Below are 57,515 nucleotides of genomic sequence, written 5' to 3'. Positions count from 1 at the left end.
GACTGTTACGTATTTTATTGAACCTGCCATCAGAAAAAAGGTGTGGAACTATTCTGCAGATGCCTGGACGAGTTTATCTCCCTCGATTAGAATCGTCCCCGCGGTGATCGCTGCATCGATCCCGTTCTCCACCCTGGATTTTACCTGCGCAGTCAGTTTGAATCCGAGGACGAGAGCTGTCTGACGGATCAGATCCGATTTTGGCGTGGCAAACTGTTTCCCAAGAATGACCTCAGCCGCACGGCCGATCTCTGAAAGCGGCACGTCATCGCAGGACCACTTCGCCGGCCGCTCGCGTGCTGCGATCTCTTTGAGAGGGACGGAATAAAATCCCTCTTCATCCACCGTCAGACGATCGGCCTGCACCTCTTCTGTCAGAAGAGCCGTGATCTTATTCTTGATCGCCGGCGTCATCTTCGGGACGCGGCCAAGCTCCTTGATCCTGGTATACAGAACGTTCAGCGACACCGGCCCTTCAACGGAAATGATCTGCATGATCGCCGTTGTAAGGACCGGATCCGGGACGGATTTGAACTGATGATACTTGGCAAGATCACACTCGGTGCAGAACACATACGGCTCGATTTTGACCTTTGCATACACCGGCGGTTTGACCGTGGCCGGCTCTTCTTTTTCCAGAGAGGGGGATGCCGCTTCATTTTCCGTTTCTGTTTCCGTTTCCGTGTTCTTTGGCAAAACTGCCGGCTCCGGGGGTCTTTGCGGCTCAGCGAGGAAATCAAGAAGGATCTTCGTGCAGGAAACCGGATGCTGGAACCACTCCGCAGACCAGATCCTGATCAGATGCCAGCCGAGCCCTTCAAGAACCTGGAGACGCAACCGGTCGCGGTCGCGCGTCACCTCTGAAGACCAGTAATTGGGCCCGTCACAGAGGATCCCGGCCAGATACACGCCCGGGTCCTGGGGATCCATAACGGCGATATCGATCCTGAACCCGGCACACCCGATGTTTCTGGAAACACTGTATCCGTTATCCTCAAGCATAACGGCGACGGAATCCGGGAAATATGCAGATTCATCAGCAGCTCCGGAGAATGAACTGCATCTCAGCGAAGACCGGTCCTCAGCATAAGTAAGGAATCTTGAGAGAGCCGCGATCCCTGAAGAAGACTCAGGCTCGATATGGAGATCGGCGCCGCGGAAGTTCGAAAACACCACACATCGTTCCCGCGCACGGGTGATCAGAACATTCAGCCGTCTCTCGCCGCCTGCCTGATTCAGCGGCCCGAAGTTTCGGGAAAGCCGGTGATTCTCATCGAATCCGTAGCCGATACTGATGAGCATCGTGTCGCGCTCATCGCCCTGGACCGTTTCCAGATTCTTCACAAAGAAATGCTCGCCGTTTGCAGGCCTCATCAGCATCTCGACCTCCGGATGATCGCGGAGCAGAATGTCCACCTCATGGCGGATGATCTCCTGCTGACGGGTCGAAAAGGTCGCAACACCGAGGGTCTTATCCGGGAACTTCTGATAATACGAGATCACGGCCTGGGCAACCTCCTGTGCCTCACCTCTGTTGACGCCCGACCTGCCCCGTTCATAAATAGTATCCGGCAGATGGATGAACGAAAGTCCCAGATCCTGGGTTTCATGCCGCGGCGAAGGGAACACCATCAGACTTCCGTCATAGAACTCCTCATTGGATACTGCGATAAGGGATTCATGCCGGGATCGGTAATGCCACCGGAGCCTCCTTGTTGGATACGACTGTTTGCAGACATGCAGAAGACTCTCCATATCTCCGATTCCGGCGACCGATTCCTCATCATCCTCATCCTGACCTGCGATCTGATCAAAGAACGTCGTCGGCGGAAGCTGGCGTGAATCGCCCATCACGACAAGCTGCCTTCCGCGCATCAAAGCGCCAAGCGCATCTTCGGGTCTGACCTGACTGGCCTCATCGAAGATGATGATGTCAAACTTTACCGCGTGAGGGTCCAGATACTGGGCGACCGAAAGAGGACTCATCATGAAACAGGGTTTGATCTGCTGGATAAGTCCTCCCGCCTTTGTCATCAGTGTCCGAATCGACATATGACCGCGTTTTCTGTTGAACTCGCCGGTCAGAACGCCCATCTCCGAGTCACGGGAGGCGCCCGTGTAGATCTCCGGCATCGAACGGTCCAGCCTTTCGGCGATCCTCGCCGCATTTGCCGCGATCGCCGCCCGGTCATACTCGGAAAATGTCCTGATCTTCTGTTCATGAGGTGCCTGGGCAAACCGCGCAAGAAGCGGGCGGACATTATATGCCTCTTTCAAAAGGGCGTCCGCATAGCCGGTAAGAAATGCCGGGATAAGCGCCTCGGCAGACAGCTTGTCCGTGAAAAGCAGAGGCAAAACAGCTGCTGCCTTCGTCTTTTCACAGGTCTCCGCATAGGTCAGCAGGGTGCTCCACTCACTCAGCCGGTCGATCTCCGTGATCCAGATGTCGGTGAGTTTGCGCATCGACGCAAATGTCTGCTCTGTTCCGAGGTCGGTCACACAAAGACGGGCAAAGAGCTGATCCCTCGCCTCGCTTTGCGCAATCACCGTTGCCTCAAGATCTTGAAACAGCTGTGTCAGTGAATCGCGTGCGATCTCCCCGGAACAAAGCAGATCGATGGTATGCGGAGTGATCAGTCCTTCCTGCACCATCGTCAAAACCGCCTGGATCCATTCCGTATATGCACGAAGAGATGCAGGATCGGTGTATTCATCCTTCCAGACCGGTGCAAAAAGCGAAAGATACACTGCTTTTTCCTGCTCCCACTCGTCCCGTGCCGTCAGATAATTCCTGGCATCCTTCAGATCGGCAAGTATTCCGGCGTCATCCGGCATCGGTCCGACATAATAGCCGGCAATCTCGGACTTCAGCTTCTTATACGCCCCGGAGAACATTTTTCCGATCATCCCCTTCCCGTCATATGCGAGAAACTCGGAGTACAAACGAGCAGGATTTCGCAAAAAGATCTCCGGACTCAGATTAGTCAGGATCCGGGTACTGTGATTATAGAGATCCTGCATGGTCGCGATAAGCCGTTTCAGCTCAGCCTGATTTCCCCACAACGGATTTTTCAAAACATCCAGCGTCACCGGATACCCTTTCAGGAGAAACCGGCAGGTCTCGATCAGGCGGGGAACCTCGGTCTCACTGCGGGGAACTGGAACGTCTGTCAGATCGGCGATTGCCCGCATCACTGTCTGAAGATCCTGGATCCTTTCCTGATACTGAATCACCAGGTCACGGATCTCATCCTGATCACTCGGCAGGATCAGTCCTGGGCTGGTCATTGCCCACGGATGATCAGTAATGGCTCCGCCGTCTTGCTGAATCACCGGAAGATATGCCGCAATCTCCTGCAAAGCAGAGATAGCGTTTTTGTATTCATCCGGGGTCATCTCAACTGGATCCTCGACCGGGATCTTTAGGAGCCGGTAGTTTTTCCGGTGAGGGCTGTTTTCGAACTCGTACCGGTATTGTTCGCGGATCCCGAACAGATCATACGGCGTGAATCCGCACGCGCCGATCGGGGTCTTCAACTCATCACAATAGCCGCTCAGCTCTGTCCGCAGCGAATCGATTTGGCTGTGTCCCGGATCCGAACCTGACGTTTCCGGCGAAGGATGACGCACACTCTTCTCCAGCTCACGGATGAACTCAGACTTCTTTGCTTTCTGGCTGTGAAGTTCGAGACAGTACGGAGAAAGGCCTGCCGTATCCAGCCGTCTTTTTACCACCTCAAGTGCCGCCATCTTTTCACTGACAAAGAGTACGGTTTTTCCGGCAGCCAGCATCTCGGCGATCATGTTTGCGATCGTCTGACTTTTACCGGTGCCGGGCGGCCCTTCGACCACGAGATTTTTCCCAGCCTTTGCCTCCTCGATCACCGCGATTTGCGAAGAGTCCGCGTCCAGAATATTGAAACAGCGTTCACTTGGAAGACGCAGATCCATCTCATTCTCCAAAAACGGCGGGGAAGGATCATCATCTGTCTGGGGATGGAAGATCCGTTTGATCAGCGGATTCGTTTCAAGAGGAGAGACCCCTGCCCAGCTTGCCGGATCCAGATCCTTGAACATCACAAATTTGCGGAAACTGAAAAGATCCAGCGTGACGCCCGGCATAAAAACCCAGCTTTTTTCTGCGACCGTCTCACGGATCAGGGTAAAGTAGGCAGTGATCTCCTCAATCGTCTCCGGATGACCCATATCCGGCAGGATAACTCCCTGTTCGGCAAGTTTTGCGATCAGGGATAAGGAAAGCGTAGGATCCTCCCCGGTCCAGCGAAGCGTATAATTCTCTTTGATCTTCTGGCGTTCCAGTTCCACCGGGATCAGAAGCAGCGGGGCCCTGAACGGTTTTGCCGGGCAGTCACGCTCGGTCCACTCAACCAATCCGAGCGATAGATAAAGCACCGGATATCCCTGCTCCTCGAAGACCGTTCTGCTTTTGGTCTGGAGACTGTACAGTTTTTTGCGGAGTTCGATATCGGTATAGGGGGTATTGAGAATAAGATCGGCATACTTCGCCGTTTTGGAAAATGTCGGATACTTCCAGATGCGTTTATCTTCCGGGTCGCTTTTTGCCGCCTTGCCTGCCGGATAAAACTTCATCCCCTTTTCGTCGAGAACAAGGATGCGGTAGATCTCTGCCGGATCACATTCGATGACCTCGATCGATCTGCCGGGAGACGGTTTATAGTTCAGCAGATTGTTGCGGAGTGTCAGATCCAGTAATCTGCTGCGCAGTTCTTCCAGTTCCACGATGCCCTGTTCCATGTACATTTCCCTATAGATGTATCTATATTGGCGGGGAGAGTCTTAGTAGTTACGTGATTTGTCCGGTCAGACCGGACTTCTGGTGAAGATGTCGAAGTTGTAACTGCCGATCTTGCCTGCACGGGTGAAGTAGTAGGGGATCCAGCCTGGATCCTCTCCCGTCCCCGAATGATCAAACCAGTAGTTCAGCCGGATCGTTTCTTTCGTGTACCCGGCCAGAGAGTCGTAACTTTCATCATCATGGGTAATGATGATGTCAAAGTTTCCGGACAGAAGGGTGGAAGCATCCTTCTTTCCTCCGTAATAGGAGAATATATCCCAGGCATCCCCGCGGTAATACCACATGAACGGCCAGGCCTGATCGGTTGCAAGAGCGACCCTCTCTGAAGCATCGATCGCGGCCATGAGCGGGACGAGATCTTCGGAGTTCTGGACCTGAATGATCGGCTCGGCGATATCTGCCGGTGTGTATGCCACATAGCAGGTCATCGCAAACAGGAGAACAGCGCAGACTGCAAGCAGGATCTTCCAGTATTTTCCGGTGAAAGTGAGGGCGAACGCCGCGACGAAGATCATCGGAACCAGCTGATGGAGGGAGAGCCAGGGAACTTTTTCACCGATGTAAGCGTAGGTCAGGCATGCGATGAGGGTCCAGTAGACGGCAAACCGCATGAACTCGGTCTTTTTGTCGATGGATGCGGGAACGGCCGGCCGGCGGAACAAAGACACAAAGGAGAACGTCTTCTTTGTCTCTTTTTGTTCCGGATCATCGTGTTCCTGTTTTTCCTGCTCTTGCTCCTCGTCTTTTGCAGACGGCCGTTTTTTGCCGGTCACAAGGAAGAGGACGACGCCTGCCAAAGCGAGGAGAAGGATCGGCAGTTCATAGAGGATGAACATCAGGAGATAAAAGACCGGCGGCCCGGCGATCCGCTGTTCGTTGTGCATCGCGAGCCAGTGTTCTATGGCGAGGGGGCCTGCCTGCAGGATCATTTCAGGATGTGTCCAGAATGAAGAATACATCGTGAAGATGATCCCGAAGAAGATGACCGCCGCGATGATCAGATCACGGATCCATTTTTCCGGAAGGGTGATCTTTCTGGTCCAGAGAAGATAGAGGAAGAATATGGCGAAGGTGACGAGGATGAGCGGCATATTTTCCTTGGAACACATGCCGAGAGCTCCGGCGGCGGCTGCGAGGGCTAAATAATACCATTTGCTTTTATCGAGCCAGGCAAGGAAGGCAGCGACCAGCAGGAGGGAGAAGAAAACTACGAAGATATCGTTTCGTAAAAACCGGGAGAAATACACCAGTTCCGGCGCTACTGCAAGGAAGAGGGCGGAGGCTGCGGCGACTTTGCCGTTGAGATATCGGAGCCGGTATAACCAGTAGACGAGAGGGATCAGAGCACATCCGGCGATCGCCGGAAGGATCCTGCCGACAAAATCGGCGTCGCCGAAGACGGCGAACATGGATGCGGTGATATAGTATAAGAAGGGCCCGTGATACACCGGGTCGTACAGATAATTGCCGGTGGTCAGGAGCTGATATGAGAACCAGGCATGGATCGCCTCATCGTGATGGAAGAGTTTGAGATCCAGAAATGCGAATCGAAGAACGATCGCGAGAAGCAGGGTCGCAAAAATCACATGTTCAACACGGATGTGATTTCTGAGTGTTTGGACGGCCGGATGCATGAGTGGATAAATATGGTTGTCAAAAGAGGATAAGAATTTCTAGTGCGGTCCGGACGTTGGATCCGTCCAAACCCAGCGGAGCAAACTAATGGTTTGTAAACGCGTGTTCCCCGCAAAACCCCATACACGAATCCGACGTCCTGCCTCTTTTTTTAATGAAAACCATTAATCCTTATCTCATCTAAACAGATATACCATGGACCCCCTCTACAACCGTCTTGCATCCGCCGTGGAACAGGCGATCCGCCAGGCCGAGACGATCCTTCCGCCCGATGTGGAGGAAGCGCTGCATACTGCATACAATAAAGAAACCAACCCGACCGCACGCGGCGAGTTTGAAAATATCTTCGCCAATCTCCAGATCGCCCGGGAGAAGAACATACCCATCTGTCAGGACACCGGGATCCTCGTCATCTACCTGACCATTCCCGAAACTGTCCCGCTTTCAATGAAGCTCTATGATGCCGTAAGCGAAGGGATCCGTCTCGCAACAAAATCCGTCCCTCTCCGGCCAAACGCGGTCCATCCCCTCACCCGGAAAAATTCAGGCGACAATACCGGGATTGGGATCCCGACAATACATATAATTCCGGGAGATACACTTCGGGTCACCGTATTCCCCAAAGGAGCAGGTTCGGAAAACATGTCCCAGATCAGAATGATGCTCCCTTCCGAGATCGAAAAAATCCCGGAGTTTGTGAGATCCGTCGTCAAAGATGCGGGCTCCCGTCCGTGTCCTCCGATAGTCGTCGGGGTCGGGATCGGCGGGACCTTCGACTCGGCCGCATCCTTTGCAAAAGAGGCGCTCCTCTCGCCGATAAACAGCATGACCCCCTTCGAACAGAAGATATGCGATTCGATCAATCAGCTAGGCATCGGCGTTATGGGGCTTGCCGGCGACACGACCTGTCTTGCCGTCAAGGTAAAAGAAGGGGCATGCCACACGGCTTCGCTCCCAATCGCCGTAAATATCCAGTGCTGGTGTTCAAGACGCGGCGTCGTCGAGGTGGAACTATGATCCGGCTTACGACCCCCCTTGGCGACGAGGTGCTCGATCTCCGCGCCGGCGACCGGGTCCTCCTTTCCGGGACCATCTACACCGCACGGGATGAAGCCCACCTCAAAATCAGAGAAGAGGGCTTCCCCTTCGATCCGAAAGGTGCCGTGATCTATCACTGCGGCCCTGTCATCGACGAATCACAGAATAAAGTCGTCGCCGCCGGCCCGACAACATCCGCACGGATGAACGATCTCACAAAGCACATGCTGGATGCAGGTGTCCGCGGTCTGATCGGCAAAGGCGGGATGTCCGCAAACGTCCGCGAAGAACTTCGCGGAAGGGCAGTCTATTTTGCCTTCACGGGAGGATGCGCCGCTCTTGCCGCTTCGTGCATGGAGCTTGCCGGCTGTCATTATCCGGAACTCGGCATGGCAGAAGGAATCTGGGAGATCAAACTGACCGATCTTCCGGTCGTCGTCGGGATCGATGCCCACGGCGGCGATCTTTTCGTCAGATAACTCAGACGAGACCGGCCGCGACCAAAGCCAGGCAGACAAGCATGGCTAAAATCCCGCCCGAAAGCGTGGCGAGGAGATTGGTCCCGGAGTTCCCGATAAAACCCTTGTTTTCGATCAGAGCACCGTAGAGACTGTCAAGATTCGTGCCGATAAATCCTGCCGCCGCGCCGATCAGACAGACATACCAGGGAGCCACCCCGAGGATGAATGCGAGGATGCTGATGAGGGCCGCCCCGAACAGGCAGGCAAGTTCGCCTGTCAGGGTGATCCCCCCGTTTGTTCCCGGCGGGACCGGGCGCAGCGTCGTGATCATCCGCGGAGTTCCTCCGGTCACACCGATCTCGCTTGCAAGCGTGTCTGCCGTGGCCGTAGCAATAGAACCAAGGAACAGAGCGATAAAAATAACGTCTCCGGTGATCCCGTAAAGTATGGCGCCGCAGACCCCTACTCCCGCATTCGCAAATGCGTTCATATATCCGCGGCGGCCTTTTTTCCCCTCGGCAACGCCCAGAAACTCTTTTTCCGCATACCGGAACCTGGTGAACAGGGACCCGAGAATGAAAAACAGCATCACAACGAAGAACCAGTTCACGCCGGCGAAGGTGATGAGGATCACGCCGAACAAAACCGCAGTGAAGACCCCGCTCATATCGATCGTCTTCGCCCGGTAGGCAAAGTAGCCGAACGCCGCACACAAAACGACTGCAAAGGCGAGTGTCTGGTAATCAACGAAGAACTCCAGATCCTCAAACAGCGTGATGGTCATCGCGACCCCGAGAAGGCCTATCATCGACCCGTCCTCGCGGTCTTTCAAGATGCTCCGGAGCATCAAAAGAACGATTACGGCGATGATGCCCACAAGCGGCTGAAACTCGTTTGTATAGAGCATCGTCGCTAAAAGAGCCGCGGAAGAACCGATCGTGTAAAGAAACAGCGGATGACTGAAATGTCTGAAGATCTTGAGGAGATACTCCCCCCAGACGATCATCATCAGCGGTCCGATCAGCGCGGAAACGGGAACGAGCCCGGTCTGATACAAGATGGCGAGCACTCCGACGCCGATCGCAAAATACCGGCTTTTGTCCGCGAAGTAGAGGACGGCGGCAAAAGCGAGGACCACAACCCCCAAATACGGAATATAGGGGGATCCGAGCATCAGCGCTGTCACGACAAGAGCAAAAATGATTCGGCGGATCCGTGTTTCCATAGATGTTTTCATAATTTATTTTTGAAACTGATAAGATTATGTGTAGGATCGATCCGGACAAAACCCGCTTGAAAATGACTCAGATCTCGACCAGATGATACTCGCCCCGGCCAAGACCCATCTCTTCGGCATACGAGATCTGCAGCTCCGGGCTGGTTCCCGGCCAGACCCGGGTGAACTTCTCCTCGCCCGGTCGGTGATGATCAGGGAGAAGGCTGCCGAACACGCCCTCTTCGGCGTTCACGAGGTCATAACAGGCCTTGTCCAAAGCAACCGGATCGATCGAGGCAAGGATCCCTATATCCGGAACGAACGGGATGTCGTTCCACGGCGTACAGTCACAATGCGGGGTGATGTTGGTTAAGAAGTTGATGTAAAACGCCTTGCCGGTCTTATTTCCAACAGCTCCGGACGCATACTCGATCATCCGTTCGACGAATACGACCCCGTCATCCTGCCAGTCGAGGTCGATCGCATGTTCCGGACAGGTGTTCATGCACATCAGACAGCCGATACAGTGCTCAAGATCGATGGAAATCGAACTGCCTGCAACGCTGATGCAAAATTCCGGGCAGGCATTCATACAGGCTCCGCAGAGGATGCACCGGTCCTCGAGGACCATTGGCCGTGTGGTGTGCTGCTCGCGTTTTCCCTCGTTTGAGGCGCAGCCCATACCGAGATTTTTCAATGCTCCCCCAAATCCCGCGGCCTCATGGCCTTTGAAGTGGGACACGACGACCATACTGTCTGCAGAGACGATATCGGAGGCGATCTTGACTGAGTCAAAATGTTTTCCGTAGACATCTACGGGCGTGAAGCTCTGTCCGCGGAGTCCGTCGGCGATGATGACCGGGCAGTCGAAGACCGGATAGCAGAATCCGTGGAGCGCCGCGGTCTTTGCATGATCGACGGCGTTTCTCCTGCCGCCGAGGTACAGGGTATTGGTATCGGTCAGAAAAGGGCCTGCTCCGATCGCTTCGATCTCTTTTACGACCGAAGCGACATGGATCGGGTTTACAAACGCGTCGTTTCCCTCTTCACCGAAGTGGACTTTGACCGCGGTCAGATCTCCCGGGTTCACCATATTTGCAAGGCCGGCGGCCGTGCAGAGAGCTTTTATCTTATTCCCGGTGTTTCTGCTCTTTGACTGCGCTCCGGCACGGGCAATATAGACATCTTCCATTCATGATACTTTGACCGTTCAACAAGATATGTTTTCGTGCAGACGAATACGCGATCGGCCGGCTTCTCCCTGATCCGGATGTCCGGACTGCGCAAAATACATCATCTCGTTCAACCAAAAGGTAATGTACTATGTTTGAAGGTGTAATTCCTGCACTCATCACACCGTTCAATGAAGATGCGTCCCAGTCGCTCGACATTGACGGTTTGAGAAACTGCATCGAGCATGTCATCCGCGGAGGTGTTCACGGGCTGCTTGCATGCGGTTCGACCGGTGAATCGGCAACGATGACACATGCCGAGCATATCCGTGTCATTGAGGAAACCGTTTCTGCAGCCGGCAACCGTATTCCTGCCATCGCAGGAACCGGGTCCAACAACACTGAGGAAGCTCTTCTGATGACCCGCGCTGCCAAGATGTCCGGCGCAGACGGCGTACTTCTTATCAGCCCGTATTACAACAAGCCGAACAGATCCGGCCTGCTGAAGCATTATCGAAAGGTCGCAGATATCGGTCTGCCGGTGATTGTGTACAACATCCCCGGACGGACGGGTCAGAACCTGCCCGCCGATCTGATCATTGAGATGGTCAAGACCATTCCAAATATCGTCGCGGTAAAGGAAGCAAGCGGAAATCTTGATCAGATGATGGCGATCATCCAGGGGACCAAGGATCTTGAACGCGATTATCCGTTCATCCTCACCTCAGGTGACGACTCCCTGACGCTTCCGGTGCTTTCGGTCGGCGGTCACGGATGTATCTCGGTCACGGCCAACATCGAACCAAAGCGCATGGTCGAGATGTATGAGATGTTCAAGCGCTCTGACGTGAAGTCAGCAATGCAGAAGCATTATGAGCTGATGGATCTTTCGAAGGCTCTTTTCATGGAAGTGAACCCGGTACCGGTCAAGCGTGCGGCAGAGATCCGCGGTCTTATCAAGTCAGGCAACGTCCGTCTCCCCCTGGATTCACTTGGCGAGGCAAATTCAGCAGTACTTCGCGAGGTGCTTTCCCGGTATGACTAAGGTCATCATCTGCGGGGCATTCGGCAGAATGGGGACCATGATCGCAAACATGGTCATCGAGAACCCGGATCTGGAGTTTGTCGGCGGCGTGGATATCCGGGAAGGGACGGTGCTTGGAAAGCCGGTTGTTTCCTCCGAGAATCTTGCTTCATTCATCGATCAGATCAGACCTGATGTGATGATCGATTTCACCATTGCAGCCGCGACGATGGTCAATGCAAAGATCGCGGCGAAAAAAGGCGTGGCTTTGGTGATCGGCACGACGGGTTTCACGCCGGAGCAGGATGCAGAACTGCTTGACGCGATAAAGAATGTCCCGGTCGTTAAAACGACGAACTTCAGTGTCGGCGTGAACATTTTCTGGGAACTGGTCCGTGATGCGGCTTCCCGCCTGGGCGATTACGATATCGAGGTGATCGAGGCGCACCACCGGCACAAGAAGGACGCTCCAAGCGGAACGGCGAAGACGATCCTGAAGGTGATCCAGGAGGAGGTCGGCAAACGCGAGGAGATGTACGGACGCGAGGGTATGACCGAGCGGAAAAACGAGATCGGCGTGCATGTAATCCGCGGCGGGGATGTGGTCGGGGACCACACGGTCCAGTTCCATCAGAATTATGAGACGATCGAGCTGAGCCATCGTGCCTATGACAGGGCAGTATTCGCACGAGGGGCCATCCGTGCTGCGGCATGGGCCCCGACAGCGGCGCCTGGTTTATACACTATGAAAGAGGTCCTCGGGCTCTAATGCCCGGCAACTCGAAATGTATTTCCCCTTCGAATAAGAGATATGGTAATTATACGAGGTAAATTCAAACATGCCAGCAGTAGTAAATAAAGAAAAATGTACCGGATGCGCGACCTGTGTGGACATCTGCCCGTCAGCAGCAATCGAAATTGTCGATGAAAAAGCAGTCATCAACGCAGATGAATGTGTCGACTGCGAAACCTGTGTGGATGAGTGCCCGGAAAGCGCACTCCACATGGAATAAATCTTTTTTTCTTTTAGAGTAGTTACGCGGTTTTTATCCTTAATCCAACTCAGGAAGGGTAAGGTTGGGTGTGGACACATGAGAAAAAACCCGTCGCAAACTTTCAGTTTGCTCTCCATTTCGCTTCGCTCACCAGCATGCGGGTTTTTCTGTTGTTTCATATTATATTGATTTCACAAAAAGAGGTGTTAACGAAAAGAAAATTCGCCGGCAGAGGTGCGTTCACCTCTGGTCTGCGAGAAAACTCGCAAATCAAAGATTTGGTCGCAAGTCTATCGACTTGCTTCGCTAAGGGACCTAAAGGTCCCCGCCTCAGCTAAGATCGCCGGCTGCGCCGTCGATCCGCCACACAAACTCATAACCAAAGAAAACCAATACTACATCAACTATGGCAATACATCCGATAGACTTCCGGTACGGAACTCCCGAAATGAAACGTGTATGGAGTGAGGACAACCGGTTTTCCTGCATCGTCCGGGCCGAGGTCGCCCTTGCCCATGCCCAAAGCATCGTAGGCATGATCCCCGCTGAAGATGCCGCGGTCATCGAAAAAAACGCCGGATCCGCCTCACGCATCCGTGCAAAAGAAATAGAAGCAGAGATCAGCCACGACACTATGGCCATCACCCGGGCCATCGCCGAAGTCTGCGGGGATGCCGGACGCTGGATCCATTACGGCGCCACCTCCAACGACATCCTCGACACCGCGACCGGCCTCCAGCTCAAAGAAGCCTCTGACCTGCTCGAAAAGAAACTTGCCACCCTGATGAGCGTGCTGTTGAAACGCGCAGGGGAAACCAAAAATCTCATCTGCATAGCCCGGACCCATGGTCAGCACGGTGTTCCTACCACCTACGGACTGCGGTTCGCCATCTGGGCATCCGAAGTCTCCCGGCACCTCCAGCGGCTCCGGGAAAGCCGGTCCCGGATCGTCGTCGGCCAGATGACCGGCGCTGTCGGAACCATGGCGGCGATGGGCGAACACGGCATCGAAGTACAGGCCGAGATGATGAAGTATCTTGGGATCGGCTCAGTCGACGTCTCCTCCCAGGTCATTTCCCGCGACAGATACGCCGAGTACATCTTCCTCCTCGCCAACATCGCGACCACCCTGGACAAGATCGGCATCGAAGTCAGATCCCTCCAGAGAACCGAGATCGGCGAAGTCGAAGAACACTTCTCCAGAAAACAGGTCGGCTCATCCACCATGCCCCACAAAAGAAACCCCATCAAAAGCGAACAGGTCTGCGGTCTTGCCCGCATCGTCCGCGGCATGGTCGAACCCGCCCTCCAGAACAACACCCTATGGGATGAAAGGGATCTCACCAACTCATCCGCCGAGCGGATCACCTTCCCCGAGACAAGCATCCTCTGCGACCACTGTCTTCATGTCATGACCGGGGTCGTGGAAAACCTGACGATCAACACCGAAGCAGTAAGCCGCAATCTTCGCTACCTCCACGGGATCAATCTTGCGGAATCCGTGATGATCGAACTCACCAAACGCGGAATGAAGCGCCAGGAAGCCCACGAGATCATCCGCGAAGCAAGTATGGAAGCCCTCGCCGCAAAAATACCGCTCGCCGGCCTTCTTGCGGATAAACCGGAAGTCACTGCGTATGTCTCCGCCGATGAGATCAAAAAACTCCTCCAGCCCGAGACCTACGCCGGTCTTGCGGCCGTCCAGGTGGAAAACCTCATCCGAAAACTCGCGCCGTTTTGTGCACTGTAAAAAATCAGGATCAGGGATCACCGGCCGGTCTTCAGCCGGTAGATCTCCCCCTCTTCCCTGACAAAAAAACCTTCGCCGGCCATAGCATCCATTATCCGGCGGACACGCTCCGGATCCTCGTCCATCTCTTCTGCAAACAACTCCGGCATCCCGCTTTTCTGATCAAGCATCCGTTTCAGCACCCCGCCCCGGATCTGCCGGTCGGACCCCTCGAAACTCTTCTGTTTAGTATACTGACGGCTCCGCTGATTCGGATTTTTCACCGCTGATTTCAGCGCTGTTCCAAGATCCATCAGCGCCCAGTACCACTCCCGGGAGTTTGCCGGAAGCATGGCCGAGACAAGGGGCAAAAGCTCGCGGTCATCGACTGCCTGGTCCTCTTCGAAAAAATAATGGATGAACACTCTTCTGATATTCGTCTCGATGAACACGACCGGCCGGTCGAACGCGAACGCCGCGATCGAACAGGATGTGGCAGGCCCGATCCCCGGCAGGGTCAGCAGGACCGCCGGATCGTTTGGGATCTTCCCGCCGTATTCGTCAGCGATAACGCGGGCAAGTTTCTGCAGATTCAAAGCCCGGCGGTTGTACCCCATCCCCTGCCATGCCGTGAGAAGATCCGCATGATCCGCCTTTGCGAGAGCGAAGATATCAGGAAACTTCTCGATGAACTTCGGATAGATCACCGCGACCCGCGGGACCTGGGTCTGCTGGAGCATGACCTCGGAGACCAGGATCTTATACGGATCATCCGTGTGCCGCCACTCCATATCATGCCGGCCCTTCGCCGCATAAAACTCCATCACATGCTGCTGAAAATCCAAAACAAGCGAAGGGGTGATCCCCTCTTCCCGAAACCGGGTCCGAAGACCGGAGACGAGCATAATTACTGGGACACCATGCGGTTGATCAGGATCTCGGCGATATCTGAGCTGTACTCCGTGATCCGGTGAAGACTCTGCGTTATCTGGGTCACGGCGACCGCCTCGGGGACCCGCATCTTGCGGATCGAATCAGCAAGGCCGTGATACTTCGGTCCCATCTCCTCGACTTCGGTGATGATCTTATTTGCTCCGGGAATACTGCCCGAGTAGATGGCCTGGATGCTTTTATTGAAGATATCGAGTGAAAACTCACTGAGTTCCGTCAGCTTCACAACCAGCATACGGTCGACCCCTTTGTCGATGAGGATCTCTGCCGCTTCGGCGATCAGGACCGTGTGATCGCCGACACGTTCGATTATCCTTGAGATCTGGTAATAGGTCGCGGCGATCGCGGGAGTGATCCCCATCTTCAGAGAAAGGGACGGATTTTCCACGATCAGGGAAAACTGCCGATGGACCAGCCAGTGAAGACGGTCGACATCCGTGTCTCTGGCGACGACGTCTTCGGCGAGATCGCGTCTTCCCTGCTCGAGGGCGTTGAGGGCGTCCTCATGCATGCCTTTGACGATCACATACATCCGGCGGATGGTGTTTTCAAACGGCATCTCCGTCGGATTGAGGATATCTTTGAGAACGATACTGTTGTCCGTCTCCTCGGAGACCTCCTGGCCGATCGTCATCTGAGTGAACTTGCGAACGACCATCCGGACTTTAGGCGGGATCCTGCCGGCGGATGTTATCTTTATCGTTGTGTATCCGGCGATGTATGCGCCGATCAATGAGCGCAGAAGCGTTGTCGGGTCGGGATAATCCTTGAGTCCGAACTCTTTTGTCCGGGCAGTGCTGTCATTGTGCAGATTCGGGGTGATCAGAAGCGTCCCGTCGGCCTGGGACACCACGCCGAGTGGATCGTTTTTCTGAATATTTCTCTCACGTATCCACGCTTTCGGGAGAGACAGCACATATGATGACCCGCCGGTCATCTGGACTTTCCGGATTTCCATTCATTACATATTCACCTGCCCGGTATTTAATCTCTGTGAAAAACTATAGAGATATCATAGTCCGATAGAAATCATGGGGGGATATAGTCACATCATGATTTACTCAATCTATGTCGAATATCACTATATCTGCCAATCTTCAATCCGATTATGGTTATGAAAAGAAAAACCATGAGTATTGTTGGAGCCGCAGCCCTTCTTTTTGCTGTGTTCCTTGTATTTGCTTCCGGCTGTGTGAGCCAGGGAGAAGAACCGGCGACCATCACTATCGCCGGATCAACGACCGTCCTGCCGGTTGCCCAGATCGTTGCCGATGTCTATATGGATGAGCACACGACGGCCGACATCCAGATCAGCGGTGGCGGATCAGGCGTCGGCGTGACCGCTGCAAAGGAAGGAACTGCTGACATCGGCATGCTGTCACGCGATCTGAAGTCCTCGGAAAAAGAGGGAAGCAGCCTGAAAGAGTATGTTATCGGGAGAGACGGTATTGCGGTTATCGCCCACCCGTCAAACACCGTCTCAGACCTGACAACAGCACAGATCAAAGACATCTATCAGGGGAAGATCACCAACTGGAAAGAGGTCGGCGGCAAGGATCTTTCGATCGTTCTGATCGGCCGCGACAGTGCTTCGGGCACCCGCGAGTTCTTCACCGAGTTCGTGCTGAAAAAGGAGGATGCGGCAAAGACGATGCAGGAGTACAGCTCCAACGGCGCTGTGCAGAAGGCAGTCGCCCAGACCCCGGGCGCGATCGGCTATGTCTCCCTGGAATATGTCGATCAGACGGTAAAAGCCTTCTCGATCTCTGGCGTGCAGGCAACGGTCGATAACGTGATCAACGGCAGTTATACGATTAACCGCCCGCTTCTGATGATCACGAACGGTGAACCGGACGGACTTGCAAAGAAGTTCCTTTCATTCATCCTATCGCCCGAAGGTCAGAAGATCATCGCAGACAACGGATTTGTTCCTGTAACCGTATGACCGCACAGCTGACAACGGGATGGAGAGAGAAAGGTATCCGGTCAGTATGGCTGGCAGCCGCTCTGGTCGCCGCCTCTTCGGTGGTGTTCATTCTCGGATACCTTATCCTGACCTCACTCCCGATTTTTTTTGAAACAGGTTTTGCCGGATTTTTCTTCAGCACCAACTGGAACCCGACCGGGAGCACTCCTTCGTTTGGGATCGCCGCTCTTCTGATCGACACCCTGCTTGTCACCTTTGGCGCGATGCTTTTTGCCGTCCCGCTTGGTCTGACGGCGGCGGTGTTTCTTGCGTATCTGGCGCCGCAAAAACTCCGCGATATCGTCAAGCCGGCAATAGAACTGCTTGCCGGGATCCCGTCTGTGGTGTACGGATTTTTCGGGATGATCGTTCTGTGCAGTTTTCTTCAGCAGACCCTGGATATGCCGAGCGGTTTTTCCTGGCTGGCTGCCTCGATCCTTCTCGGCATCATGGCGCTTCCGACGATCGTCTCGGTCTCGGAGGATGCTCTTTTTGCGGTCCCGAAGGATTATAACGAGGCGTCCTTAGGTCTCGGGGCGACCCGGTGGCAGACCATCTCCCGCGTGCTTGTTCCGGCGGCGGCGTCCGGCATATCGGCGGCGGTGATCCTCGGTATGGGCCGGGCGATCGGCGAAACGATGGCCGTGATGATGGTCGCAGGAAATGCGGCGGTTATCCCGTCCCCGATCTGGGACGTCCTCTCCCCGGTCCGAACGCTGACCGCGACCCTTGGTATAGAACTCGCTGAGGTCGCGTCCGGGTCGATGCATTATTATGCCCTCTTCGGGGTCGCCGCGGTCCTGCTCGCGATCACTCTGGGGGTGAACCTGATATCGGTCTGGATCACAAAACGGATCAAAACCGGCAGACCGCTGGTTTCGATGCCGGCAGCGGCCCGGCGGATCCTGATAATATGCGGCATGCTGATCGCCTTCACCGCAGGTATCGTGATCCTCGGGATCGGCCCGATCCTTCTCGTGGCCGCGGTATTCGCCGGTTTTTTCCTTCTGCGGGGCCGTGTGTCCCATAAAGTTACGGAACGTGCGGCGTTTGGCGTTATCTATGCAGGAACGGCGCTTGTTGTCGGCACGCTGATCATCATTCTCGCGGACATCTTCATACACGGCCTTCCGGCGATATCCTGGGAGTTTCTGACAACTGCCCCCCGGGATCTCGGCCGCGAGGGCGGGATCTTCCCGGCGATCGTCGGGACCCTTCAGCTTGTCGGCGGCGCGATCCTTCTCGCCCTGCCGGTCGGGATCGGGGCCGCGGTCTATCTGAACGAGTATTCGGCTGATACGTTCCTGACCCGGCTTTTGCGGACAGGAAATGATCTGCTCGCCGGCACGCCTTCGATCGTGTTCGGCGTCTTCGGGTTTGCCTTCCTCGTGATCTTCCTTGGATGGGGGGTCTGTCTCCTTGCCGGTATGATCTGTCTTGCCCTGATGATTCTGCCGACGATCATCAAAACGACCGAAGAAGCGCTCAGGTCCGTTTCCCCCTCGCTTCGTGAGGCATCGTTCGGTCTTGGGGCGACCAGGTGGCAGACGATAAAAAACGTCGTCCTTCCTTCCGCTGCGCCCGGTATTCTGACCGGCACGATCCTTTCGATCGGGAGGGCCGCCGGAGAGACCGCCCCGATCATGTTCACCGCGGTGGTCTTCTCCAAACGGTTCATCAGCCCGGACCTCTTTGAGCCGGTGATGTCGCTTCCTTTCCATCTGTATGTTCTCTCGACCAGCGTGCCGGGAGCACAGACCCAGCAGTATGGTACGGCGGTCGTTCTCATCTGCCTGGTCCTGCTGATCTATCTCGGCGCGATCATTCTGCGCACGCACTTTCGAAATAAACTGACCTGACCATGACACCTATCTTATCAACCAGAAACCTGAACCTCTCCTACGGAGCGAAACAGGTCCTCTACGACATCGATCTGCCGTTCGAGGAAAAATCCGTTACCGCGCTGATCGGCCCGTCCGGGTGCGGAAAGTCGACCCTTCTCCGGTGTATGAACCGGATGAACGATCTGATCGCCGACTGCAAAGTCACGGGCGAGATCCTCTACCGCGGTGAGGAGATCATGAAAAGCGATCCTGTCCTTCTGCGCCGCAAGATCGGCATGGTCTTCCAGCGGCCGAACCCGTTTCCAAAATCCATCTACGACAACATCGCCTACGGTCCGCGTGCTCACGGAACGAAGGATGCAAAAACCCTCGACAATATCGTCGAGAACAGTCTCAAAGGAGCGGTCCTTTGGGATGAGGTGAAGGACCGTCTGCACGAATCGGCTCTCGGCCTCTCCGGCGGTCAGCAGCAGAGACTCTGCATCGCCCGGACGCTGGCCGTGAATCCTGACGTGATCCTGATGGATGAGCCGTGTTCGGCTCTCGATCCGATTGCCACGACCAAGATCGAGAATCTGATCATGGACCTCAAAAAGAAGTACACGGTGATCATCGTGACCCACAACATGCAGCAGGCTGCCCGGATCAGCGATACGACCGGGTTCATGTACCTTGGAAAACTGATCGAGACCGGAACGACCGGAACAATCTTTTCCAATCCGAAAGAGGAACTGACCGAACGCTACATCACCGGGAGGTTTGGATGAACGACTACTTCCACCTCGAACTCGATGCCTATAAAAATGAGGTGAACTGGTATGGGCGTTTTTCGCTTGCTTTGCTGAAAAATTCCCTTATGGCGTTTGAGTCGACGGATCTGATGATCGCCGCGGATATCATCCGGCAAAAGGAGTATGTGAACAATCAGTATGAGATCCTGAATGAACGGGGCATCCTTTTGATAGCGCTGAACCAGCCGATGGCAAAGGATCTGCGCACGATCTCGAGCTGCATGGACATCGTGACCTCGTCAGAGCGGATCGGCCGCTACGCAAAGGACATCACCGAACTTGTCGTTGCGAGCCGGCCGGCAGATATCCCGCCAGCCCTTCACAGAGAAGGCGAAGCCGCGGTCTCGATTTTGAATACGGTGTATACTGCGTTCGAGTCGGGGGATGTTTCACTTCTTCACGGATGTGTGAAGATCGAGGAGGAGATCGATACGCTGTATGCCTCTCTCTATAAAGAGATCGTCGCGGCGATGGAATCTGGCCGGATGACGATCCCGTTTGGGAGCGCCTGCCATATGGTGAACCGGTATCTGGAACGCTGCGGGGATCATGCCTGCAGGATGGCGGAGAAGGTGTATTATCTGCAGACCGGAAAAAGGGTGCCTCTCGAAGAGATCAGTGAGCTTTGACCTCATTGAATACTCTTTTCCCGGCTGCCGTGTAATAGAGTTGATAAGCCATGAACCAGATAACCGGATCTGCACAATGCAGTTCATATGACCGGGAAGAGGTATGCCGGGCAGTGGAAAGGGCAGTTGAAGCAGCCGGCGGACTCCCGGACCTTGCAGGAAAAAAGGTCCTGCTCAAACCTAATCTCCTCTCGGATGCGGGATACGAAAAAGCGGTGAGTACGCATCCTGAGGTCGTCTTTGCGGTCGGAAAACTGATCATCGACGCGGGCGGCATCCTTATGATCGCGGACAGTCCCGGGGCAGGAATATTATATACGCCCCGCGTGATGAAACGCGTGTATCAGAAATGCGGGATCACGCAGGTGGCCGGCGATCTCGGGGTCGTGATGGACCCAGAGACCGGATCAAAGGATCGTTCCTATCCGGAAGGGAAGGTGATGAAGCATTTCACGGTCATCGATCCTGCGTGCGAGGCGGATGTCATAATCTCGGTCTGCAAACTGAAGACCCATATCTTCACCAGATTTACCGGTGCGGTCAAGAATACCTTCGGGGTGGTGCCGGGTCTCGACAAACCGGTGTTCCATTCCCGGTTTCCCGATCCTGCGGATTTTTCCGAGATGCTGGTGGACTTAAACGAACTGATCAAACCTGATTTTGTTGTGATGGACGCGGTTTTCGGGATGGAAGGGAATGGGCCGATGGGCGGCGAGCCAAGGAGGGTCGGCTATATTCTTGCTTCAAAGTCGGTGTACGCTCTTGATGTCACCGCTCAGAAATTGATCTCTATGGATCCTCTGCGGATCCAGACGACCGCCGCGGCCGCCGCCCGCGGTCTTGTGGATCCGGCCCGCGTCGTAACGGCCGGGGACCTGGTGATTCCCCTGACCGATTTTGTTTTGCCGTCGACGTACACCGCTCCTTCCAGGAACACCTGGTTTAGAAGAAACGTTCTGCGCCGGTTCCAGACGATGGGGAAGTATTATGCTCCGGCGCCTGTTGTAAAAAAGGATATATGCGTCGGCTGCGGCCAGTGCGTGAGGATCTGTCCGGTCGGGGCGGCAGTGATGAAAGACCGGAAAGCGGGCTTCGATCATAGTAAATGCATACGGTGTTACTGCTGCCATGAGATGTGCCAGTATCACGCGATCGAGATGAAAAGAAGTGCGGCAGGAAGATTCCTGCATATGTTTCTGCGGTGAACCGGGGTCTCACGTTTTTCTGCGGCAGAAGAACGTGCATGTCTCCTGATTACACCGGCCGTCGCAGGGGTCAAGGTGCACGATCACGGTGATCCGGGGTATCTCTGCTTTGAGTTCATCCTCGACCTCCTGTAAAACTTTGTGGGCTTGTGAAAGCGGGGTCGCATGCGGCATCATGAGATGGAACTCGATAAATTTGTCGGGTCCGGCCTTTCGTGTTTTGAGACTGTGATAATTGGTATAGGCGTTCTGATGCCTGCAGATGATCTCACAGATTTTTTCCATCTCTTTTTCATCCAGGCTTTCATCCATCAGATCACCAAACGACCGTCTGATGAGGGAGGCCGCCTCCCGCAGGATCAGGAGGGCGACAATGATGGCGATGACCGAGTCAAGGAAGGTGAGTCCGGTTATTTGTATCAGGATAAGTCCGGCAAGGACCCCGGCCGAGGTGAACACATCGGTCCGCAGATGCCAGGCATCGCTTTCAAGCGCGATGGAATCCGTCTCTTTGGCGACTTTCATGAGTTTTTGCGACACGAAGAGGTTCATGCAGGCGGAGATCCCCATCACGATCATACCGATGAAGAGCAGGTCCGCAGACAAGGTATCCCCTCCGTGGATCAGTTTGTTCACCGCTTCCCAGATGATGATCCCGGCGGCAAGGACGATGAGCAGTGCTTCGATGAGGCCGGATGCGTCTTCATATTTTCCGTGACCGAACGCGTGATCGGTGTCCGGAGGCATTGCGGATCTTCTGACAGAGAAGTAGGCGATAAAGGAGGCGGCCAGGTCCATCCCCGAATGGATGGCCTCGGAGATTATACTGACCGAGCCGATACTAAGGCCGGTGATCAGCTTCGCTATCGTGAGAAAGGCGTTTGAGAATATCGAAAGGCGCGCAACGTTTTGTTTGGCGGTATTTTCTGACAAGACTGCAGTATTACTGTTGAACTGAAGTACCCAAAAGGTATTCGCCTGCCATGCCCAGAAAAAAGGAGTATTTTGGTTATTTTTTCAGCATATGGTCTATCGCGACCGCAGCTTCTTTCGCAGTCCCCATCGCGAGGATCACGGTGGCCGCTCCTGTCGCGACATCCCCGCCGGCGTAGACTTTCTGGATGCTCGTTTCCCCAAGACAGTTCACGGCGACACTGCCGTTCCTGTTTCTGGTAAGTTCGGGCAGCATCCGGAGGAGAAGCGGGTTTGGTCCCTGACCGATCGCCTCGATCACGACATCCGCTTCGACCGCAAACTCGCTTCCTTCGATCGGGTAGAAGGAACACCGTCCGTCGTCTCCGGCCGTGCCGAGTTCCATCTTGATGGCTTTGACACCCGAGACGGCATTGTTCTCGCCAAGGATCGCGATCGGATTCGTCGCCGTCATGAAGAATACACCCTCCTCCTTTGCGTGACGAACTTCATCGAGTCTTGCCGGCATATCGGCTTCGCCTCTGCGGTACATCAGCGTCACATCAGCGCCCATACGCCGGGCGACACGTGCCGCATCCATCGCGACGTTCCCGCCGCCGATGACCACGACCTTTTTGCCGACTTTTACCGGCGTATCGTTTTCAGGGAACTTGTTTGCACCCATCAGATTCACGCGGGTCAGGAACTCGTTTGCCGAGTATACGCCGGGCAGATTTTCTCCCGGGATGGACATGAAGTACGGGAGACCCGCGCCCGTTCCAAGGAACACGGCATTAAAGCCGAGAAGCTCCTCGACCGAGACCGAACGGCCGACGATATGATTCGTTTTGATCTCGACACCGAGTTTTTTGACTTGATCGATCTCGTACTGAACGATGTCTTTAGGCATACGGAATGCGGGGATACCGTACATCAGCACGCCTCCCGCCTCATGCAGGGACTCGAAGACCGTGACCGAATGACCGCGGCGTGCAAGCTCGGCGGCGCAGGCAAGACCCGCCGGTCCCGATCCGACGACCGCCACCTTTTTGCCGGTAGCCGGAGCACACTTCGGGCACTTCGCTCCCTTCTTTCGCTCGAAGTCGGCGACGAACCGCTCGAGCTGGCCGATCGAGATCGGCAGATCCTTCTTGCCGAGGATACACTCGCCCTGACACTGGGTCTCCTGCGGGCAGACGCGTCCGCAGACGGCCGGGAGCATATTGTCTTTCTTAATGATATCCGCTGCGTCCTGGAATTTTTCATCAGCGATCGCCTGGATGAATGCCGGGATATCGATCCCGACCGGACATCCGCTGATGCATCTGGGTTTTTTACACTGGATACACCGTTTTGCCTCGTCAATGACCTCTTCTCTGGACAGTCCGAGATCCACTTCATTGAAGTCGGTGATCCTGAGGTTTGGATTTCGGTCCATTTACTCCACCTTCCTGCAGCGGCAGACGTGATGTTCCTCATGATACTCCATCGACTGCTTCTCCTCTGAGAGGTACATCCTCTGTCTGGTCATCAGATCGTTCCAGTCGACTTCGTGCGCATCGAACTCGGGTCCGTCAACGCAGGCGAACTTCATCTCGCCGCCGACGGTGACCCTGCAGCTCCCGCACATTCCTGTCCCGTCCACCATCACCGGGTTTAAGGAGACATAGGTCCTGATGCCGAAATGACGTGTCACTTCGCTTGTGACCTTCATCATCATGCCGGGACCGATGATCCAGACCTTGTCGATCTTTCTTCCGGATTCGCACAACTCCTTTAAGGGTCCGCTCGCAAATCCTTTGATCCCGTACGAGCCGTCATCCGTCGTTACATAGAGTTCATTGCAGATCGCCCGCATGTCATCCTCGAAGATGAGAAGATCGCGGTTTCTCGCGCCGATTATGCCGATGACATAGTTTCCTGCGTCTTTTGCCGCCTGCGCAAGGATCGGGGTGCATGCGACACCGACCCCTCCGCCGACGATGACCACGGTCTCGGGTCCTTCGGCGATATCGCTCGGCATCCCAAGGGGGCCGGCGACATCGCGAAGTTCATCGCCCGTTTTCAGGGTTGCAAGCAGTTTCGTCGTCGTTCCGACAGCCATGAAAGCGATCCTGATATTGTCTCCGTTTGTTCCGGAGATCGTCAAAGGAACCCGTTCCCCGGCTCCATCGGCGTGGATGATACAGAACTGGCCGGCCTTTGCATGGCGTGCGACCTGAGGTGCATGGATCCACATCTCGAATACGGCCTCAGATAAGGCTCGTGCCTGAACAATCGTGTAATTTCCCATAATATGTTCCTTTGAGATATGTGATTGTACATTTGCTCTGACAGACATTAATAATGACGTTTATCCGGTCGCCAGATTCATCACTCTTGAGTACAAAATCATACATCAGATGAGTAACGACTTTGAGCGGGAGATGGTCGTCTGCATGAACCGGTTCTTCACCGAAAACAAAAAGAAGGGGTTTGCCTACCGGCTCAAACAGTCTCACTTCAACACCCAGTATGTGGATATCATCGTCGATTCGCTGGATCCTGTGTATTATCTTGCGATCGAGTGCAAATCCCTGAACGGAAAACGGCTCTACTTCACCAGCAATTTTCACAAAGATAAGGACGGCGTGCATCAGGTCGACAACATCTCCGGATTCGTGAAGTACACCGGCAGGCGCGGGTTTTTAGCCGTCGAGTTCCGGGGTCAGGGTTCAAAGAACGAGGCATATCTTATGCCTTGGACGACGGTGCTCGAGTTTTTCGAGACATCCGCCGGGATATCGATCGAAGATTTTCGAAGATGCATCCCGCTTGAACGCGTGTCGGGAGGCTACCGTTTGCCCTGCCTCAATCCATTATAGTAATTAGGAGTGAAAACCATATAATATAGAATTCATGACGGCAGCATCAAGATTCATATCAATAAACGGCAGACCTGTCAAAACCCCGATCGTACTCGCGTCTATGGCAGGGATAACCGACTCAGAGTATGTGCTTGCCCGCAGTAAACATGCCGGTGTCGCCTTTATCGGCGGATACAATACAGATGAACCCAGCAGAAATGCATCGGCTGAAATGGAGGCGGCAGGCCGGACGGAGTTCGATGCCGGTTTCGATGAAATAGCGACCGAGATCGATATTTTAGACGGGGCGGATATCATTCTCGGTCTCAACCTGAGGGGGGCGACGCCGGAAGCATTCGTTGCCGCGGCGAAACGGTTCGGCTCTTCGGTCATATACGAGATCGATGCCCACTGCCGTCAGCAGCCGATGATCGATGCGGGATGCGGGGAGTATCTTCTTCACAATCCTGAAAAGCTGTGTGCGATCGTTTCAGCCCTTGCCGCCGAGGGGGTGACCGTTTCGGTGAAGACCCGGGCGGGTGTCGCGGATGACCGAGAACTTGCAAAAAAGCTCTGGAAAGCCGGCGCAACGATCCTGCATGTCGATCTGATGGATACGGGACACACCAAGATCCGGCAGATTCGAAACAGCTGTCCTTTGATCCTCATCGCAAACAACAGTGTCACGAGTCCTGATAAGATGATGGACTACTTCGCTCACGGTGCGGATCTCGTGTCGGTCGCCCGAAGCGCGAGCGTCAGTGTCCTGCAGACCCTGGATAGATATATCCGGGCAGTCGCTGAAGAGATCGGCTGGTATAATGCGCCAAAACAGCTATGCCGGGGCGGCGATCTCCGCTCTCTTGCATTCTGCTGCATGCCGGTGAAACAGTGTCCTCTCCTGCCTTCCCTCGAGTCGCTAGGGATGAGCCGTGAGGGGTATCTGAATCTGAAAAAGGAACTGACGGCCGGGACCCCTCTTTCGCAAGGAAGCCATACCTGTTTTGGCAGTCTTGCCTACTGCTGCAAATCCTCGACGCCCTGTATGTTCCGGGATATGACGCTGAAGTCGATCGATCTCCCGATGAATGAGTATATGGCTCTGAAACGCACGCTTTCAGAGAAGATCGTGAAGAAGATCTTTGAAGATGTCTAAGCTTTCTCTGGCTGAAACTGCTGAGCTTTCGATGCTCCTTGAGGTGAGCGCCAGTATCAAACCGGGAAATATCGACCGGTTCCATGATTATGAGGACACGAAGTTCCGGCATTTTCTGGCATCCGCAGTGCTCGCCCGCGGTGTTTTTGAACGAGTTCCGCAGATGACGCTTGGCGAGGCGATGTATGCGGCAGTCGTTCACACGAACGGTCATGCGGGAGGGAACACCCATTTCGGGGCGTTCATCCTTCTTCTTCCGCTGATCAAAGGCAATGGTATCGCCGGGGCGTGTGAGGCCGTGAAACAGACAACGGTCGAAGACGCCGTGCTTTTTTATCAGGCTTTCGGCAGGACCCAGGTCCGGATGAACAAGGAGGATGAAATGGATGTGAACGATCCCGCCTCTATCGCGATGCTTCGGGAGAAACAGATGACGATGTATGATGTGATGGCGTATTCGAGCGGGACCGATATGGTGGCCCGCGAATGGACGAACGGGTTTTCACTGACCCGGAAAGCCGCTGATATCCTAAAGGAAAAGGACGGGGCCGATTCGATCCAGGATATGTTTCTGCGTCTGATGGCCGCACATCCCGATACGTTCATCGCGAAGAAGTTCGGGTATGCCAGGGCCGTTTCAGTGATGGAACGGGCACAGACGGTTCGTGCCGGCGGACTTTCGCTGAGCAGTTTCGATGAGGAGTGCATAAGGGGAGGTGTGAATCCGGGATCCCTTGCGGATATCTGTATTGCCGGGATCTTCACCGCGCTTCTGGAGGGGTGGCAATGGGACTGTTAGGCGAAGGGATCACTGAGGTGATCGCGGTCACGAAAGATAATGCGGCGCCGATCGGGATCATCGTCAGAGCAGGTCAGTATCCGAAGATGATCCTGTATAAGGGGTCAAAGACCGCGGAGAACGTGGCGAAGTACGGCTGGGTGACCGCAAACTTTGTGAGCGACTCCTATCTGTATCCGCTGTATGCATTTTCCGATGTGGCAAAACCGGATCTCCGGAAGGTGTTTGTCGGCGGAACGGTGATGCAGCTTCTCTGTGATGCGGATGCCTGGATGGCATTTACCGCCGAGGTGGTGAATGAGACGAAGGAGGCATTGTTTGTCGAACTTGAACCGGTGGGGTCAGAGTACTGCCGTGATCAGCTCCGGCCGGTGAACAGGGGGTTCAATTCAGTGATCGATGCAACGGTCCATGCCACAAGGTATGTGATGGATCATGATCCAAAACTGCGTGAACTGATTGAGTATCATCTGGGGATCGTGCGGAAATGCGGGGGAGCAAGGGACCAGGAAGCGGCGGCGCTGATCAGGGATGTATGCGGGCTGTAGGGATAGCGGGGACCTTTAGGTCCCTCAGCTGAGGCGGGGTGAACCGCAAGGTTCGGCCTTAGCGGAGCAAGTTTTCGAAGGAAACTTGCGACTAAACCGAAGGTTTGCGATTGCGGGTATCACACGAGCTTCACGAAAAAAAGGGGGCGAAAGGATTTGTCGGCTGAAAGTGAGATTTTGGAAGGATTTTGCTGGGTGCGGAAGCATGAGAAAGCCAACCGCGAATAAACCCACACTAACTCCGTACACGAAATCGAAGTGCCTATCATAAGTACCTCAGTTTTTTCATTTGAGATCATGCCGCCGTCTTCACTGCATGCGAAAGACGGATCCCGGCAACGCCCAAAACGATCACAAGCAGATCATAGAGAATCAGCATGCCAAGCACAAGATACCAGATCGGCCCTTCCGCAGGAATGGCGCCGGAAGCAAGCCTGCTCAGAACCGCCGTCAGCTGACTTGCAAAAAGAAGCACGAAAGCTGCGCCTCCAAGCGCCGCCACCAGGATCCTCATCCTCTGCGTGACCAATGACCCGATAAGGAGCAGGATCCATCCTGCCAGAACAAGGAAAAACAGCTCGGCCGGCATAAAATAATCCATCAGCAGCCTCCCGGCTGATAATGTTCCGATAAAAGCGGTCACGATCATCAGACCGATCGGGATCCACAGTAAAACCGTACCGGTCACTGCACATATCAATCCGGCTCTCTGACGGCCCGCCCCCCAGTTGCAAATCAAAGATTTGCTCGCAAGTCTGACGACTTGCTCGGCTGAGGGCGAGCCTGTCGCCTCACCCCGCCTCCGCTGAGGTCGGTCGCGTTTCGCGTCCAACCCGCTTTCTCTCATGATCCAGCATAGCGCGATATCAATATTAATAGTATGGATTGAGGACTTTTTCACGCGATATGCAGAAGAACAAGCTCCCAGGCATGTCCCGTTCCCCGCAGGACCGCCGAGAACCGGCCGGGTTTTCCGTCAGAAGTACACTCGCCCGACACCCAGGCGATCACGCCCTCCCCCTTCACCTCAGACCGTTCGAACACAAGAGGCTTAAGAGAAAACTGCTCGCGTCCGCGTTGTTCGATACCTGGTGCAAACAGGACCGCATCCGGCGCGATGATCTTTTCCGACCCGGCAAAACTCCCCTGCCGGGCACACGTCTCCACTTTTTTGAGAAGCGTAAGTATCTGATCTTTGGTCTGGGTCGAAAGAGGCATACTTAATAGATATGGGTCCAGACAAATAATACATTACTCATGGCAGACACCGCTGATTTTTTTCCCTACCAGACCTACCGGAAAAACCAAAAGGAAATGCTCGAAGAGGTTGAAAAAACCGCCGAACAAAACGGCGTCCTCCTGATCGACGCACCGACCGGCAGCGGAAAATCCAGCGTCATTGCAAGCCTTCTCGCGAAAGCCAACGGACGAAAGATCCTCATCGCCGTCCGGACTATCTCGCAGCTCCAGATCTTTATCCGTGAACTCGATCTCATCAGACAAAAAAAGCAGCCGACCCTGAAATTCGTCTACCTGATCGGCAAAGGAAACATGTGTCCCCTCGGGGGATTCGGCGATGTCTACCGGAGATGCGAAGGAGTCAAAGCATTCACCTCATCTCTTATGCAGCAGAGGGCCGACCGCGGCTCCTTCGACCCCGCGACCGACAAAGTGATCCTCGACCAGATCAGAAAACAGGACCGGGAACACCCCCTTATCTGCCCCTACTTCGTCAACAGCCGGGTCTTCATCCAAAGCGAAGAAGGCGGCCGCCGGATGATCCCCTCGCCCGAACTCAGGCGGAAATCCGAGATCGCCCAGAAGCAGATCGTCCGCCCGAATGAACTTCTGAGTTTTGCCGGAAAGGTCTGCCCTTACGACCTCATGCTCTCAGCGGCCAAAGGGGCCGATGTTATCATCTGCAACTACTATCACCTCTTCAACGATGATATCAGGGAACAGCTCTACGTCAATCTCCAGTGCGAGGAGCACAACGTCATGCTCCTCTTAGATGAAGCCCACAACTTAGGCGACGTCATCCAGACGATCCAGAGCATCAGGATAAGGGACACCGACATCGAAGCCGCGGCAAACGAGATCGCTTCGCTTCGGGACAAGGTCCGCGGCTCCGAGGCGATCCGCCATATCCTCCCCAGGATCGCCGAATTCATCGACGGACTTCAGCGATCGAACGAGGCCGAAGACTGGTTCGACCCCCAGATCTTCAACCGGTTCATCATCAAAGGTTCCCTTTACGAAAAACCCGAGGCGATGCTGGAAGACATCATTTCCATCAAAGAGGCCATGCGCGAACGCGGCATCGAGCGGGGCGACTACCGCGAGTCGGCGATCGAAAAACTCTGCGAGTTTCTGATTCGGCTCTACCGCTCCTCGACCGACCCGGCATTTCTGACGGTCTACACCAAAGACACCGAGGTCATCACGCTCGAAGTCCGAAACATCGACCCTGCCGACAGACTTCAGGAGCTCGTCTCCAAACATGCAGCGACCGTTTTGATCAGCGGAACGCTCTCCCCGGTCGGTTCATACAAAAAATATTACTTCGGCAGTATGCCGGTGAAGACCCTGTCGCTCGCAAACTCATTTCCCAAAGAGAACCGGATGGTTCTTGGGACAAGGGACATCACGACTGCATTTTCCAAACGGCAGAACGCTGAAAACACGCAGGCTATTCAGGAATACATCCTTGCCTTTGCCAAACTTCCGGGAAACATCGCGATATACTTCCCCTCCTATCAGCTCCAGAGCCGGTTTGCCGAGGCATGCGTCTCCAGGATCAGAAACAAACAGGTGTTCATCGAGCCGCGTGAATCGGATGAGGCGAACGAAGCTCTCAAAGAGTTCATCTCCCTGCCGGGAAAACACAAATCCGGTGTACTTTTCGCCGTCTGCGGCGGAAAATGGAGCGAAGGACTGGATTACCGGGGAGATCAACTGACCGCGGCAATGGTCATCGGGCTCCCGCTCGCTCCGTTCACGCCGGTCAGGCGGATGGTCAACAGTTATTACCGGCGCAAGTTCGGAGCGGAAGGCGAGTTCATCGCCTACACGCTTCCCGCGATCAACAAATCGATGCAGGCTCTCGGGCGGGTGCTTCGAACCGAGACCGACCGGGGCGTTCTGATCCTCGGGGACCAGAGATTCCTGGAAGGCGAGATCTTCGGCGGTCTTTCTCCCTGGATGCAGGCCGAACTGAAAGAGTGTGATGTGGATACGGTGAAAAGCAAGCTTGCAAAGTGGGGAAGTGATGCTTCAGGGCGCATGTAGTTTTGGACTCTGGAAGGTCGCGGTCGATTATGACGGTCAGGCGGTCCACCGGGTCAGATTCGTCCGCACAGCGCCGGAGGGTCAAGTCCCGGTCCAGTTCACCTTGTTCCTTGCGGGAAAAGGGACCGGTTTTTCCCCGCTGATCTCATCCGCGGTGTCAGGCGACAGCGTCTATTCGAAGATCTACCGTGCCGTATCAGAGATCCCGTACGGTGAAACACGAAGTTACGGCGAGATCGCCAAAGCGGCCGGGACGCATCCCCGTGTTGTTGGAAACGCCATGGCGCGAAATCCTACGCCGCTAATCGTGCCGTGTCATCGTGTCATCGCAGCCGACGGAAGTCCCGGCGGATTCTCCCCTGATCCGGAGATCAAAATATCCCTCTTACAGCTCGAAAAAAACATGCTGAAGCGGGGTTTTTCATAAGATTTTTTGCTCCTCTGCCGGCTTAAAATAGATGGAACGCAAATAATAAGGGACAGAAATGGACCTTCGTTTGCTCATATTCCCCCTCCTTGTTTTTCTCGGCGGATGCTGCTACGGGCCTTCATCGCCCGTGATAAAACTTGCATATGCTGCCGGTTTTTCATGGCAGGATCTGGTTATGAGCCAGTACTTTTACGGGTGGCTAATCCTTTCCGTTATTATAGCCGGCTTTTATCTGTTTCGCCGCGTGAAAAATCAGCCTCTCCCCAAAACGGGTGATCCAAGACCGCTCTTTCGCCGCATTCCCGGCGTGTTCCTTGCCGGAGCCTGTATCGGTCTTGTTACGGTGACCTACTGTCTTTCTCTCCAGACCGTGCCGGCGTACATCTCCGTCATTCTCCTCTTCCAGTTCACCTGGATGGGGGTTCTGATCCAGGCGGTCACCGAGAGGAGACTCCCTCAGCCGAAGATAGTCATCTCCGTCATCCTTCTCGTCATCGGAACGTTCCTGGCTGCAGGTTTTGCCGGACTGGAAGGACCGCTTGATCCGGCCGGTGTGATATTCGGGCTTCTCTCCGCCCTTCTCTACGCATTATATATGTTCCTGCTCGGCAGGGTCGAGATCGGGATGCATCCCCTGAACAGAAGTTTTCTTATCATCAGTTCCTCGCTTGTCATGATGATGTTTCTCTTTACACCACGGTATTTCACGGAAGGAATATTCGCTTCCGGGATCTGGCAGTATGGGGTCATCCTGGGGTCGATCGGATGTGTTGTGCCGATGTTTTTGTTTGCGATCGCCGCACCGAGGATCCCGACCGGAATGACCACGATCCTCAGTTCATCGGAATTGCCGGCTTCTATCATCTGTGCGGTCATTATTCTTGGCGAATCGGTTTCCTGGATCCAGTATGCAGGAATACTTCTGCTGTTCATCGGTATCGCCTATCCTCAGTATCACCCGCTCACCTGGCAGAAACATATGCGGAAAGGAGCGGGTATGCACGTATTTCTGCATCCCCATATCCGTCTAAAAAAGATCAGGTAAGTTTCGCACCGCAGGAACTGCAGAACTTGGTTCCTTCGGTGTATTTTGTACCGCAGTTTTTACAAAAACCATCCCCGCAGGCAGCAGATCCGTCTGCCGGGGTTTTCAGCCCGCTGAGTTCAGCCCTCTTTGCGGCAGTTTCCTCCTCCAGTCCTGCAAGTTCGGTTCCAATATCCCCAAACTTTTCTAAACCTTCGGACTCGACTGCCAGCTTTCCAATACTGGCATAGATGTCGTTCTGCTTCTTCTACAGCTGGCTGATCTCCGTCTGAAGCTGGCTGATCCTCATTGACTTCTTTACTTCATCAGCGCCGATTTTGGCACTGGTTTTCAGGCTGTCGATAAATGCACCCATATTCATCTCCTATTGCGCGAGGCGGGATATATGCATATCTATCGCAGAACCGTCTCGGCAAGGATCTCGTCCTCGATGAAACGCTGATCCCCGTTTCGTTCAGCTTCGACCATCTCCTCCAGAGATTCGCCCGCTTCCCAGTCCTCGTCCTGTTCCCAACACAGCCAGCCGGCGGCCTTGCGGCTTGGTCCTCTCTCCATCGGGCGGGTTTTGGTCATCCGATCGACCATATCCCTGACAGACGAAAAATATTCCGGTGAACAGAAGAGCACGATCTTCGTCTGTCTGTTTCCAAAAACGGTTATCTGCCGATCACCCGGTATCACCTCAGTGACCTTTTCCCAGAGAAGAGCCTGCCTGCCTTGTATCCGGGCGAGATAATCGGTCCCTTTCACTTTGTTTTTTCCGGCCCGAAATCCCCATAACTGGGCGGTCTTCCCGCTCTTTTTCGATCTCTTCTCGGTTTTTGCAAAAATACCGAGGTCATTCATGACATAATCGACCGCAGTGTACCATGAGCCGGTCTCGGGCGGGAGTTCAATACTCCAAACAAGTGTATCCATATGCATACATGGACCCCTGAAAAAAATAATAGTTGGTTATTGTGATCCGGCCGGATCAAAGAGATTTTGGCGTGACGCTGATAACAGAGGTGTTGCCGAGATCCAGTATCTCGCCGCAGACGTAGGGAACCGGCATCCGAAAGATCGGGCCCCCAACGGTGACGGTATGATACTCGCCGTTTTCACCGCAGACATCGATCCCCTTCTCCTTCATGAATGCGACCATCTCATGATCCAGAACTTTTCCGAGGATCTCTTTTGGAAGATCAGCATTCCGGACACACTTTATCACGCACTGATACCCAAGATCGATGAGTTCTTTCGTATTTTCCTCTCTGTTTCGATGCCAGAGCGGGTAATAGGGAATAAGTCCTGCGGCCTTGCATCTCGCCATGCCCCATTCCATGTGTTCTTCGATGTCAATGTCCCCGAAGACACAGAGTTCGGCTCCGAGCTGTTTTGCACGGCGGAGTCCTTCTTCGAGTTCCAGATGGTACTCCTCTCCCCCTGATTCGCATGTGATCAGCGGGATCTCAAGCGAGGCCGAGATCTGTTCAAGCAGACCAAGATCGACTCCGTGGAACCAGGAGAGTTTTTCGTCCCTGTTCACCATGACGAGCAGTCCGACCGGCGTATGCCCGGCGGCGATCATTTTGTGAAGTGAAAGGGTGCTGTCCTTTCCGCAGCTGTATGATATAACGAACTTCATGTATTTTCCTCCAGTATTTTATACACCGCATCCATGTCGAGCGCTTTGCGGAGAGCATCGGCGAGCAGATCCAGCTGATGTTCACGGTACGCTTTGTTTTCAAGCAGGCTGTCGTCACGGGGTATCGGTCCCGGGATATCCTCTTCCTGCAGATGGATGTCGAGTTTTGGGACAACGCCGAGGACCGGGACCCCGGTCAGATCGGTGAGACGCGACGGCCCGGTCCCAAGATGCTTCGGGTCGCCGGAGAGCCGGTTGATAACAAAACCGCGGACGAGTTTTTTCGCCGCGTCGTCGAAGAGACCAAATGTCCCGTAAAGCGAAGCAAACACTCCGCCGCGTTCGATGTCGCCGACGATGACGACCGGAGCGCTGACTTTTTTCGCAAAACCCATGTTGGCGATGTCACGGTCCATGAGGTTGAGTTCGGCAGCGGCTCCCGCCCCTTCGATGATGATGATATCATACTCTTTCTCCAGACTTTGGAATGCGGAAAGCACTTCAGGCATGAGCTTGGTCATGCTGCCGTATTCCGTGATCCCGGGAACCGGTTTTCCTCTGATACAGACCTCGGTCCCTGATCCGCACGGTTTGACGAGGACAGGGTTCATCCGTCCGTCAGGTTCGATCCCTGCCGCTTCAGCCTGGACCGCCTGGCCGATCCCGATTTTGTCCCCGGATTTTGTGACATATGCCGCTGAAGCGAGGTTCTGCGGTTTGAATGGGGCGACACGGTGCCCGTCCTGAGCGAGGATCCGGCAAAGACCGGCTGTCAGGGTGGTTTTTCCCACATTGGACATGGTTCCCTGTATCATAAGTTTTTTTGCCATTTCCGTCTCCTTTTAAATCTTCGGCGATTTGATACAAATTATGTTGCTTTACTACTAAATAATTTTATGAGTTGCGTGCGCGAATCATGATTACGGGCGGCCTATGGCTGCACTCCGCAAAAAAAGATGAGGTGGTGTTTTACCTTCTCAAACAGGGGATACAGACCGGTTTTCCGTCGATGACGGGGGCAAGTCCCTCGGCGACCTGTTCGCCGCAGACGGAACAGATCACATTATTATAGATCCTTGCGCGGCCCGGGAGAAGTTCGACCGCCTCTTTTACGGTGAATAATTTCTCCGCCGGCGTGGCGAGGATCGTGTCGATCCATTCATGAGAGAGGGCATGGTATTGTTCATCTTCTTCATGGGTCGCCTTTCCGGAGAATACCTTTTGACGAAGTTCCGTCATCTTTGGATCTTCATTCCTGGATTCAGGGTTGGCGACCAGACGGATCGAGGTGTCATTGTCGCGCCGATAAAAGGAGAAGGCATTCTTTCCCCAGTTGTTGATAAACAGATTGCCTTTTCCTGCAGTGCAGCCGAGAACCACCTGGATCGCGTCGACCGTGCAGGAATCCGTTTCCGTGATACAGACTACTTCTTCGTCTTCGGAGAAGGAGAGTCCGAGTTTTTCGACGGCAAGTTCGCAGGCTTTGTATCCCAGGGCAAGTCCCCCGCAGGTATGTCCGTGGAATTCCACTGCATCATCAAAACTTTTCATAAATAGTATAGAGGTTATATGGGATAATAAATCATACGAAATTGAAGTGTTTGTGCTAATAAGACCTATGAAATAGAAATACATAATATGTAGTATGACGTAATTGAAAAATGATAATACTATGAAAAAACTGTCTGCTCTACTTTTAGTCTTTGTTATTGCTCTGGCCTGTATGTCTGCAGGCTGCGTAACCTCTCCGGAGGAATCGGGAGACGGTACGATCACCATCACCGATTCTTCCGGCCGTGTTGTGATCGTGCCTGATGATCCGCAGCGGATCGCTGTCAGCGGCTCGGGTTCATCCCGCTACTTTGCTTATCTTAATGTGACTGACCGGATGATCGCAATCGATTATCAGGACAGCAATTTTCTTGCTTCTACCGGGGAATCCCGTCCTTACATGATCGCCAATCCTACAATCAAAGAGCTCCCGGTTCTTGGGACCGCCAAAGGCGTTGTTGACGCCGAGCGGCTTTTATCTGCTGATCCTGATGTTTTGTTTATGGCAGGATACAGCGACACCGTTATCCAGTCCGCAAATGAGATCCAGGAAAAGACCGGTATCCCGGTCGTTTTGTTCTACTCGGGAGATTATGTTACGAACGGTGATAAAGTAGCTCAATCGTTGCGAATGATCGGAAAGATCCTCCATGCAGAACCCCGGGCCGAAGCAGTGATCAAATACTTCGACGATACCCGTGCGGATCTCGAAAGCCGGACTGCCGGCGTCTCGGATGCTGATAAACCGATCGTGTATGTCGGCGGCATCTCCTACAGCGGAGCCCACGGGATCGACGGGACTGACCCAACCTATTATCCGTTCACCGTTCTTCATGCAAAGAATGCCGCCTCCGGCGTCAACACGGCAACGAGCACCGGATATGCGGCAGTATCTAAGGAACAGATCCTTGCCTGGGATCCGGCCATCATCTTTGTCGATCTGAACACGATGTCGGCTGCCGGCGGCGGCGGGATCTCTGAACTGCAGAACGATCCGTCCTATCAGGAACTGACAGCGGTCAGGACAGGGGAAGTCTATGCGGTCAATCCTCACACCTCAATGGGTACGAACCACGAAACGAGTATGGCAAATGCCTACTACATAGGAACGATCCTCTATCCCGGTCGATTTGCGGATATCGATCCTGCAGCAAAGGCAGATGAGATCTACACCTTCATCGACGGCGCTCCTGTCTATGAGCAGCTGAAGGCGAATATGAACGGTCTCTCGTATCAAAGATTGGCGCAGTGATCCTCATTCATAGGCTGTGATTATAATGAGTGAAAAAATCGTCAGATCTGCTGAAAACTATCAGAAATATGTTGGAAAAAAAGTCTTCATCGTTCTTATCGGGGTCGTTATGACCGCAGTCATGTTTCTGATCTCGGTGTCGGTCGGCGCTGTCAGTATCCCGATCCCGGATATCATCGTGACCATATTCGGCGGAGCGGGAACAAGCCTTTATGAACGGATCATCTGGAACATCCGGATCCCCCAGGCGCTGACTGCGATCATAGCGGGAGCGGGTTTGGCGATCGCTGGCGTAACTATGCAGTCTGTTTTGCGTAATCCGCTCGCATCCCCCTTCACGCTCGGCCTTTCCAATGCGGCCGCATTCGGTGCGGCGGTCGGCATCCTTCTCTTCGGAGCCGGAACGACAGGAAGCAGCATCGCCGACGCGGTAGTTATAAACAACCCGTATCTGACAACATTATCGGCGTTTGTTTTTTCCATTCTGACCACCGTGATCATCCTCTTCATAGCCAAGATCCGCGGGGCTACCCCTGAGACGATGGTTCTTGCGGGCGTGGCGATCAGTTCTCTGTTCACTGCAGGCCTGATGGCGATACAGTATTTTGTTGATGATACGCGCCTTGCCTCCATCGTTTTCTGGCAGTTTGGGGATGTATCGCGTGCCAGCTGGTTTGAACTCGGCCTGATTTCTCTGATCGTTCTGATCTGTGCGGTGTATATCTTTTACAAACGCTGGGATTACAATGCGATCGATGCAGGAGAAGAAACGGCCAAAGGATTGGGCGTTAATGTAGGACGCACCAGACTGATCGGCATGATCGCCGCATCCCTGATCAGTGCGGTCATTGTGTCCTTTCTCGGCATTATCGGATTTGTCGGCCTGGTCTGTCCGCACATGATGCGCAGGATCGTCGGAGATGATCACCGGTTTCTGATCCCGGCAAGTATCGTCTGCGGTTCTCTTCTCCTTCTGGTCTCAGACACGGTTGCCCGGACGATGATCGCTCCGCATGTCCTCCCGGTTGCGGTCTTGACTTCATTTTTAGGCGCTCCTGTATTCATCTATCTTATTATCAGGGGGAGGCGGATGTGACCGGGGATCATTTAGACGAAGAGCTTCACAACCATCCCCACAGCCATGGGGATGGTGTGATCCATACCCACCCTCACTCCCATGAACATGCTCACGAACATCACAATGGCGGCAACGGGACCGCGATCCTGACCGTAAACGGTGTTGATTTTGAGTACCGCACCTCGAAAGTTCTGGAAAAAATTGATGTCGGTGTGGCTCAGGGTGAGATCCTCGCTATCCTCGGTCCAAACGGTGTTGGAAAATCCACACTGCTCAAATGCATGAATATGATCCTTAGACCAAAGACCGGCACGATCATGATCGATGAACATGATCTGGCAAAAATGTCAGGCTCCGAGATCGCCAAAAAAGCAGGATACGTTGCCCAGAGAAATGAGGCGGCCCGTATGACCGTTTTTGATTCCGTTCTTCTGGGAAGAAAACCCCACATCGGTTGGAAGATAACCGAACATGATTACGAACTTGTGTATGATGCGCTTGAAAAGTTCGGGCTTTCTGAGATGCAGCTCAGATATATCGATGAAATCTCTGGCGGCGAACTGCAGAGGGTCTGTCTCTGCCGTGCTATCGTTCAGGAACCCTCCGTTCTTCTGCTCGATGAACCGACCAGCGCTCTCGATCTTTCCCGGCAGATGGAGATCCTAAAGCTTATTCGTCATGTGGTCGACCGTCACAACTGTGCTACGATCATGACCATGCATGATCTCAACCTTGCTTTGCGGTTTGCAGACCGGTTCGTTTTCATGAAAAACGGAGAAATCTATGCGTCATGCGATAAATACGGCGTGACCCCGCAGATAATTGAGGATGTGTACGGGATAAAAGTCGAAGTCATCCTGCATAACGAACTGCCTATTGTGGTGCCATGTGAATAAAGATGATCATCTCTGCAGACAAACAGGAGATTCAATGACGCAAGAGTATGTGTGCAGACCTATCGGCACGGTGGTCTCATCGTTCAAGGAGCGAAGTTCCCCTCCGTTTACGGAAAGAGACACGGACCTTATCAGCAAAATTATCATAGATCCAACGTATATTCAGGGTCTTGAAGGACTTTCTGCCGGAAAAGAGATGTTTGTTCTTTGCTGGTTTGACCGGTCCGACCGCAGTGTTCTGCGTGTCCACCCGCGCGGTGACAGGAAAAATCCTCTCACTGGGGTGTTCAACACCCGGTCGCCGGACCGTCCAAACCCGGTGTCCCTGACTCTAGTCACCCTCGAGGAGATACAGGAAAATATCCTCACCGTACGCGGTCTGGATGCTCTGGATAATACGCCGGTCATCGATATCAAGCCCTGTTCAACAAAGTCTCTCGAAGAAAAATATCCCTGCGGGACAGAGACATGAACGTTTTTCATCATGCTGATTCCAGGCCCGTCTCAGGTCAGACTATCTGGATATAAATCCAATTTATTTTATAGTGTGTATGTCATAAATTAATTATGAGCAAACAAGGTTTACTTCTGATAGGTCATGGAAGCAGACTCAACTACAATAAAGAACTTGTCACCGCCACAGCGGAACTCATCGGTGAAAAAACCGACGAGTATCTTCTTCGGTCCTGTTTTATGGAAAACAGCAGCCCGAATGTTGTTGAAGGGCTCGATTTTATGAAAAAAGAGGATCTCGATCTTCTTGTTGTCGTTCCGCTTTTCCTTGCAAAAGGCGTGCATGTTCTGCATGACATCCCGGAACTTCTTGGTTTGAAAACCGGGGAACGCCGCGGAAGTTTCACTCTTGAGAATGGGAAAGAGATCCCTCTCGTGTATGCCGATCCGATAGGCAAAGACCCTCTTCTTGCAGATATGATGCTCAATAACGCGAGAGCTGCGATATCTGCCCACCTCTGATTTCACACACCTATTTTTTTTTGACGGATCCTGCTTCCAATAATTAGTGGTTTTAGAGCAAATCAATGCGAGTACTAAACAATTAAATATTAGTTAAAACAATTTTTATTATGCACATTATGGAGGGGTATTTACCCATCGGCTGGTGTATATTCTGGGCTGTTCTTTCAGCTCCGTTTGTCATCTGCGGTATTTGGAAAATGACCAAAATGATTCAGGAGGACCGGCGTGTTCTCCCGCTGATGGCGGTTTCCGGCGCCTTTGTCTTCGTACTTTCCGCACTCAAGATCCCGTCAGTAACGGGAAGTTGTTCTCACCCGACCGGAACCGGACTTTCCGCTGCGTTTTTCGGGCCGTTCATCACCTCGGTTCTTGGAACGATCGTTCTCTTGTTCCAGGCGCTGCTGCTTGCCCACGGCGGACTGACAACGCTTGGAGCAAACGTATTTTCCATGGCGATCGCGGGACCGTTTGCTGCCTGGCTCATCTTTGTCGGTCTTCGAAAAACAGGGAAGATCGGTCTTGGAACTGCGGTCTTCATCACCGCGGCGGCCGCAAATCTGGTTACGTATACCGTCACCTCACTGCAGCTTGCATTAGTGTTTCCGGTCGAGGGCAGCATCCTTACGGCTTTTATCGCATTTGCCGGGATCTTTGCCGTCACCCAGATCCCTCTCGCAGTGATCGAAGGTATCATCTGCGGGCTTGTTGCAAAGTATATCGTCCGGGTGAAGCCTGAGATCTTAAAGAAGCTCGGTATCATTCAGGATGAAGAGATCGCAAAAATCCAGGGAGAGGCAGCATGAAAAAAGCCCATCTCGAGATCCTTGTCGGGATACTCGTCATTGTACTTCTTGTGGTCGCGACCCTGGCCTTCGTTCAGTCCGGCAGCGGAGAGGAGGAAGGATGGGGAGGCGCTGACGGCGGCGCCGCCGAGATGATCGATGAAACAGGTTATACTCCCTGGTTCGAGTCCATCTGGGCACCCCCGAGCGGCGAGATCGAGTCTCTCTTCTTCTGTCTCCAGGCTGCGATAGGGGCGATCATCATCGGTTACTTCTTCGGCTACTGGAATGCCTCAGCGAAAGCAAAACGGGGAAAACAGGATGAGGAGTGAGAGAAGATCCTCCCATCACATATTTTTCCAGCAGTCTTTTTTCAGGAATGGATTTTTAATACCCGCAGATTATACAAAACAACCGGCTCAGAACTTTTGGAGGATTGCCGGCAGTTCCTTGTGTGATCCGTTCGTTTGGATATCCAAGATCCTCACAGACCGCGATCTTCACCGAAGGAGAAAGCGAACGTGCCAGCTCATTGATCGAAAGATCCGGATCTGCTATAAGAAAAACCGTATGCCCGGCGGCGATATCCTGGACCGTGCGTGAAACGGCAGCTTTGTGATCTTTTCCATGAGCATTGACGACCGCGACATCTGTCCACGGGACATGCAGCCTCGCAAACGCAGTCTGCATCGATGAGATCCCGGGGATCACCTCCCCCGGCAGATACCCGAGCCCTGCCATCAGGGGGTCTCCTGTCGATAAAACGACCGCGTCATCGGGAAGAGTTCGAAGCGCCTTGTAGTCCGTTATCTCGACGACATCCGCATCTTTTGGGATGGATGCTCTGACCAGCTCGATCGCACGTTTTGATCCGTACACGCTTTTTGCTTCACGTAACGCGGTCTCTGCCTCTTTTGTCAGCATTCCTTCGCCGCATCCGACACCTATGATCTTCATTGTGTATCTCCGATGACCTGACCGTTCCTATCCACAATAACGATACGAAGCCAGGGGTATTTCTGCTTTGCTGCGTCCAGCTCTTCTGCGAGAACGGATATGCCGTCAGGTCCGGCGATCAGCTCTTCGACGGTCGGAAAACCCCGGGAGGTCGCGACCTCAGGATGGAAAAACCGCAGAATAAGGCCGGGCAGACCGCAGATAACGGCCTTTTCGCAGTTTCCCGCTGCCTTCACGCTTTCAGCGAGCATCGACCCGGCAAGGACCACGTCGTGATCAGGGAAAAGAAGTCTTGAGTAGCGAAGCCCGATCCTTCCGGTGGTGATGACCACATTCTTCGCTTCAGCGATCCGTTCGCTCACCGTTTCCGAGAGATGATCGTCCCAGGGTTCAACAAACCCGGTCGTTCCGACAACGGAAATGCCTCTTTCGATACCAACCTTCGGGTTCAGGGTCAGTGCGCCGATCCTTCGGCCATCTGGGATCGTGAGTATGACCGAGGCGCCGGGAAGTCCTGCCGCACGGCATGCTGAAGAGATCGCGTCAAGGATCTCTTTTTTCGCAGGCGGGCTTACGGCTGCAGCGCCTTTTTGGTAACGGGGCGTTTCCCGAACGAACCTGCCGACCCCTTCACCGGTCTCGAGAGATATCTCACCTGCAGGAGAAGCCTTTGCACAGATGAGGATCCCTGCCGTGATATCGTTAGGATAGTCTCCTGAAAATTTTCTGGCAGAGCCTTCCCCGTCTTTTCCGACAGCAGGGATCTCGGCGAGGATCCCGCAGGGGAGAAGGATCGGGGCAGAGGCAACGGGGAAAGCAAGCGAGGCGACCGCAGCGTAACACGCCGCCGCCGCCGTTGAACCGGTGGTGAACCCCCGTCGGAGAACAGCGCCGGTCGAGGTCAGCACGCCAAAACCGCTTCTTGCGGCTGCCAAAGCTTTTTCATCACGGCATTTTTCCGCCCACGACGCAGGATATGCAAAACCAGTGACCGGATCGATCATTTTCTCAGTTCAGTAAACATCGTAATGATCTCGTTCAGCGAAGCCACCGCGATCGGCGTCCCGCCCCGGGTCCCGACGTTCGAAACCGATGGAACGGGCTTCGTGCGAAGAACTTCCTTCGACTCAGCCGCATTGACAAACCCGACCGGGGTTCCGATCACGAGAGCCGGACGGATGCCCTCATCCACAAATGAACAGACCGTCAGAAGAGCACTCGGGGCGTTCCCGATCACGATGATCGAGCCGTCGAGCCGCTCTTTCAGGGCAATGAACCCGGCGGAACTGCGGGTGATCCCCAAATCTTTCGAAATGTCAGCGCCATAATCCAAGGCGCACTCGACCGTTGAGGAATGGCCTTTCTTCTGGATCCCGGTCAGGACCATGCGGATATCGGTGAAGACCGGAGCACCGGCTTCGAGAGCCCGGAGCCCGGCCGTCACCGGGTCATGGGAAAACCGGAGAAGGTCTGCCATTGCCCAGTCTCCAACCGCGATCGAACATCTCTGCCTGATACGGTCTTCGGGCGTCTCGTTGCCGACAGCTTCCCGGGCAAGGCTCCGGCTCCGTGAAGAGATGGAAAATCCTTCCGGTGTGTCTGCGCCGATATCAGTATACGTATTTTCTGTGGTAACCGCGGGGTGTAATGATTCCTTTGACATGATCGTCCTCCTTCCATATTCTGCTTTCTTCGCCCCCGATGATCAGCATCGAGTGCATATCCACAATATCATCATTTTCGGCGAGCTCCCGAAGTGTTGTTATATGGGTCTCTTCGCCTTCCCGGAACACATTCTTTACGATGCCGACCGGTGTCTCAGGGTCTCGGCAGGTCAGAAAAATTTTCAGGGCTTTGGCAAGGTTCAGCGGACGACCGCGGCTCTTCGGATTATAAAGAGCGATCGGTGTGCCCATCTGTGCGGCAAGGCCAAGGCGTTTTTCAATGATTTCCCAGGGTGTCAGGAGATCGGAAAGACTGAGCGTTACGTAGTCTCCTGAGAGCGGGGACCCGAGTCTGCTCGCCGCCGCGGTGGCCGCTGTGACGCCCGGAAGCATGATGACTTTCTGGGATGGGAACTCGCGTTCGACCATCTCAAGAACGATGCTCGCCATACCGTAGACGCCTGCATCTCCTCCTGAGACCATGGCCACATTATGATCTGCCGCTAGGCGTGCCGCTTCACGGGCACGGTCGACCTCTTTTCCCATCGCACTTCGGATGACCTGTTTGTTTTTCAACAGCTGTTCAAGCATATCCAGATAGAATGCATTGCCGATGATCACATCAGCCAAGGCGATTGCCTTCATAGCGGCGGGGGTAAGCTGCTGTGTGCTTCCCGGGCCTGAACTTACGATCCATAAAATACCCATGTTATCTTCCTATTGCAATAGTTACACGCCCGTATACGGTTTTTTTCAGTATGAGGGAGCCTGTTTTCGAGAGAGCGAGAGCACACGGCTCGGCAACTCCGCAGAGTCCGAGCATCTCCGCACGCGATGGAGTTGCCGGTATCTGTTTGTTGATAGTGTCATCATCCAGAAAGATGAGGTTTCCGGCGAGTGCCGCGATCCCCTCGTGAAGTCCCTTTTCATGGAACTTTTTCAGGGTCGTCGCGAATAATGTTACAGAATTCTCCGGGATCTCCGCATCTTTGCATGCTGCAGAGATCGCTGAGCGGATCTCATCAGCTGTCGTTCCAAGCCGGCACCCGATCCCGATGACATACGAAGAATCGGTCACAAGAACCGAAACTCCCGGATCCGCGACGACGATCTTTGGAGCCTGCACGCGAATGATTGGCACATCGCCGTCCAATATCGCGCCGTTCACCTCTCTCGTCGAAGATCGGTTGACGATCGTGAACCCGCCGGATCTTGCAGTCTCTTCGACAGAGGGTCTGCCCATCACCTCTGTCGCGGTCGAAATAACCGGTTCGATCCCAAGTTCAGCGAGCCGCTTTGCAACTTCGTTTCCGCCGTGATGGCCGCCGAGAACTGGGATGGCATACCGCAGATCCGGGGTGACCACGATGACCGCCGGGTCATGCCATTTATCGGTCAGGAGCGGAGCACAGCCGCGAACCGCGATCCCTGCCGACATCACGCCGACGATCACATCGCATTTTCCATACAGTTCAGCGAAGATGTCCGGCGCGTAGGGGACAAGCTCCGCTTCCAGAAAAGCTGCGATGCGCATTCCGGCTTCCCGGAATCTTGGCAGAGTGACAACGACGATCTTCATCCGTAGAGGTGGGAGTTGGTATATGCTGCGTGGATCCCGGCAACAATGTCGCCGACGATGATCAGTGCCGAGCGGGTTATCTCCGCATCGTGCACCTTTGCGGCGATTGTCCCGATAGTTCCTTTTATGATCATCTGATCCGGCCACGAAGCATGATAGACCACGGCGACCGGTGTTTCCGGGGGACGCTGCAGTTTTTTCATCACAGAATCGATGTGCCCGGTCGATAAAAAGATGACCATCGTTGTTCCGTGAGTGGAGAGCTCGGCGATCTGGTCGGCGTCGAGCGTCTCTCCCGCTGATCGGGTCACGATCACTGATTCAGAAACCCCGCGAAGCGTGTATTCGGTCTGGAGTGCGGCTGCGGCGCCGAACATCGATGAAACGCCCGGGATGATCTCGGCATGGATCCCTTTTGTCTCGAGAGGGGCGATCTGTTCAACGATCGAGCCGTAGATCGCCGGGTCGCCTGAGTGGAGACGGACGACGAACCGGCCGGCCCGCACCCCGTCTTCGATCACGCGGGTGATCTCTTCGAGTTTCATTCCCCATGAATCAAGCTTTACCTCTGCAGGCGATGCGGCGACAAGCTCGGGATTTACGAGCGAGCCTGCGTAGATGAGGATTTCGGCACGTTTCAAAAGGTCCATGCCTTTGACAGTGATGAGCCCCGGGTCCCCGCATCCGGCACCGACGATATAATACTTCATACCTTCCTCGCGATCATGATGCTGAAGTAGTTGGTTTTTTCGGGAAGAACGCCCCGATAGACCTTCTCTCCTTCCATATACATCCGTTCAACAACGATGAAATCGTTGTAACCGGCAGTTTTCAGCTGTTCAGCCGCGGTTCTCGGCCGTGTGACCTTCATCAGGATCTTTGTCGAGGGGATGACGGGTCCGTCCGTCACCATAAATGCACCGTTGACGGGGATTTTCGCATGGGATGCCACGGCGGTGATCGAGCTGATCCCCGGGATCGTTTCGACGATCAGGTCAGGGACCAGCGCTTTCACCATCTCCGCAAGGCGTGAGAAGGTGGAGTAATAATTCGGGTCTCCGATCAGTCCGAACACAGCGTTGCCGCTTTTTGCGGCAGGCAGGATCTTTTCGGCATTTCTCTTCATACATGCCGTGATTTCCTTTTCATTTCTGGTCATCGGAAACTCCAGCGTGACGATGGTTTTTGCATAGGGTCTGACTAATTCAAGAGCAATGCCGCCGGGCACAAAAACCGTGTCAGCTTCTTTTAATATGCGAACCGCTTTGAGGGTCAGAAGTTCGGCGTCGCCCGGGCCTAAGCCCACTGCGGTCAGCATTTTCTGCCCCCGTGTATGATATAAACGGGATTGATTGGTTGAAACATGATACGCTCCACAAGATCATGGGATCTGGAGACCTGCAGATGGACGGCTTCGATGAAGATATCCAGCTCTTTCATAGCATGAATGGTCTCGACAGCGGTCTCCAGCAGTACGGCATTCACGACGATGCTTCGGGTCCCCTCCTTTTGAAGACGGCCAAGTATCTCATGCATGTTTCGGCTTCCTCCAAGAAATGCGCAGTCGATCGGTTTATGCGGTAAGGCAAGAAAATCAAGTGCTTCGCCTGCGAAGATCTCAACTTCCCTGTCTTTACACGTCTCCCGCGTGCAGGCTATTGCCTCCTGCCTTCGGTCAACTGCGTAAACCTGTCCGCCGGGTCCGGTGAGTTTTGCCATCTCGAGCGTGACCGTACCGGTCCCGCAGCCGATATCCACGACCGTGTCACCCAAACGGATGCCCAGTTTTGCAAGAGAAACGGCCATGACTTCCGGCTGGGTAGGTCCTCCGGGTAAATCCATTCTGTGGTCTCCTAAGTAAAACTATTTTCAGTAATGAAAATGTATTGGTGAAGTATTTGCTGTAAGGAGATATAGAATAACTGGTTTGGATGAGAATACCCCTGTCGTGATGATCTCTATATATTATACCATCCCACTCGTTTTGTACACAAAAAGTGAGGAAAAGATTCCTGGTCTATTTTTTGCTCATGAGCATTGAACGCATATTCCGAATCCAGCGGTAATGGAGAATAAGATGGATGGCAACGAGGATCACAAACAGCGTACTCGTATAGAAGTGAAGGTCATACCAGGATTGGTAACTGATATTGAGAAAATCCATCGATCCCCTATTAGATCCCAGAGGGAAATAGATCCAGAGAACATACCCGGTCACGATCGAGGCCAAAGCGGCGAGGAACGCCGTAAGATTGATCCATGCATTGATCATTGCATTTCTCATAGAATCATGCTCCGTGGTATCAAGGAGCTATTTATCCTGATGATCCACTCTATCATGAATTAATGATGTATTTTTTGCCTGAAATATATTTGTATGACGGCATATTGCATAGATGACCCCCTTCAGGATGAAAGTTTGCATATCATCTGTGGAATGTCAGATCAGACCCGTATGACCTTCACATCGATCCCGCTTTCTTTTGCAAACGCTGCAGCCCGAAGCTCGACCCGGTCAAGCATACCTCCGCAGGTGAGGATCATGGTGTCCTCCCCGCTCATGACGGAAAGAAGACACTTGTCCACAACGCCGTGTGTGTATTCGAGCGGGATCTCCGAGAGATAACAGAACTTTTTTGCCCGGGTCCCCATTGCACCTGTGTGCCAGGTTGAGTGTTCAGCCAGCATCTGCTGTACCGACTCCGGGGTAAGATCATCCGTATCTGCGAGATAGATCGTCCCGGTCATGACAGGGCACGATCCTTCAACGAGCCGGGTCATCTCCGGAATTCCTTTGGGTGGAATGCCCGGCACCAGAATACTTCTTCTGACCAGTTCCAAATACAGATCAAGCAGGATCGGCGGCGTCATCCTCGCCGTCTTCATCAGATCATAGTCGGTGAAGACCTCGGCAGGTTGACCCTGATGCAGGACCTTCCCGTCTGCAAGAAGGATCACCTCATCCGCCCAGCGGTAGGCAAGTTCAACATCATGGGTCGAGAGAAGGATCGTCGTCCCGTCTTCATGGAGCTCATCCAAAAGATCCATGATCTCGGCAGCGGTCGCGGGATCGAGGGATGCCGTCGGCTCATCGGCGACAAGGATATCAGGCCGCATAGCAAGGATACCTGCGATGGCGACACGCTTTTTCTCCCCTCCCGACAGATGATGGGGGGGGCGTTTTTCATAACCCGCAAGACCTACCGCAAACAGCGAATCAGAAACACGTTCCCGGATCTCCTTCTCCGGGAGATGCAGATTCATCGGCCCAAATGCCACATCGGCAAACACACTCGGGGCAAACAGCTGCGAATCTGAGTTCTGAAACACGAGACCGACCCTGGTACGAACATCCCTCAGGGACGCTCTGTCATAGGCGATCTCCTCGCCGTTCACGAAGATCTTCCCATTTTCCGGCACCAGCGTCCCATTGCACATCAGAAGAAGGGTGGTTTTTCCCGCTCCGTTCGGTCCCACCACGGCAACTTTTTTGCCCTTTTTAATGGAAAAGGATATTCCTTTCAGCGATGCGGGGCGGCCCGGATATGAGAACCGGACATCTTCAAAGGTAAGTACATTTTCATTCATATAAGTGTCATCTCCACAAACAGGAGACCGAGAATCAAAGCTATAAACACAACAACTGACGTAACAGAAAGCGGCGTAATATTCCCCTCTTCATCAGGCAAAGCCATACATCCGTCATAACAGCGGGCGTCCATGGATAAAAATATCGCCTCTCCTTTCTCCCATGTCCGGATAAAAAGCATCGACGCCAGCATGGAAAACGAGGTGAGATAATTTTTCCATGTTCCGTATCCTCCCCGCATGATCTGGGCATTGTGGATAGCGATCGCCTCGCCGATGAAAACGAAGATGTACCGGTAGATCAGCATGGACAGATCGATGAACGCCTGCGGCACCCTGAGTTTTTTCAGGACCGTAAACAGCGAGGTCATCGGTGTCGTAAGCGTAAGGAAGTAGAGAGAACACATACCGGCAAAGGTCCTCGAGAGGACCAGGACCGCAAGTTCGAGGGAATCGGACGTGATATGAACATGCAATGTTCCGATCCGGAAAAAGTCCACAAGCGTCTCTCCCCCTCCGGTGATGAACAGGATCACCAATGCTCCGGTCCCCGCAAATACAAGGGGGATCGTCAGAAGCGAGGCATAGAGACGGGGGCTGACTTTTGCGATGAAGAGGGCCGCACATATCATGACCCCTGCGATAAACAGCGGGAGATACGGGAGAGGCGAGATCACGCCGATCACGATAGCAGAGAGACAGAAAATTAATTTGAGCCATGCGGATACATGCCGGAGCGGGCTGCTGATCGCAGCGTCATCGAGGATATGTTCATCAAATATCGTGTGAGGTTTTTTTGCCGAACCTCCGGTCCCTGCTCTGGTCTTCAGCAGATAAAGACAGAAGACAAGGACCGCCGCTCCGATCCCTGCCTGCAGGGCAAAGAACCAGCCGTGCATCTCTTCAGAGATAAGACCGAGCGGATCGAAAACCGGCAGGTTCCCGAGATCGATCAGTGTTTCGGCGATCAGATCATCCGAGCCCGGCTGGGATCCGAAAACCGCAAACGAAAACGCCAGAGCCGCCGTAAGCAGAACGATGACGAAGCCTCTGGCCATCCATTTCTTTCCTGATACGGGTGGGTGGCCCGGTTCAGAAACTGAAATGAGTTTTTCCGTCTCCTTTTTCGAAAGAAGGCCAAGCGAAATAAATATCTCCGGCCGGATACTGATCACAAATCTCATCACGAGGACGATGAAGATCCCTTCGATCACTGCGAGAGGGACCTGGGTTATGCTGAATATCCCCAGATAGACAAGAAAGGCTGCAGGGATCCCGCCTTCAAGTGCGGGATACGCAAGAGCGAGCTGGAGCGAGGTCATCACATAGGTACTTAGATCGGCGGCAGCTGCGGCAAAAAAGACGGTCACCGCAAAACTCCTGATGCTAAATTCGGGTCGAATCAGATGACCTATTTTAAAAATTATACACGCGGCGAGCGGACCGACAACCCCCATGGAGATTATGTTTGCGCCAAGCGTGGTGATCCCGCCGTGTCCGAGAAGAAGTGCCTGAAATATCAGTACTATCGTGCAAAACACTGAACAGACCGCAGGTCCGAAGAGTATCGAGCCGAACCCTGTTCCGGTGGGATGTGACGAGGAGCCTATCGATGGGAGTTTCAGGGAGGAAAGGATGAAGACAAAAGCTCCGGCAAGTCCTAAGAGAGGAAGCGACGCAGGTTTGTTTCTGACGAGTCTGACAAGTGCGAACATGCCTGCCAAAACACAGACCGCAGCGAGTACCGTCCAAAACTGCCACCACGGGCCTGGCAGAAACCCTTCCATAATATGCATAAGAAAGAAACACCAATTATCTATGATAAGATATAACTCTATAAAATTAAACTTAAACTGATATAAGGTAAACGATTATGATTAGAGCAAGTACCAGGATCCCCCGTATCGTGATCGCCGGAACACACAGCGGATGCGGAAAAACGACCACTTCATCAGGCATCATGGCGGCCCTTCGCGCAAGGGGTCTGGTGGTCCAGCCGTTTAAGGTAGGGCCGGATTTTATCGATCCTTCCCATCATTCGGCTGTCTGCGGCCGGAGTTCGCGCAATCTCGATCCGTTCATGATGGGTGAGGAGTCCGTTCGCCGTTCGTTTGTTTCTGCATGCGAGGGGGCAGACATCGCCGTTATCGAGGGTGTGATGGGGCTGTATGACGGTGTCGACGGGGGAGAATGTGCAAGCACGGCGCATGTCGCCCGCATTCTCGACGCTCCGGTCGTCCTTGTCACGGATATCAAAGGGATGAGCAGAAGTGTCGCTGCCCTCGTTAAGGGATATACGGAGTATGATCCCCGTCTCAGATTTGCCGGCGTCATCATGACGAAGGGGGGCAGTGAAAAGCATAAAGCTATGACGACGACCGATCTTTCTGTTCCTCTTCTTGGATGGATCCCGCGCAGTGATTCACTTTCGGTCAAAAGCAGACATCTGGGTCTGATGATGGCGGATGAGGATGCACGGATGAAGGATGTCGGCGCATTCATCGAAGAAAACTGTTCACTCGATTCTCTTCTGGCAGCCGCTGCAGGTACCTCAGTGATCTCAGCAGAAAGGAGATCATCTCCCGCAGAAGTGAAGACCAGGGTCGGGGTCGCTCTCGATGAGGCATTCTGTTTTTATTATCAGGACAACTTCGATCATCTCAGAACAAAAGGAGCAGAACTGGTGTTTTTCTCGCCGATCCACGATCCCCTTCCGGAGGCGGACGGATATTACTTCGGCGGCGGATATCCTGAACTGTATGCAGAGGCTTTGGCGAATTCCCGATGTAAAACCGAACTGAAACGGGCTGCTGATTCAGGCAAGCCGGTTTTTGGCGAGTGCGGCGGTCTGATGTGGCTGAACCGTTCGATCACTACTCAGGACGAAAAAAGCTATGCCATGACCGGGCTTTTAGATGCGGACTGTCATATGGAAAAACGGTTCGTGGCTTTGAATTATGTTGTCGGGAAAGTAACCGACTCTTCTCTCTTTCCGCCGGGGATGAACTTTCGGGGTCATGAGTTCCATTATTCGAAAACGACCCCTGATCCGGATGTCAGATATGCATTTACCCTGACCCGCGGGGACGGGATCATTGATGGAAAAGACGGGATCGTGGCCGGATCGGTTCTTGGAGGATATACGCATATGTACTTTGATGCGCAAGAAAATGTCTGACTCAGGTTTTCTCATGTTGAGCGTATTCTGTATCAGTTGAAGAATGGCGTTCTATTTGTGACTAAGGGGTAACTGCATGCATTTTGTCCAGGCCAAAGGTATTTTATCGGCAGAGAACCGGATGAATCTGTATCGGGGCTGTACTCACGGATGTATTTACTGTGATTCAAGAAGTTCCTGCTATCATATGGATCATGATTTTCAGGATGTTGAAGTGAAGGAAAATGCTCTCACTCTCTTGGAAAACACCCTGAAACGAAAGCACAAAAAGTGTATGATCGGTATGGGGTCGATGTCAGATCCGTATCTGCCCCTAGAAATGGAGCTTCAGTATACGAGAAGAGCACTCGAGCTGATCGGGAAATATGGGTTTGGGTGCGGAGTGCTGACAAAATCTGCGAATGTTCTGCGTGATCTGGATCTTTTTACCAAGATCCATTCTCAAACAAAATGTGTCGTTCAGATGACTCTCACGACCTATGATGATACACTCTGCAGGATCCTCGAACCTCATGTGTCCGAAACGAGCAAACGGGCGGCTGCCCTGAAAAAACTGCGGGACAATGATATTCCAACGATCGTCTGGCTCGGCCCGATCCTGCCGTTCATCAATGATACGGAAGAGAATCTGCTTGGCGTCCTGGACCTGTGTTATGAGGCGGGCGTTGCGGGAATCGTGAACTTCGGGATGGGAGTTACGTTGCGGGAAGGCAATAGAGACTATTTTTATGCAAAACTGGATGAACATTTTCCGGGCGTGAAGGAGAGGTATATTTCAGCGTACGGCAGTTCGTATGTGGTGAATAGTTTTCAAGCTCCTGCTCTTCAGTCTCTGTTTCAGACATACTGCCGGGAGCATGATATAGAATCTGATGTCAATACCCTGTTTGATCATATGAGCCGCTTTGAGGAAAAAGGGAAACAAAAGCAGATGAGTGTTTTTGATTTCTGACAGGACAGACGCGGCGATGTAAACCCAAGCGGGAAAACAGAAGTAATTGTGGGATGTGCGCCGATTCTTATTTGGGGTGCGGGGAGGTGACTGCGGGGTGAGCCATCAGGCTCACCCTCAGCGGAGCAAGTCCCGGAGCGAAGCGAAAGGGACTTGCGATTCGGCGCTGAGGGCCCGCGGTGGGGATATCCTGTTTGCTTTGGTTCCTATACGTTTGAACGTAGTTCATCGGGGTGAGATTCGGAAAGTGTAAGGCTGGGTGGAAAACAAGATTTTATTTAACCGCGAATAAGCCCAAATGGGCAAAGCCCATTTGAGGCGGCACGCAAGCCTTAGGCTTGCACGCCCCCGCGAATTAACTCGTTCGCAAATCAAAGATTTGCTCTCCGCTTCGGGCTTTCGGCCCACGCTTGAATCGCATTTTTCTTGCGCCTTCGTGCTCTCTCTGTTGAGATTACGTTGCAGAAGTCTTATTATAATATCGAATAATCATATTTCTCAAGCAATTCGTTAATGTCATTTTCATTTAATTCAGAATATCTCTCACCTTTTTTATCTCGTTTAGGACAGATCCCAAAACAGTATTTATATCCCCAATCAATCCCGTTTCCATCTGCTAATATTTCAGTTAATGATTTTCCTTCGTCTTTGTTGCAATGAAATTGATTAATTTCTTTTTTACGGTGTTTGCGATATACATCTATGTCAAAATAAGAATATTTAAAGAATTCTTTTTGAAGATTTACACCGTTCTTTTGTCCATGGCCAAAAATCCACAATACGGTAGCATTATCATCAATAATTATTTTTTCTAAGTCCGATTTGTTTAAACATTCATATACTTTAAATGGGATTTTTTTATTTATGAACCATTTCACCAAAATCTTAGCTCCTCCCGAATATGGAAAATATCTAATAATTTTATGACTCAATTTGCGTGTTGATATTGCAACAATAATCGCGTGATGTTTTACACATATATTATTTGGAGAATTCTTTAGGCAATATCGTCTAATACATCTAGCTAATGACATTAAAATCAATATTTTAATATTTATCACATAATAACCTAACTTTGACAGTTGGCAATTCCACCCCCATTAGCGCTCCCGCTCCTCACCCATTGAAAAATGGGAAATAGAGAATTTGACAGTTGCCGCTTATCCTCCTATCAATCATCAATCATCAATCATCCATCATCCTTCATCCTTCATCCTTCAGATATTATTTAGGGAGGAGGAAGACCCGGAGATTTTTTTCCTTTAACTTTTTCGAGACCATGAATTAACTATATATACTTTTAGAAATAAATAAATAATACAAGAGTATATCGGCAGCAAATCTCTCCATAGAGAGTGCGGCTCAATTTTTTCCAGGCAGTTCTTTTTTAGGGAATCAGGAGTGAAGGATGATGGATGATTGATGATTGATGATTGATGACGGATGAGTTCAACACCGGGAATCCGGTCTGCTCAATACTTTGAATAGTCCAAAAGGTCAAGGGGGATCGTATCTGTTCATACCCCTCCTTCAAACGCGGGGTGGCGACGAAGTCGACGCCCTTAGCTGAGTAAGTCGATAGACTTGCGACCAAATCTTTGATTTGCGACTGCAGGCTATTTCATCGTGAATAGTATTGAAAAGGAGTTGGCTGGGTGTGGAAACATGAAATAGTAAACCGCGAATAAGCCCAAATGAGCTTTGCTCATTTGAGGCGGCACGCAAGCCTTCGGCTTGCACGCCTCCGCGAATTAACTCGTTCGCAAATCAAAGATTTGCTCTCCGCTTCCGGCTTTCGGCCCACGCTTGAATCGCATTTTTCTTGCGCCGTCGTGCTCTCTCAGGCTGATGCGTGCAAATCGAAGATTTGCGTGCCGCCTCAAATTGGCTTTGCCCATTTGGGCTTCGCCTGCGCAGGAATCGCACGCCATCTGGAAAAGTCCACGAGCTGAAAGCTCGTGAGACGTCTCAAGAGCCTTTGGCTCTTGGATAAATGCTGGGGAAAAACCCGTTCGCAAAGCTTCGCTTTGCTCTCCGGTTCGGGCTTGCAGCCCTCGCTTGTTCTCAAACTTTCAGTTTGCTCTCCGTTTCGCTTCGCTCACTTGCATGCGGGTTTTTCTTATGTTCTGATTCTCTCTTTTTTGATTCGGGGTGCGGGGCCGCGACTCCGGCGTTGAGGCGGGTCGACGACGAAGTCGACGACCTCAGCTGAGCAAACCGAAGGTTTGCGAGTCGGCCCGCGGTGGAGATATCCTATTTGCTGAGGCCTCTATACGTTTCCAGGTAGTTCATCTGGAGTGGCGGGTGGTTTTGGAAAAAGGATATACGTTGTTCGTGTAAGGTGGGATATGCAGCACGCGCATATGCATGATGAGAAGAGGTGAAGGTGATTCTGGGTGAAAGCCACCGAAAAAAATCAGCATGCCAGCTATTCTATGTTATTCGCTAATCACCACCACTGGAAAAAAGGCATATTCCCCATATTTTTTTAGGATTTGTTGCTACATGAGGCGATAACTTTATCATAGTGTAATTTGAGCTTATTATTTATAGGTGAAATGGTAAATGGGATTTTCCAAGGATGTAGTAATAGAGGCATTTGTAAGAGCAAATGGACGTTGTGAGATTGGTGGTGAAAAATTAGTATTTGATCGCAAAGGAATGAGCGGCCTACCTGGAGCATGGTATATAGTGCCTAAAGCTTCAGGAAATTACTCTCTCGGAAACTGCGCAGTTGTTTGTGAAAGATGCTACCTGAAAATACAACTATATCGGAAACAACAACAACTTCGAAAACAACAACGCCAGAAAGTGGAAAAGCCACGTTATAACAGCGACTTCGATCGATTAATTCTTGATAGAAATAATTTTCCAGGCGGTAGCAGTTTCGATGATTTGATTTTTGATAGAAGAAATTGGTAACACTTTCGACGATTTGATTTTTGATAGAAGAAGATAAAACATAATCTATTTTTTAGAATAGGAGTTACGTGGCGTTGGGATGAATTCAATTTGGGAAGGAGTAGGTTGGGTGTGGATACATGAGATATCAAGACGACTGATCCGGGTGCCTCAAATATAAAGGGGTTTGCCTTATGTTATTTGAGTTGTTTTCCGCATCCCATACAGAATCTTGCATCTACTGGAAGTTTCCTGCCACAATCCGGACAGAAAATATTCTCTTTCCCTTCTGCTTTTTCTTCACCTATATTTGCTCTATTAACAACTGCATCATCTTTCGCGAGAACCCCTACATTCCCAGCAAAAAAACTCCCGGTTACATGATAATGTATGTTGGACTCAACTGGCTTCTGGGATTGTATTGGTTTATTCGCAGCAATCATTTCAGTTCGGAGTGCCTGGGCTTCTTTTCGGTTTTCTATGCCCGGATAGTAGTTTAATGCAGTATTGTAGGCTTCAAGGCAAGTATTTGCCGGCGCATTATCAATTTTGAGACGGAGATATTTTGCGTACCATCTGAGAGCATTTGGTAAATCTTTCTCCCCTCTCTCCTCTCTGTCATACAAACGCCTAAGATTCCCAAGTGCGGATTGTGCACCTTCATTTCCCTGTTCTGCTGCTTTTGTTAACCAATATACCGCCTTTTTCTGATCTTTCTCCACCCCCTCCCCAAAGTAATAACTCAACCCAAGACTGCATTGTGCGTTTGCTTCTCCCTGTTCTGCTGCTTTTTTGTACCAATATACCGCCTTGCTCAGATCTTTAACTATATACATACTCTCCCCCTTCTCATAACACATCCCAAGATTATATTGTGCTTCTGCGTATCCCTGTTTTGCTGCTTTATTGTACCACTCCCCCGCAGTAGTCTGATTTTTTTCCACTCCCCATCCCTTTTCATAACACATCCCAAGAATGTTTTGTGCTGATGCATTTCCCTGTTCTGCTGCTTTTTCGTACCAATATGCCACCATTTTCATATCTTTCTCTACCCCCTCCCCTTTGGCATAACGCATCCCAAGAATGTTTTGTGCTGATGCATTTCCCTGTTCTGCTGCTTTTGTGTACCAATATGCCGCCATTTTCTGATTTTTCTCTACGCCCTCACCCTTGTCATAATACACCCCAAGAATGTTTTGTGCTGTTAGATTTCCCTGTTCTGCTGCTTTTGTGTACCAATATACTGCCATTTTCTGATCTAGCTCCACTCCCTCTCCCTTATCATAACACCGCCCAAGACTATATTGTGCTTCTGCGTCTCCCTGTTCTGCTGCTTTTGTGTACCAATATACTGCCCTGTTCATATCTATCATCACTCCCTCTCCCTTATCATAACACCGCCCAAGATTGTTTTGTGCTCTTGCATATCCCTGTTCAGCTGCTTTTGTGAACCACTCCACCGCCTTTATCAGATCTTTCTCCACTCCCTGACCCATGTCATAACACCGCCCAAGATTGTTTTGCGCTTCTGCATCTCCCTGTTCTGCTGCTTTTGTGTACCAATATGCCGCCTTATCCAGATCTTTCACCACCACCTTTCCCTTTTCATAACACACCCCAAGATTGTTTTGTGCTCTTGCATATCCCTGTTCAGCTGCTTCTGTGAACCAATAATTCGCCATTCCCAGAAATTTCATCACTCCCTCCCCCTTTACATAACACACCCCAAGCTTATTTTGTGCTTCTGCGTTTCCCTGTTCTGCTGCTTTTTTGTACCAATATGCCGCCTTTTTTTGATTTTTCTCCACTCCCTCTCCATATTTATAACATCGCCCAAGATTGTTTTGTGCTCTTGCATATCCCTGTTCAGTTGCTTTTGTGAACCAATATACCGCCTTTTTCAGATCTTTCTCCACTCCTTTTCCATTTTCATAACACACCCCAAGATTGTTTTGCGCTTCTGCGTTTCCCTGCTCTGTTGCTTTTTTGTACCAATATATCGCCTTGTTCAGATC

Annotated in this window: 57 protein-coding genes; 28 read left to right on the top strand and 29 right to left on the bottom strand. The window is 52.7% G+C overall.

What is annotated here, in order from left to right; translation table 11 throughout:
• Positions 1-48 precede the first annotated feature (48 nt).
• Together H575_RS08115 and H575_RS08110 are read right to left on the bottom strand one after the other, a co-directional pair.
• Positions 49-4,776 carry a DUF3320 domain-containing protein gene (locus tag H575_RS08115; RefSeq protein ID WP_052320034.1) on the bottom strand — a complete coding sequence of 1,576 codons (4,728 nt, stop codon included), beginning with the start codon at positions 4,774-4,776 and terminating at the stop codon, positions 49-51.
• Between the two features lie 66 nt (positions 4,777-4,842).
• Positions 4,843-6,471, bottom strand: a complete 1,629-nt coding sequence (locus H575_RS08110; RefSeq protein WP_042700601.1) for a flippase activity-associated protein Agl23 — start codon at positions 6,469-6,471, stop codon at positions 4,843-4,845.
• 196 nt (positions 6,472-6,667) lie between these two features.
• Here H575_RS08110 and H575_RS08105 point away from each other — a divergent pair, with 196 nt between their 5' ends.
• Together H575_RS08105 and H575_RS08100 are read left to right on the top strand one after the other, a co-directional pair.
• On the top strand, positions 6,668-7,489 hold the full coding sequence (locus H575_RS08105) for a fumarate hydratase (RefSeq protein ID WP_042700598.1): 822 nt from the start codon (positions 6,668-6,670) through the stop codon (positions 7,487-7,489).
• Complete coding sequence (locus tag H575_RS08100; RefSeq protein ID WP_042700596.1) at positions 7,486-7,989, top strand: FumA C-terminus/TtdB family hydratase beta subunit; 504 nt, start codon at positions 7,486-7,488, stop codon at positions 7,987-7,989. Before H575_RS08105 ends, H575_RS08100 begins: the two co-directional genes overlap by 4 nt.
• A gap of 1 nt (position 7,990) precedes the next feature.
• Here the strand turns inward: H575_RS08100 and H575_RS08095 are convergent, their stop codons facing one another.
• Positions 7,991-9,208, bottom strand: coding sequence for a TIGR00297 family protein (locus tag H575_RS08095; protein WP_052320033.1), 1,218 nt, complete (start codon positions 9,206-9,208; stop codon positions 7,991-7,993).
• Positions 9,209-9,275: 67 nt separating this feature from the next.
• The gene (locus H575_RS08090) at positions 9,276-10,379 is read right to left on the bottom strand and encodes a DUF362 domain-containing protein (RefSeq protein ID WP_042700593.1); all 1,104 of its coding nucleotides are present in this window, start codon (positions 10,377-10,379) and stop codon (positions 9,276-9,278) included.
• Positions 10,380-10,510: 131 nt separating this feature from the next.
• On the opposite strand from H575_RS08090, the gene dapA reads away from it, so the two are divergent.
• From dapA to purB, 4 genes are all read left to right on the top strand, one after another.
• Positions 10,511-11,404 (top strand): 4-hydroxy-tetrahydrodipicolinate synthase, encoded by an 894-nt coding sequence (gene dapA / locus H575_RS08085; RefSeq protein ID WP_042700590.1) that lies wholly within the window; start codon positions 10,511-10,513, stop codon positions 11,402-11,404.
• Positions 11,397-12,152: a 4-hydroxy-tetrahydrodipicolinate reductase gene (dapB, locus tag H575_RS08080; protein ID WP_042700588.1), complete on the top strand. Its 756-nt coding sequence runs from the start codon at positions 11,397-11,399 to the stop codon at positions 12,150-12,152. The genes dapA and dapB overlap by 8 nt, the downstream gene beginning before the upstream one ends.
• A 70-nt stretch (positions 12,153-12,222) precedes the next feature.
• Entirely contained in the window at positions 12,223-12,396 is a 174-nt protein-coding gene (locus H575_RS08075; RefSeq protein ID WP_042700585.1) for an indolepyruvate ferredoxin oxidoreductase subunit alpha, read from the top strand.
• A gap of 388 nt (positions 12,397-12,784) precedes the next feature.
• The gene (gene purB, locus H575_RS08070; RefSeq protein WP_042700583.1) at positions 12,785-14,128 is read left to right on the top strand and encodes an adenylosuccinate lyase; all 1,344 of its coding nucleotides are present in this window, start codon (positions 12,785-12,787) and stop codon (positions 14,126-14,128) included.
• A gap of 17 nt (positions 14,129-14,145) precedes the next feature.
• Here the strand turns inward: purB and H575_RS08065 are convergent, their stop codons facing one another.
• On the bottom strand, positions 14,146-15,012 hold the full coding sequence (locus H575_RS08065) for an HhH-GPD family protein (protein WP_042700580.1): 867 nt from the start codon (positions 15,010-15,012) through the stop codon (positions 14,146-14,148).
• 2 nt (positions 15,013-15,014) lie between these two features.
• Positions 15,015-16,016, bottom strand: coding sequence for a phosphate uptake regulator PhoU (locus tag H575_RS08060; protein ID WP_042700578.1), 1,002 nt, complete (start codon positions 16,014-16,016; stop codon positions 15,015-15,017).
• Between the two features lie 150 nt (positions 16,017-16,166).
• Here H575_RS08060 and H575_RS08055 point away from each other — a divergent pair, with 150 nt between their 5' ends.
• Genes H575_RS08055 through H575_RS08035 form a run of 5 tightly spaced genes read left to right on the top strand, consistent with a single transcriptional unit; the run spans position 16,167 to position 21,493 of the window.
• Complete coding sequence (locus tag H575_RS08055; protein WP_042700576.1) at positions 16,167-17,003, top strand: phosphate ABC transporter substrate-binding protein; 837 nt, start codon at positions 16,167-16,169, stop codon at positions 17,001-17,003.
• Entirely contained in the window at positions 17,000-18,883 is a 1,884-nt protein-coding gene (gene pstA / locus H575_RS08050) for a phosphate ABC transporter permease PstA (protein ID WP_042700573.1), read from the top strand. The genes H575_RS08055 and pstA overlap by 4 nt, the downstream gene beginning before the upstream one ends.
• 2 nt (positions 18,884-18,885) lie before the next feature.
• The gene (pstB, locus tag H575_RS08045; protein ID WP_042700570.1) at positions 18,886-19,635 is read left to right on the top strand and encodes a phosphate ABC transporter ATP-binding protein PstB; all 750 of its coding nucleotides are present in this window, start codon (positions 18,886-18,888) and stop codon (positions 19,633-19,635) included.
• Entirely contained in the window at positions 19,632-20,288 is a 657-nt protein-coding gene (gene phoU / locus H575_RS08040) for a phosphate signaling complex protein PhoU (RefSeq protein WP_042700566.1), read from the top strand. The genes pstB and phoU overlap by 4 nt, the downstream gene beginning before the upstream one ends.
• 50 nt (positions 20,289-20,338) lie before the next feature.
• The gene (locus H575_RS08035) at positions 20,339-21,493 is read left to right on the top strand and encodes a DUF362 domain-containing protein (RefSeq protein WP_042700563.1); all 1,155 of its coding nucleotides are present in this window, start codon (positions 20,339-20,341) and stop codon (positions 21,491-21,493) included.
• A 9-nt stretch (positions 21,494-21,502) separates the two neighbouring features.
• On the opposite strand, the gene H575_RS08030 is transcribed toward H575_RS08035, so the two are convergent.
• From H575_RS08030 to H575_RS08020, 3 genes are all read right to left on the bottom strand, one after another.
• Entirely contained in the window at positions 21,503-22,426 is a 924-nt protein-coding gene (locus H575_RS08030) for a cation diffusion facilitator family transporter (RefSeq protein ID WP_042700560.1), read from the bottom strand.
• Between the two features lie 76 nt (positions 22,427-22,502).
• Positions 22,503-23,843 (bottom strand): NADPH-dependent glutamate synthase, encoded by a 1,341-nt coding sequence (gltA, locus tag H575_RS08025; RefSeq protein WP_042700558.1) that lies wholly within the window; start codon positions 23,841-23,843, stop codon positions 22,503-22,505.
• Positions 23,844-24,698, bottom strand: coding sequence for a sulfide/dihydroorotate dehydrogenase-like FAD/NAD-binding protein (locus H575_RS08020; RefSeq protein ID WP_042700555.1), 855 nt, complete (start codon positions 24,696-24,698; stop codon positions 23,844-23,846).
• A 109-nt stretch (positions 24,699-24,807) separates the two neighbouring features.
• On the opposite strand from H575_RS08020, the gene H575_RS08015 reads away from it, so the two are divergent.
• The 4 genes from H575_RS08015 to H575_RS08000 are packed head-to-tail and all read left to right on the top strand — an operon-like array spanning position 24,808 to position 27,754.
• A complete protein-coding gene (locus H575_RS08015) occupies positions 24,808-25,269 on the top strand; it encodes a Holliday junction DNA helicase (protein WP_042700553.1) in 462 nt (153 codons plus the stop codon).
• 34 nt (positions 25,270-25,303) lie between these two features.
• Entirely contained in the window at positions 25,304-26,407 is a 1,104-nt protein-coding gene (locus H575_RS08010) for a methanogenesis marker 9 domain-containing protein (RefSeq protein ID WP_042700549.1), read from the top strand.
• Positions 26,400-27,206, top strand: coding sequence for a triphosphoribosyl-dephospho-CoA synthase (locus H575_RS08005; protein ID WP_042700547.1), 807 nt, complete (start codon positions 26,400-26,402; stop codon positions 27,204-27,206). The genes H575_RS08010 and H575_RS08005 overlap by 8 nt, the downstream gene beginning before the upstream one ends.
• The gene (locus H575_RS08000; RefSeq protein ID WP_042700544.1) at positions 27,194-27,754 is read left to right on the top strand and encodes a DUF447 domain-containing protein; all 561 of its coding nucleotides are present in this window, start codon (positions 27,194-27,196) and stop codon (positions 27,752-27,754) included. The genes H575_RS08005 and H575_RS08000 overlap by 13 nt, the downstream gene beginning before the upstream one ends.
• A gap of 295 nt (positions 27,755-28,049) precedes the next feature.
• On the opposite strand, the gene H575_RS07995 is transcribed toward H575_RS08000, so the two are convergent.
• Positions 28,050-28,442, bottom strand: a complete 393-nt coding sequence (locus tag H575_RS07995) for a hypothetical protein (protein WP_042700542.1) — start codon at positions 28,440-28,442, stop codon at positions 28,050-28,052.
• A 209-nt stretch (positions 28,443-28,651) separates the two neighbouring features.
• Positions 28,652-28,972, bottom strand: coding sequence for a nuclear transport factor 2 family protein (locus H575_RS07990; RefSeq protein ID WP_042700540.1), 321 nt, complete (start codon positions 28,970-28,972; stop codon positions 28,652-28,654).
• Positions 28,973-29,011: 39 nt separating this feature from the next.
• Here H575_RS07990 and H575_RS07985 point away from each other — a divergent pair, with 39 nt between their 5' ends.
• Genes H575_RS07985 through H575_RS07975 form a run of 3 tightly spaced genes read left to right on the top strand, consistent with a single transcriptional unit; the run spans position 29,012 to position 32,517 of the window.
• Positions 29,012-31,042 carry an ATP-dependent DNA helicase gene (locus H575_RS07985; RefSeq protein WP_042700537.1) on the top strand — a complete coding sequence of 677 codons (2,031 nt, stop codon included), beginning with the start codon at positions 29,012-29,014 and terminating at the stop codon, positions 31,040-31,042.
• Positions 31,023-31,469: a methylated-DNA--[protein]-cysteine S-methyltransferase gene (locus H575_RS07980; protein WP_042700535.1), complete on the top strand. Its 447-nt coding sequence runs from the start codon at positions 31,023-31,025 to the stop codon at positions 31,467-31,469. The genes H575_RS07985 and H575_RS07980 overlap by 20 nt, the downstream gene beginning before the upstream one ends.
• Positions 31,470-31,527: 58 nt before the next feature.
• Complete coding sequence (locus H575_RS07975; protein WP_052320032.1) at positions 31,528-32,517, top strand: EamA family transporter; 990 nt, start codon at positions 31,528-31,530, stop codon at positions 32,515-32,517.
• Here the strand turns inward: H575_RS07975 and H575_RS09675 are convergent.
• The 5 genes from H575_RS09675 to H575_RS07955 form a co-directional block, all read right to left on the bottom strand.
• Positions 32,510-32,626: a zinc-ribbon domain-containing protein gene (locus H575_RS09675; RefSeq protein ID WP_394296164.1), complete on the bottom strand. Its 117-nt coding sequence runs from the start codon at positions 32,624-32,626 to the stop codon at positions 32,510-32,512. The genes H575_RS07975 and H575_RS09675 overlap by 8 nt on opposite strands.
• A gap of 284 nt (positions 32,627-32,910) precedes the next feature.
• On the bottom strand, positions 32,911-33,441 hold the full coding sequence (locus tag H575_RS07970; RefSeq protein WP_042700533.1) for a hypothetical protein: 531 nt from the start codon (positions 33,439-33,441) through the stop codon (positions 32,911-32,913).
• A 49-nt stretch (positions 33,442-33,490) separates the two neighbouring features.
• Positions 33,491-34,144 carry a Dph6-related ATP pyrophosphatase gene (locus H575_RS07965; RefSeq protein WP_042700530.1) on the bottom strand — a complete coding sequence of 218 codons (654 nt, stop codon included), beginning with the start codon at positions 34,142-34,144 and terminating at the stop codon, positions 33,491-33,493.
• The gene (locus tag H575_RS07960; RefSeq protein WP_052320031.1) at positions 34,141-34,974 is read right to left on the bottom strand and encodes a cobyric acid synthase; all 834 of its coding nucleotides are present in this window, start codon (positions 34,972-34,974) and stop codon (positions 34,141-34,143) included. Before H575_RS07960 ends, H575_RS07965 begins: the two co-directional genes overlap by 4 nt.
• A 139-nt stretch (positions 34,975-35,113) precedes the next feature.
• Complete coding sequence (locus tag H575_RS07955; RefSeq protein ID WP_042700527.1) at positions 35,114-35,695, bottom strand: FmdE family protein; 582 nt, start codon at positions 35,693-35,695, stop codon at positions 35,114-35,116.
• A 121-nt stretch (positions 35,696-35,816) separates the two neighbouring features.
• Here H575_RS07955 and H575_RS07950 point away from each other — a divergent pair, with 121 nt between their 5' ends.
• The 7 genes from H575_RS07950 to H575_RS07920 all read left to right on the top strand — a co-directional run bounded on the left by H575_RS07950 (position 35,817) and on the right by H575_RS07920 (position 41,013).
• On the top strand, positions 35,817-36,947 hold the full coding sequence (locus tag H575_RS07950) for an iron ABC transporter substrate-binding protein (RefSeq protein ID WP_042700525.1): 1,131 nt from the start codon (positions 35,817-35,819) through the stop codon (positions 36,945-36,947).
• A 25-nt stretch (positions 36,948-36,972) separates the two neighbouring features.
• Positions 36,973-38,043, top strand: coding sequence for a FecCD family ABC transporter permease (locus H575_RS07945; RefSeq protein ID WP_042700522.1), 1,071 nt, complete (start codon positions 36,973-36,975; stop codon positions 38,041-38,043).
• A complete protein-coding gene (locus tag H575_RS07940; RefSeq protein ID WP_211213869.1) occupies positions 38,040-38,921 on the top strand; it encodes an ABC transporter ATP-binding protein in 882 nt (293 codons plus the stop codon). Before H575_RS07945 ends, H575_RS07940 begins: the two co-directional genes overlap by 4 nt.
• Positions 38,922-38,955: 34 nt before the next feature.
• On the top strand, positions 38,956-39,393 hold the full coding sequence (gene tsaA, locus H575_RS07935) for a tRNA (N6-threonylcarbamoyladenosine(37)-N6)-methyltransferase TrmO (protein ID WP_042700519.1): 438 nt from the start codon (positions 38,956-38,958) through the stop codon (positions 39,391-39,393).
• 95 nt (positions 39,394-39,488) lie between these two features.
• On the top strand, positions 39,489-39,896 hold the full coding sequence (cfbA, locus tag H575_RS07930) for a sirohydrochlorin nickelochelatase (protein ID WP_042700516.1): 408 nt from the start codon (positions 39,489-39,491) through the stop codon (positions 39,894-39,896).
• A gap of 110 nt (positions 39,897-40,006) precedes the next feature.
• Entirely contained in the window at positions 40,007-40,702 is a 696-nt protein-coding gene (locus tag H575_RS07925) for an energy-coupling factor ABC transporter permease (protein WP_042700513.1), read from the top strand.
• Positions 40,699-41,013 (top strand): energy-coupling factor ABC transporter substrate-binding protein, encoded by a 315-nt coding sequence (locus H575_RS07920; protein WP_042700509.1) that lies wholly within the window; start codon positions 40,699-40,701, stop codon positions 41,011-41,013. Before H575_RS07925 ends, H575_RS07920 begins: the two co-directional genes overlap by 4 nt.
• Positions 41,014-41,068: 55 nt before the next feature.
• Here the strand turns inward: H575_RS07920 and H575_RS07915 are convergent, their stop codons facing one another.
• From H575_RS07915 to H575_RS09660, 11 genes are all read right to left on the bottom strand, one after another.
• On the bottom strand, positions 41,069-41,638 hold the full coding sequence (locus H575_RS07915) for a cobalt-precorrin-7 (C(5))-methyltransferase (protein WP_042700506.1): 570 nt from the start codon (positions 41,636-41,638) through the stop codon (positions 41,069-41,071).
• Complete coding sequence (locus H575_RS07910; RefSeq protein WP_042700504.1) at positions 41,635-42,642, bottom strand: cobalt-precorrin-5B (C(1))-methyltransferase; 1,008 nt, start codon at positions 42,640-42,642, stop codon at positions 41,635-41,637. The genes H575_RS07915 and H575_RS07910 overlap by 4 nt, the downstream gene beginning before the upstream one ends.
• Entirely contained in the window at positions 42,639-43,301 is a 663-nt protein-coding gene (locus tag H575_RS07905; RefSeq protein ID WP_042700501.1) for a precorrin-8X methylmutase, read from the bottom strand. Before H575_RS07905 ends, H575_RS07910 begins: the two co-directional genes overlap by 4 nt.
• On the bottom strand, positions 43,249-44,010 hold the full coding sequence (gene cobJ / locus H575_RS07900; protein WP_042700498.1) for a precorrin-3B C(17)-methyltransferase: 762 nt from the start codon (positions 44,008-44,010) through the stop codon (positions 43,249-43,251). Before cobJ ends, H575_RS07905 begins: the two co-directional genes overlap by 53 nt.
• 1 nt (position 44,011) lies before the next feature.
• Positions 44,012-44,881, bottom strand: a complete 870-nt coding sequence (cbiG, locus tag H575_RS07895) for a cobalt-precorrin 5A hydrolase (protein ID WP_042700495.1) — start codon at positions 44,879-44,881, stop codon at positions 44,012-44,014.
• The gene (locus H575_RS07890; protein WP_042700493.1) at positions 44,878-45,591 is read right to left on the bottom strand and encodes a cobalt-precorrin-4/precorrin-4 C(11)-methyltransferase; all 714 of its coding nucleotides are present in this window, start codon (positions 45,589-45,591) and stop codon (positions 44,878-44,880) included. Before H575_RS07890 ends, cbiG begins: the two co-directional genes overlap by 4 nt.
• A complete protein-coding gene (locus H575_RS07885) occupies positions 45,588-46,199 on the bottom strand; it encodes a cobalt-factor II C(20)-methyltransferase (protein WP_042700490.1) in 612 nt (203 codons plus the stop codon). Before H575_RS07885 ends, H575_RS07890 begins: the two co-directional genes overlap by 4 nt.
• Positions 46,193-46,723, bottom strand: a complete 531-nt coding sequence (cbiT, locus tag H575_RS07880; protein WP_042700487.1) for a precorrin-6Y C5,15-methyltransferase (decarboxylating) subunit CbiT — start codon at positions 46,721-46,723, stop codon at positions 46,193-46,195. Before cbiT ends, H575_RS07885 begins: the two co-directional genes overlap by 7 nt.
• A 175-nt stretch (positions 46,724-46,898) precedes the next feature.
• Positions 46,899-47,165: a DUF4405 domain-containing protein gene (locus H575_RS07875; protein ID WP_042700485.1), complete on the bottom strand. Its 267-nt coding sequence runs from the start codon at positions 47,163-47,165 to the stop codon at positions 46,899-46,901.
• 161 nt (positions 47,166-47,326) lie between these two features.
• Entirely contained in the window at positions 47,327-48,469 is a 1,143-nt protein-coding gene (locus H575_RS07870) for an energy-coupling factor ABC transporter ATP-binding protein (RefSeq protein WP_042700482.1), read from the bottom strand.
• Positions 48,466-50,265: an energy-coupling factor ABC transporter permease gene (locus H575_RS09660; RefSeq protein ID WP_162139412.1), complete on the bottom strand. Its 1,800-nt coding sequence runs from the start codon at positions 50,263-50,265 to the stop codon at positions 48,466-48,468. Before H575_RS09660 ends, H575_RS07870 begins: the two co-directional genes overlap by 4 nt.
• Positions 50,266-50,342: 77 nt before the next feature.
• On the opposite strand from H575_RS09660, the gene H575_RS07855 reads away from it, so the two are divergent.
• Positions 50,343-51,647, top strand: coding sequence for a cobyrinate a,c-diamide synthase (locus H575_RS07855; protein ID WP_042700479.1), 1,305 nt, complete (start codon positions 50,343-50,345; stop codon positions 51,645-51,647).
• A gap of 76 nt (positions 51,648-51,723) precedes the next feature.
• Positions 51,724-52,599 carry an SPL family radical SAM protein gene (locus H575_RS07850; RefSeq protein WP_042700476.1) on the top strand — a complete coding sequence of 292 codons (876 nt, stop codon included), beginning with the start codon at positions 51,724-51,726 and terminating at the stop codon, positions 52,597-52,599.
• Positions 52,600-53,072: 473 nt separating this feature from the next.
• Here H575_RS07850 and H575_RS07845 read toward each other — a convergent pair whose 3' ends face one another.
• Complete coding sequence (locus H575_RS07845; RefSeq protein WP_155897874.1) at positions 53,073-53,633, bottom strand: hypothetical protein; 561 nt, start codon at positions 53,631-53,633, stop codon at positions 53,073-53,075.
• A 1,531-nt stretch (positions 53,634-55,164) separates the two neighbouring features.
• Between H575_RS07845 and H575_RS09345 the strand changes: the two genes are divergently transcribed.
• Positions 55,165-55,521, top strand: a complete 357-nt coding sequence (locus tag H575_RS09345; protein WP_155897873.1) for a hypothetical protein — start codon at positions 55,165-55,167, stop codon at positions 55,519-55,521.
• 176 nt (positions 55,522-55,697) lie between these two features.
• On the opposite strand, the gene H575_RS07840 is transcribed toward H575_RS09345, so the two are convergent.
• Positions 55,698-57,515, bottom strand: a 1,818-nt coding sequence (locus H575_RS07840) for a zinc-ribbon domain-containing protein (protein WP_052320030.1), incomplete at its 5' end; no start/stop codon positions are given.

It is taken from the genome of Methanocorpusculum bavaricum DSM 4179, assembly GCF_000430905.1.
In the GTDB taxonomy this organism is placed as follows: Archaea; Halobacteriota; Methanomicrobia; order Methanomicrobiales; family Methanocorpusculaceae; genus Methanocorpusculum; species Methanocorpusculum parvum.
Note: the sequence above shows the minus strand (reverse complement) of the source record. Positions and strands in the feature narration are given on the sequence as shown.

Coding starts and splice junctions, on each gene's coding strand:
- H575_RS08115 (WP_052320034.1), bottom strand. CDS start 4,776: ATGGAACAGGGCATCGTGGAACTGGAAGAACTGCGCAGCAGATTACTG.
- H575_RS08110 (WP_042700601.1), bottom strand. CDS start 6,471: ATGCATCCGGCCGTCCAAACACTCAGAAATCACATCCGTGTTGAACAT.
- H575_RS08105 (WP_042700598.1), top strand. CDS start 6,668: ATGGACCCCCTCTACAACCGTCTTGCATCCGCCGTGGAACAGGCGATC.
- H575_RS08100 (WP_042700596.1), top strand. CDS start 7,486: ATGATCCGGCTTACGACCCCCCTTGGCGACGAGGTGCTCGATCTCCGC.
- H575_RS08095 (WP_052320033.1), bottom strand. CDS start 9,208: ATGAAAACATCTATGGAAACACGGATCCGCCGAATCATTTTTGCTCTT.
- H575_RS08090 (WP_042700593.1), bottom strand. CDS start 10,379: ATGGAAGATGTCTATATTGCCCGTGCCGGAGCGCAGTCAAAGAGCAGA.
- dapA (WP_042700590.1), top strand. CDS start 10,511: ATGTTTGAAGGTGTAATTCCTGCACTCATCACACCGTTCAATGAAGAT.
- dapB (WP_042700588.1), top strand. CDS start 11,397: ATGACTAAGGTCATCATCTGCGGGGCATTCGGCAGAATGGGGACCATG.
- H575_RS08075 (WP_042700585.1), top strand. CDS start 12,223: ATGCCAGCAGTAGTAAATAAAGAAAAATGTACCGGATGCGCGACCTGT.
- purB (WP_042700583.1), top strand. CDS start 12,785: ATGGCAATACATCCGATAGACTTCCGGTACGGAACTCCCGAAATGAAA.
- H575_RS08065 (WP_042700580.1), bottom strand. CDS start 15,012: ATGCTCGTCTCCGGTCTTCGGACCCGGTTTCGGGAAGAGGGGATCACC.
- H575_RS08060 (WP_042700578.1), bottom strand. CDS start 16,016: ATGGAAATCCGGAAAGTCCAGATGACCGGCGGGTCATCATATGTGCTG.
- H575_RS08055 (WP_042700576.1), top strand. CDS start 16,167: ATGGTTATGAAAAGAAAAACCATGAGTATTGTTGGAGCCGCAGCCCTT.
- pstA (WP_042700573.1), top strand. CDS start 17,000: ATGACCGCACAGCTGACAACGGGATGGAGAGAGAAAGGTATCCGGTCA.
- pstB (WP_042700570.1), top strand. CDS start 18,886: ATGACACCTATCTTATCAACCAGAAACCTGAACCTCTCCTACGGAGCG.
- phoU (WP_042700566.1), top strand. CDS start 19,632: ATGAACGACTACTTCCACCTCGAACTCGATGCCTATAAAAATGAGGTG.
- H575_RS08035 (WP_042700563.1), top strand. CDS start 20,339: ATGAACCAGATAACCGGATCTGCACAATGCAGTTCATATGACCGGGAA.
- gltA (WP_042700558.1), bottom strand. CDS start 23,843: ATGGACCGAAATCCAAACCTCAGGATCACCGACTTCAATGAAGTGGAT.
- H575_RS08020 (WP_042700555.1), bottom strand. CDS start 24,698: ATGGGAAATTACACGATTGTTCAGGCACGAGCCTTATCTGAGGCCGTA.
- H575_RS08015 (WP_042700553.1), top strand. CDS start 24,808: ATGAGTAACGACTTTGAGCGGGAGATGGTCGTCTGCATGAACCGGTTC.
- H575_RS08010 (WP_042700549.1), top strand. CDS start 25,304: ATGACGGCAGCATCAAGATTCATATCAATAAACGGCAGACCTGTCAAA.
- H575_RS08005 (WP_042700547.1), top strand. CDS start 26,400: ATGTCTAAGCTTTCTCTGGCTGAAACTGCTGAGCTTTCGATGCTCCTT.
- H575_RS08000 (WP_042700544.1), top strand. CDS start 27,194: ATGGGACTGTTAGGCGAAGGGATCACTGAGGTGATCGCGGTCACGAAA.
- H575_RS07990 (WP_042700540.1), bottom strand. CDS start 28,972: ATGCCTCTTTCGACCCAGACCAAAGATCAGATACTTACGCTTCTCAAA.
- H575_RS07985 (WP_042700537.1), top strand. CDS start 29,012: ATGGCAGACACCGCTGATTTTTTTCCCTACCAGACCTACCGGAAAAAC.
- H575_RS07980 (WP_042700535.1), top strand. CDS start 31,023: ATGCTTCAGGGCGCATGTAGTTTTGGACTCTGGAAGGTCGCGGTCGAT.
- H575_RS07975 (WP_052320032.1), top strand. CDS start 31,528: ATGGACCTTCGTTTGCTCATATTCCCCCTCCTTGTTTTTCTCGGCGGA.
- H575_RS07970 (WP_042700533.1), bottom strand. CDS start 33,441: ATGCATATGGATACACTTGTTTGGAGTATTGAACTCCCGCCCGAGACC.
- H575_RS07965 (WP_042700530.1), bottom strand. CDS start 34,144: ATGAAGTTCGTTATATCATACAGCTGCGGAAAGGACAGCACCCTTTCA.
- H575_RS07960 (WP_052320031.1), bottom strand. CDS start 34,974: ATGGCAAAAAAACTTATGATACAGGGAACCATGTCCAATGTGGGAAAA.
- H575_RS07955 (WP_042700527.1), bottom strand. CDS start 35,695: ATGAAAAGTTTTGATGATGCAGTGGAATTCCACGGACATACCTGCGGG.
- H575_RS07950 (WP_042700525.1), top strand. CDS start 35,817: ATGAAAAAACTGTCTGCTCTACTTTTAGTCTTTGTTATTGCTCTGGCC.
- H575_RS07945 (WP_042700522.1), top strand. CDS start 36,973: ATGAGTGAAAAAATCGTCAGATCTGCTGAAAACTATCAGAAATATGTT.
- tsaA (WP_042700519.1), top strand. CDS start 38,956: ATGACGCAAGAGTATGTGTGCAGACCTATCGGCACGGTGGTCTCATCG.
- cfbA (WP_042700516.1), top strand. CDS start 39,489: ATGAGCAAACAAGGTTTACTTCTGATAGGTCATGGAAGCAGACTCAAC.
- H575_RS07925 (WP_042700513.1), top strand. CDS start 40,007: ATGCACATTATGGAGGGGTATTTACCCATCGGCTGGTGTATATTCTGG.
- H575_RS07920 (WP_042700509.1), top strand. CDS start 40,699: ATGAAAAAAGCCCATCTCGAGATCCTTGTCGGGATACTCGTCATTGTA.
- H575_RS07915 (WP_042700506.1), bottom strand. CDS start 41,638: ATGAAGATCATAGGTGTCGGATGCGGCGAAGGAATGCTGACAAAAGAG.
- H575_RS07910 (WP_042700504.1), bottom strand. CDS start 42,642: ATGATCGATCCGGTCACTGGTTTTGCATATCCTGCGTCGTGGGCGGAA.
- H575_RS07905 (WP_042700501.1), bottom strand. CDS start 43,301: ATGTCAAAGGAATCATTACACCCCGCGGTTACCACAGAAAATACGTAT.
- cobJ (WP_042700498.1), bottom strand. CDS start 44,010: ATGGGTATTTTATGGATCGTAAGTTCAGGCCCGGGAAGCACACAGCAG.
- cbiG (WP_042700495.1), bottom strand. CDS start 44,881: ATGAAGATCGTCGTTGTCACTCTGCCAAGATTCCGGGAAGCCGGAATG.
- H575_RS07890 (WP_042700493.1), bottom strand. CDS start 45,591: ATGAAGTATTATATCGTCGGTGCCGGATGCGGGGACCCGGGGCTCATC.
- H575_RS07885 (WP_042700490.1), bottom strand. CDS start 46,199: ATGCTGACCGCAGTGGGCTTAGGCCCGGGCGACGCCGAACTTCTGACC.
- cbiT (WP_042700487.1), bottom strand. CDS start 46,723: ATGGATTTACCCGGAGGACCTACCCAGCCGGAAGTCATGGCCGTTTCT.
- H575_RS07875 (WP_042700485.1), bottom strand. CDS start 47,165: ATGAGAAATGCAATGATCAATGCATGGATCAATCTTACGGCGTTCCTC.
- H575_RS07870 (WP_042700482.1), bottom strand. CDS start 48,469: ATGAATGAAAATGTACTTACCTTTGAAGATGTCCGGTTCTCATATCCG.
- H575_RS09660 (WP_162139412.1), bottom strand. CDS start 50,265: ATGCATATTATGGAAGGGTTTCTGCCAGGCCCGTGGTGGCAGTTTTGG.
- H575_RS07855 (WP_042700479.1), top strand. CDS start 50,343: ATGATTAGAGCAAGTACCAGGATCCCCCGTATCGTGATCGCCGGAACA.
- H575_RS07850 (WP_042700476.1), top strand. CDS start 51,724: ATGCATTTTGTCCAGGCCAAAGGTATTTTATCGGCAGAGAACCGGATG.
- H575_RS07845 (WP_155897874.1), bottom strand. CDS start 53,633: ATGTCATTAGCTAGATGTATTAGACGATATTGCCTAAAGAATTCTCCA.
- H575_RS09345 (WP_155897873.1), top strand. CDS start 55,165: ATGGGATTTTCCAAGGATGTAGTAATAGAGGCATTTGTAAGAGCAAAT.